General features: G+C 48.4%; 35 protein-coding genes, 2 tRNA genes and 1 rRNA gene (1 of these 38 running past the window's edge). 20 read left to right on the top strand and 18 right to left on the bottom strand.

Annotation, left to right across the window (positions count from 1 at the left end; all coding sequences use genetic code 11):
- From L4D19_RS20535 to L4D19_RS20550, 4 genes are all read right to left on the bottom strand, one after another.
- Positions 1-968 carry the 5' portion of an ornithine carbamoyltransferase gene (locus L4D19_RS20535; protein WP_428454041.1) on the bottom strand. Its footprint begins 43 nt before the window's first position, so 968 of the gene's 1,011 nt are visible here — the first part of the coding sequence; it begins with the start codon at positions 966-968; its stop codon lies off the left edge, out of view.
- A 129-nt stretch (positions 969-1,097) separates the two neighbouring features.
- The gene (gene arcC, locus L4D19_RS20540; protein WP_428454042.1) at positions 1,098-2,009 is read right to left on the bottom strand and encodes a carbamate kinase; all 912 of its coding nucleotides are present in this window, start codon (positions 2,007-2,009) and stop codon (positions 1,098-1,100) included.
- A 121-nt stretch (positions 2,010-2,130) separates the two neighbouring features.
- A complete protein-coding gene (gene arcA / locus L4D19_RS20545; RefSeq protein ID WP_075767061.1) occupies positions 2,131-3,351 on the bottom strand; it encodes an arginine deiminase in 1,221 nt (406 codons plus the stop codon).
- Positions 3,352-4,272: 921 nt separating this feature from the next.
- Positions 4,273-5,718, bottom strand: a complete 1,446-nt coding sequence (locus L4D19_RS20550; RefSeq protein WP_428454043.1) for a YfcC family protein — start codon at positions 5,716-5,718, stop codon at positions 4,273-4,275.
- Between the two features lie 912 nt (positions 5,719-6,630).
- On the opposite strand from L4D19_RS20550, the gene rraB reads away from it, so the two are divergent.
- The 3 genes from rraB (at position 6,631) to L4D19_RS20565 (ending at position 9,509) form a co-directional block, all read left to right on the top strand.
- Positions 6,631-7,029: a ribonuclease E inhibitor RraB gene (gene rraB, locus L4D19_RS20555; RefSeq protein ID WP_075767060.1), complete on the top strand. Its 399-nt coding sequence runs from the start codon at positions 6,631-6,633 to the stop codon at positions 7,027-7,029.
- 336 nt (positions 7,030-7,365) lie between these two features.
- A complete protein-coding gene (locus L4D19_RS20560; RefSeq protein WP_428454044.1) occupies positions 7,366-8,517 on the top strand; it encodes a YjgN family protein in 1,152 nt (383 codons plus the stop codon).
- Complete coding sequence (locus L4D19_RS20565) at positions 8,514-9,509, top strand: M48 family metallopeptidase (protein WP_428454045.1); 996 nt, start codon at positions 8,514-8,516, stop codon at positions 9,507-9,509. Before L4D19_RS20560 ends, L4D19_RS20565 begins: the two co-directional genes overlap by 4 nt.
- Before the next feature lie 71 nt (positions 9,510-9,580).
- On the opposite strand, the gene L4D19_RS20570 is transcribed toward L4D19_RS20565, so the two are convergent.
- From L4D19_RS20570 to pepA, 5 genes are all read right to left on the bottom strand, one after another.
- Positions 9,581-10,486 carry a bifunctional helix-turn-helix transcriptional regulator/GNAT family N-acetyltransferase gene (locus L4D19_RS20570; protein ID WP_428454046.1) on the bottom strand — a complete coding sequence of 302 codons (906 nt, stop codon included), beginning with the start codon at positions 10,484-10,486 and terminating at the stop codon, positions 9,581-9,583.
- 100 nt (positions 10,487-10,586) lie between these two features.
- A complete protein-coding gene (locus L4D19_RS20575) occupies positions 10,587-11,000 on the bottom strand; it encodes a DUF2061 domain-containing protein (protein WP_428454047.1) in 414 nt (137 codons plus the stop codon).
- 275 nt (positions 11,001-11,275) lie between these two features.
- Positions 11,276-14,134 carry a valine--tRNA ligase gene (locus L4D19_RS20580; RefSeq protein ID WP_428454048.1) on the bottom strand — a complete coding sequence of 953 codons (2,859 nt, stop codon included), beginning with the start codon at positions 14,132-14,134 and terminating at the stop codon, positions 11,276-11,278.
- Between the two features lie 28 nt (positions 14,135-14,162).
- Positions 14,163-14,615 (bottom strand): DNA polymerase III subunit chi, encoded by a 453-nt coding sequence (locus L4D19_RS20585; protein WP_160652030.1) that lies wholly within the window; start codon positions 14,613-14,615, stop codon positions 14,163-14,165.
- Between the two features lie 51 nt (positions 14,616-14,666).
- Entirely contained in the window at positions 14,667-16,175 is a 1,509-nt protein-coding gene (gene pepA, locus L4D19_RS20590) for a leucyl aminopeptidase (protein WP_160652032.1), read from the bottom strand.
- Between the two features lie 193 nt (positions 16,176-16,368).
- Here pepA and lptF point away from each other — a divergent pair, with 193 nt between their 5' ends.
- Positions 16,369-17,469: an LPS export ABC transporter permease LptF gene (gene lptF / locus L4D19_RS20595; protein ID WP_428454049.1), complete on the top strand. Its 1,101-nt coding sequence runs from the start codon at positions 16,369-16,371 to the stop codon at positions 17,467-17,469.
- The gene (gene lptG, locus L4D19_RS20600) at positions 17,469-18,539 is read left to right on the top strand and encodes an LPS export ABC transporter permease LptG (RefSeq protein ID WP_428454050.1); all 1,071 of its coding nucleotides are present in this window, start codon (positions 17,469-17,471) and stop codon (positions 18,537-18,539) included. The genes lptF and lptG overlap by 1 nt, the downstream gene beginning before the upstream one ends.
- A 52-nt stretch (positions 18,540-18,591) precedes the next feature.
- Here the strand turns inward: lptG and L4D19_RS20605 are convergent, their stop codons facing one another.
- Positions 18,592-19,086 (bottom strand): RDD family protein, encoded by a 495-nt coding sequence (locus tag L4D19_RS20605; RefSeq protein ID WP_428454051.1) that lies wholly within the window; start codon positions 19,084-19,086, stop codon positions 18,592-18,594.
- Positions 19,087-19,325: 239 nt separating this feature from the next.
- Here L4D19_RS20605 and L4D19_RS20610 point away from each other — a divergent pair, with 239 nt between their 5' ends.
- The 3 genes from L4D19_RS20610 (at position 19,326) to L4D19_RS20620 (ending at position 20,102) form a co-directional block, all read left to right on the top strand.
- Positions 19,326-19,532, top strand: coding sequence for a hypothetical protein (locus L4D19_RS20610; protein ID WP_240152958.1), 207 nt, complete (start codon positions 19,326-19,328; stop codon positions 19,530-19,532).
- Positions 19,495-19,884: a hypothetical protein gene (locus L4D19_RS20615; RefSeq protein WP_428454052.1), complete on the top strand. Its 390-nt coding sequence runs from the start codon at positions 19,495-19,497 to the stop codon at positions 19,882-19,884. The genes L4D19_RS20610 and L4D19_RS20615 overlap by 38 nt, the downstream gene beginning before the upstream one ends.
- A gap of 133 nt (positions 19,885-20,017) precedes the next feature.
- Positions 20,018-20,102: transfer RNA gene (locus L4D19_RS20620), tRNA-Leu, on the top strand.
- A 154-nt stretch (positions 20,103-20,256) separates the two neighbouring features.
- Here the strand turns inward: L4D19_RS20620 and L4D19_RS20625 are convergent.
- A complete protein-coding gene (locus tag L4D19_RS20625; RefSeq protein WP_428454053.1) occupies positions 20,257-21,537 on the bottom strand; it encodes a polysaccharide deacetylase family protein in 1,281 nt (426 codons plus the stop codon).
- A gap of 406 nt (positions 21,538-21,943) precedes the next feature.
- Between L4D19_RS20625 and L4D19_RS20630 the strand changes: the two genes are divergently transcribed.
- From L4D19_RS20630 to L4D19_RS20670, 9 genes are all read left to right on the top strand, one after another.
- On the top strand, positions 21,944-22,252 hold the full coding sequence (locus L4D19_RS20630) for a PTS sugar transporter subunit IIB (RefSeq protein ID WP_075767046.1): 309 nt from the start codon (positions 21,944-21,946) through the stop codon (positions 22,250-22,252).
- Between the two features lie 122 nt (positions 22,253-22,374).
- Positions 22,375-23,706 carry a PTS sugar transporter subunit IIC gene (locus L4D19_RS20635; RefSeq protein ID WP_075767045.1) on the top strand — a complete coding sequence of 444 codons (1,332 nt, stop codon included), beginning with the start codon at positions 22,375-22,377 and terminating at the stop codon, positions 23,704-23,706.
- Positions 23,707-23,767: 61 nt separating this feature from the next.
- On the top strand, positions 23,768-24,076 hold the full coding sequence (locus tag L4D19_RS20640; RefSeq protein ID WP_075767044.1) for a PTS lactose/cellobiose transporter subunit IIA: 309 nt from the start codon (positions 23,768-23,770) through the stop codon (positions 24,074-24,076).
- 13 nt (positions 24,077-24,089) lie between these two features.
- Positions 24,090-25,403: a 6-phospho-beta-glucosidase gene (locus tag L4D19_RS20645; RefSeq protein WP_428454054.1), complete on the top strand. Its 1,314-nt coding sequence runs from the start codon at positions 24,090-24,092 to the stop codon at positions 25,401-25,403.
- A 65-nt stretch (positions 25,404-25,468) separates the two neighbouring features.
- Positions 25,469-26,206: a chitin disaccharide deacetylase gene (gene chbG, locus L4D19_RS20650; protein WP_428454055.1), complete on the top strand. Its 738-nt coding sequence runs from the start codon at positions 25,469-25,471 to the stop codon at positions 26,204-26,206.
- 188 nt (positions 26,207-26,394) lie between these two features.
- Positions 26,395-27,405, top strand: coding sequence for a LacI family DNA-binding transcriptional regulator (locus L4D19_RS20655; RefSeq protein WP_428454056.1), 1,011 nt, complete (start codon positions 26,395-26,397; stop codon positions 27,403-27,405).
- A gap of 99 nt (positions 27,406-27,504) precedes the next feature.
- Positions 27,505-28,638: a Glu/Leu/Phe/Val family dehydrogenase gene (locus tag L4D19_RS20660; protein WP_428454057.1), complete on the top strand. Its 1,134-nt coding sequence runs from the start codon at positions 27,505-27,507 to the stop codon at positions 28,636-28,638.
- A 60-nt stretch (positions 28,639-28,698) separates the two neighbouring features.
- Positions 28,699-28,783, top strand: a tRNA-Leu gene (locus L4D19_RS20665).
- A 237-nt stretch (positions 28,784-29,020) separates the two neighbouring features.
- Positions 29,021-29,821 (top strand): helix-turn-helix domain-containing protein, encoded by an 801-nt coding sequence (locus L4D19_RS20670; protein ID WP_428454058.1) that lies wholly within the window; start codon positions 29,021-29,023, stop codon positions 29,819-29,821.
- Positions 29,822-29,856: 35 nt separating this feature from the next.
- Here the strand turns inward: L4D19_RS20670 and L4D19_RS20675 are convergent, their stop codons facing one another.
- The 7 genes from L4D19_RS20675 to L4D19_RS20705 form a co-directional block, all read right to left on the bottom strand.
- A complete protein-coding gene (locus tag L4D19_RS20675) occupies positions 29,857-30,828 on the bottom strand; it encodes an ABC transporter ATP-binding protein (RefSeq protein ID WP_428454059.1) in 972 nt (323 codons plus the stop codon).
- Positions 30,821-31,819: an ABC transporter ATP-binding protein gene (locus tag L4D19_RS20680; protein ID WP_428454060.1), complete on the bottom strand. Its 999-nt coding sequence runs from the start codon at positions 31,817-31,819 to the stop codon at positions 30,821-30,823. The genes L4D19_RS20675 and L4D19_RS20680 overlap by 8 nt, the downstream gene beginning before the upstream one ends.
- Positions 31,820-31,834: 15 nt before the next feature.
- A complete protein-coding gene (locus L4D19_RS20685) occupies positions 31,835-33,643 on the bottom strand; it encodes an extracellular solute-binding protein (protein WP_428454061.1) in 1,809 nt (602 codons plus the stop codon).
- Between the two features lie 98 nt (positions 33,644-33,741).
- Positions 33,742-34,785 carry an ABC transporter permease gene (locus L4D19_RS20690; RefSeq protein ID WP_428454062.1) on the bottom strand — a complete coding sequence of 348 codons (1,044 nt, stop codon included), beginning with the start codon at positions 34,783-34,785 and terminating at the stop codon, positions 33,742-33,744.
- A 3-nt stretch (positions 34,786-34,788) separates the two neighbouring features.
- Positions 34,789-35,808, bottom strand: a complete 1,020-nt coding sequence (locus tag L4D19_RS20695) for an ABC transporter permease subunit (RefSeq protein ID WP_428454063.1) — start codon at positions 35,806-35,808, stop codon at positions 34,789-34,791.
- Positions 35,809-35,964: 156 nt separating this feature from the next.
- A complete protein-coding gene (locus tag L4D19_RS20700; protein ID WP_428454064.1) occupies positions 35,965-39,828 on the bottom strand; it encodes a zinc-dependent metalloprotease in 3,864 nt (1,287 codons plus the stop codon).
- Between the two features lie 24 nt (positions 39,829-39,852).
- Positions 39,853-40,674: a hypothetical protein gene (locus L4D19_RS20705; protein WP_428454065.1), complete on the bottom strand. Its 822-nt coding sequence runs from the start codon at positions 40,672-40,674 to the stop codon at positions 39,853-39,855.
- A 521-nt stretch (positions 40,675-41,195) separates the two neighbouring features.
- On the opposite strand from L4D19_RS20705, the gene L4D19_RS20710 reads away from it, so the two are divergent.
- From L4D19_RS20710 to L4D19_RS20720, 3 genes are all read left to right on the top strand, one after another.
- Positions 41,196-42,635, top strand: coding sequence for an aminotransferase-like domain-containing protein (locus L4D19_RS20710; protein ID WP_428454066.1), 1,440 nt, complete (start codon positions 41,196-41,198; stop codon positions 42,633-42,635).
- Between the two features lie 100 nt (positions 42,636-42,735).
- The gene (locus L4D19_RS20715) at positions 42,736-42,945 is read left to right on the top strand and encodes a hypothetical protein (RefSeq protein WP_075767031.1); all 210 of its coding nucleotides are present in this window, start codon (positions 42,736-42,738) and stop codon (positions 42,943-42,945) included.
- 447 nt (positions 42,946-43,392) lie between these two features.
- Positions 43,393-43,678, top strand: a 16S ribosomal RNA gene (locus L4D19_RS20720); the annotation flags it as partial.

A 43,678-nucleotide genomic window follows, 5' to 3' on the forward strand; every position in this document is an offset into this window, starting at 1 on the left:
ATGCGGTTTTCAGCTTCGTCGAATACGACAGAGTGCTTAGACTCAATCACTTCATCCGTTACTTCAACGCCCTTAGCCAGTACTGGGTATTCTTTCGCTAGCTCTTTACCAACTGTTGTATCTTCGCCATGGAAAGCTGGTAGGCAGTGCATGAATTTCACATGTGGGTTGCCAGTTGCTTTGAGCATCTCCATGTTTACTTGGTAAGGAAGCATTAGGTTGATACGCTCAGCCCATGCTTCTTTCGCTTCACCCATTGACACCCAAACATCTGTGTATAGGAAATCACAACCTTGAACGCCTTCTTGCACGTCTTCAGTCATGGTGATTTTCGCGCCTGTTTCTTCAGCGATTTCTAGACACTGAGCAACTAGCTCTTCTTCAGGCCAGAATGCTTTTGGTGCAACTAGGCGGATGTCCATGCCCATTTTCGCAGCGCCAACCATTAGAGAGTTACCCATGTTGTTTCGAGCATCACCTAAGTAAGCGAAAGTCATTTCGTGTAGCTGCTTGCCACGGCCATGCTCTTGCATAGTCAGGAAGTCAGCCAGGATTTGAGTTGGGTGGAATTCGTCTGTCAGGCCGTTCCATACAGGAACACCAGCGTGAGCGCCTAGTTCTTCAACGATTTCCTGACCGAAACCACGGTATTCGATGCCGTCATACATGCGACCCAGAACACGCGCAGTATCTTTCATAGATTCTTTGTGGCCAATTTGAGAGCCTGATGGGCCCAAGTAAGTCACTTTAGCACCTTGGTCGAATGCTGCTACTTCGAATGCACAGCGAGTACGAGTTGAACTTTTTTCAAAGATCAGTGCGATATTCTTACCGGTTAGGCGTGGCTGCTCGTAACCGTTGTACTTGGCTTTTTTCAGCTCTGCAGATAGCTCTAGCATGTGCTGAATTTCACGAGGAGTGAAGTCTAGTAGTTTAAGGAAGTTACGGTTGCGAAGATTAAAAGCCATGATGTTTTCCTCTTAAGAATCTGTATCTCTCTGGCCAGCTGACACTGCCTTTGGTTATGTTTGGCAGTGTGCCAGCCTGTATTATGTATTGTTTATCGTATTATGATGCTTTTGTGAATAACTATTCTGTTACTCTGCAACAATATTTGTTCCGGCTTCACCTTTCAGGATGCGTAGACCCGCTTCTAGTGAGCCGATACCAACCAATTTGCCGCCTTTATTGATGAACTCGCAAGAGGCATCAATTTTTGGTCCCATAGAGCCTGCGTCAAAGGCGTATTGTGATAGCTCACGTGGTGTCGTGTTGCGCAGGGCTTTCTGGGTTGGTTTGCCCCAGTCAAGGAACACAGCGTCAGCATCAGTCAGGATTAGCAGTGCGTCGGCATTAAGTTGCTTGGCCAGGAACGCAGCTGACATGTCTTTGTCGATTACCGCTTCGACACCAACCAGCTTGCCGTCTTCTTTCTTCACTGGGATACCGCCGCCGCCAGTACAGATCACCAGGTGTTGCTGCTTGATCAGTGCTGCAATCGCTTCGTCTTCGATAATGCCGGTAGGCTGTGGGCTTGGTACAACACGGCGGAAGTACTGGCCGTCCGGCTTCACTGTCCAGTGGTATTTTTCAGCCAGTTCACGCGCTTCAGCTTCTTGGTAAACAGGACCGATAGGTTTTGTTGGGTCTGCAAATGCTGGATCATTCGGATCCACGCTCATTTGCGTAAGCATGCAGGAAACGTGCTGCTCAGGAAGCAGGTTTTTCAGTTCTTGCATTAGGATGTAGCCGATCATGCCTTGGGTTTCTGAACCCAGTACATCCAGTGGGTATGGATTTACTTTCTTGTATTCCAGACCTTGTAGTGCCAGTAGGCCAACTTGCGGGCCGTTTCCGTGTACCAGCACGACGTTATATTCTTCCGCGATTTCCGCGATGGTTTTTGCTGCCGTAGCAATGTTCTGGCGCTGGATATCTGCTTCTAGTGGCTCGCCGCGACGTAGTAGGGCGTTACCACCAAGTGCAACAACAACAGTTTGCTTGGTCATGGGATCGTCTCTCTTGGTTTTGTGCTTTGTTGGCCGGTATTCATTGGTACCGGCCATATTATTTTTGCTTAGCGTTTTCGCTTAGCCCCCGAGCTATGTTGCTCAGGATTTATCGTTCGGCTTAGATACCGTCACGTTCGATTGGGCAGCTCATGCAGCGTGCGCCACCACGGCCGCGGCCTAGCTCGTCACCTGGGATTGGAAGAACGGTGATACCAGCTTTGTCGTACTTCTCGTTGGTGTAGACGTTACGTTCGTAGCCAATAACCACGCCTGGTTTCACAGTCAGTACGTTGTTCGCATCGTTCCACTGCTCACGTTCAGCTTCGAAGCTGTCGCCACCAGTGGTGATAAGGTTAAGCTGACCCACACCCAGTGCTTTTTCGATAGCAGTTACGAAGTAGCCTTCTTCTTTCACGCTGACTGCGCCAGATTCGTCACCTGTCAGGCTCCAGCACTGTACGTCTTTACGCACAACTTCTGGGTAAACAGAGAAGGTATCTTCACGCATATGCGTCATTACTGTATCCAGGTGCATGCAAGAGCGGTGCTTAGGTAGCTGCATGGCGATAACTTGCTTCGCTTCGCCGTGCTTGAACAGGCTAGAAGCTAGCTGCTCAACACCTTGTGGGGTGGTACGCTCGGACATGCCGATAAGTACTGCGCCTTTACCGATAACCAGTACGTCACCGCCTTCGATAGTCGAGTTGTCGTACATTTTCTCTTCGTCACCGAAGTACTTAATGAAGTCTTGGCCTGCGAAGGTTGGGTGCCAGCGGTAGATTGCACGAACGTGGTTTGTTTCACGTTGGCGAGCAGGTTTAGCCATTGGGTTGATAGACACGCCGCCATATACCCAGCAAGATGTATCGCGAGTAAATAGGTGGTTTGGCAATGGTTCAATGATGAAGTCTGTAGGCTCGTGCATACCTTGCATCATTGAAGATGATTTGATTGGAAGCTCTGAGTAGCTTAGGCCGCCAAGTAGAATAGAAGCTAGTTCTTGGTTAGGAAGGTCAGCCAGGAAGCAGCGAACATCGTTGGCGAAAGCCGGACCGAAACGGTAATCAGAGATTTGAGTACCTAGTAGCCAGTCTTTTGCTTCTGGTACCGCAAGTGTTTCAGCTAGCATGTCACGAAGCAGGAAGACTTCAACACCTTGTTCGCGAAGCGTATTGGCAAATACGTCATGCTCTTCACCGGCACGCTCAACAGCCAGTACATCATCAAACAATAACTCATGGCAGTTTGAAGGCGTTAGGTGAGTTAACGCACGCTCTGGACGATGAAGAAGTACGCGACGTAATTGACCTACTTCAGAACCTACATAGAACTTACTCATGATCGTATCTCTCTATTTTTATGCCAGTGTAATATCACCGACTTATTTGTTTTTTGGCGATGGTAATTAAATTGACTATTTAATCCATCGCGTCGTTTCTGTAATTAATTCTACTCTTTCGTTAATTACAGTCTTAGACCTTTGTCACACTTTAATTATTAATAGGGTAACTTAACTGCCCAGTTTTATTAACATAATTCATGCATTTGTAGCTTCTTTTCAAGGCTGGGTTTTTATGTGTTCTTTGTGGGTTATGCATTGCTTTTGTTTGTGTATGTTGTTGTTTTTAAATGGTTTTTCTTTTTGGTTGGGAAGTTTATGCAGTTTCTTTTCACCGGGGGGATATGTAGAAATACCGATCTTATGCACTTAATATGGTTGTCTATCTAAAATAATCGTATTTGTTACTACTGTGGTAACAAATATTTTTCCTTTTATTTTTTAAAATGTCTTTTTTGTAGTTTTAATACAGGTTGGTATTAATTGCATTTATTAATTTTTAGTGACGATTTAGTGCTTTTTTAGAACGGTGTTCTCCTTGTTTTTTTATGTTTTGTAAAACGATTTTATTTCAATTTTTATTTTGAACTATGATAACCAATTAATTTTCGTTGATAATTTAAATGAATAAATCAAATATACCCAAGCTACCTTAAGATGCAGGATTCAGTGTGAGACCAGCAAGCTCGATTCAAGGAAAATGACGGTAGGAATAGCTATGCCCTTTCAACGCTATGTCCGGTGCTATGAGCCCAATTAGGGCGCTTTTCTGGCCGCCATGCTTTTTGTTTTGGGGGGGGGAGGGGGAAAGGCCTGACAAGCTTACCATGTATGAGAAGGCAACAGGCAGTCGGCAATCGCCAATAAAAAAACCGCCCGAAGGCGGTTTTCGTCGAGATAGTAAGGATGCCGAGAGGCAAATTACATCATTGCACCAACACTGAGCATTGTCATGATAAGGACCGTCAAAATACCTAGCAGTGGCGCCACCCATTTCACCCAGCGTACGTAAGGGACGCGAGCGATAGCCAGACCACCCATAACAACCGCTGATGTTGGTGTCATGAGGTTCACAATACCGGATGCAGACTGGTAAGCGGTTACTACCAAGTCACGGCTTACACCAGCAAAGTCAGCAAGCGGAGCCATGATAGGCATCGTCAGTACAGCTAGGCCTGAAGATGAAGGTACTAGGAAAGACAGTAAGATTTCTAACCAGTACATCACGTTGATGAACACGATAGAAGACAGACCTGTAACCGCATGCTCTGCTGTGTTCAGGATGGTATCGGTGATCATACCGCGGTCCATGATTACCACGATACCACGTGCGATACCGATGATCAGTGCTACACCCAGTAGGTCACGGGCACCGTCGATAAAGCTGGATGTTAGCTCTTCTTCACTCATGCGAGCAATCAGGCCGATGATGATAGTGGATGCCAGGAACATACCTGATATTTCAGCCATCCACCAACCTGCAACCGCAACGCCGTAGATCATGATACCGAAAGATGCGGCGAAGATAGCAAGGATGATTTTACGTGTAGTCGTGAACTCCAACATTTCGCCTGACTGATTGCCAAGGAAGTGTGCTTTGTTTTCTTCGTACTTGTCGTATACAAGAGACTTGCTCTGGTCAGCGCGTACCATTTTTGCGTAACGCATGACGTAGGCAACACAGATTAGCCAACCGACAACTAACATTGCGACACGCAGCATGATGCCGTCAGTGAACGGGATACCGGCTGCGTTTGCTGCGATTACTGTTGCGAATGGGTTAATCGTTGAGCCCAGGGTACCGATACCCGCACCGAGAAGAACGGTTGCTGCTGCGACAACAGGGTCGAAGCGCGCTGCCATCATCACAGGTACCAAGAGGGTGTAGAAAGGCAGTGATTCTTCTGCCATCCCGTAAATCGTACCGCCTGCGGCAAAAAGTGCCATCAGGATCGGTATCATCATTTCTTCACGGCCTTTCAGTCGCGCTGTTACCCGCTCGATACCGGCGTCGATTGCACCGGTTTTGGTAACGAGACCAAGGAAGCCACCAATGACGAGGATGAATAGCGAAACATCAATCGCTGCAGCTTCGTACGAGTTATGGTCGTAGAAACCATCAATAGGTGCCAGTAGGACATCAACAACACCTTGAGGGTTATTCTCAACGGCTTTGTATGTTCCAGTAACAGGTACTTCTTTGCCTAGCTCTTCGTTCATCACGCGGTCATACTGGCCGGCTGGAACGATCCAGGTCATCAGTGCCACAAGGGCGATCAGGCCAAATAGAATGGTATAGGCCGAAGGGAATTTAAAGTTGGCAAAGAAGCCACCTTTTTCTTCTTTGTTTACGGTTTGCGTCGTCATTGTCGTCTCCTTGCCTTTATGGCTGTTGCCAGCACAAAGGGTTATTCTGTGTGCCAAACTTTTGCTTGGCATGACGGTGCTCCCTGAACAAGCTGTTCAGTGAAAAGTGGTATCAGCGGTTTGTGCAGTTAGCTATCGATAACAGTTGCTGACTGCGCTTTGATCATCCGTGCCCTACAGGGTTTGTTGGCAGGACGTCTTCGCTAAAGAGTGGTATGGGTTTGGCATCAGAAAGTCGCTTCCCGTATCTGGCCTGTGGCGGTGATGGGCCGTCAGCATTTCGCTCTGGCTGGTATCACCGTTTGCCAAGGTTTGATAGGTGAGCGCTCCTCTGAGGCGGCGTTGCAAGGTGCGCCGTCGGCGCCCTGGCTCGGAGCCGGGATAGAACTTACTCATGATCGTATCTCTCGTATTTTATTCGCTCTACAGTCTTGTGCTGCGAGTCTGTTTTTTTGTTTTGCGAGATGATTTTATGCTTCCCGGCTGGGTTTAACTTTGGTTTCGTTCACATTTTTCGGGGGTGATTATGCAGCAACAGAATCATTAAATCCGGTAATGAGGGTATTTTTCGCCAATAAATGGGTGAATATGCTTATAGGCATTAAAATCATGGAAGAAGTTTATGCATAAGGCAGCCTGGCTTGACTTAACAAGCCTATAAATAATGGTCTCTAAGCGCGGTTTTAGCCCCTGCCTGTTGTTTTGTTATGCGCTTTTATCTATATAAAGTCGCATTTGTTTCATTCAATGGGGGCGCATAAACGGGAATATTATGCAGTTTCAATCACGGTTACCGAATGAGCAGAATCGACGCTTAGTTTGATAAATATCAATTTTTATTAGCAGCATGGTATTTGTGCGCGATCCATGCGATATTTGCGTGAAATTTTATTCCACAGCTGGAGTTACCCCATGTCTTACGCAGAACTGATTGAAGAGCAGAAAGAAGAAACCCGCGATATTATTGCGGCATTGATGGAAGACGGCAGCGATCCTGATTCTCTGTATTCTATTGAACATCATTTTTCTGCCGATACCTTTGAAGAACTAGAAGGTGCCGCGGTTGAAGCCTTTAAGATGGGTTTTGAAGTACTAGAGGCCGAAGAACTGGAACTGGCTCCGGAAGACGGCGGCGGCAAGGTGGTATGCTTTGATGCGGTTATGGAGTCTGCGCTGAAGGCAGAACTGATTGATGAGCAGGCAGAAAAGCTGATCAAGTTGGCTGAAAAGCACAATATCGATTATGACGGCTGGGGCACATACTTTGAGTCGGGTGAAGACGACGAGGAAGAGATCGAAGGCGAAGAGTAAGCCTTGCCTTGTCCAAGAGAAAGCTGGCAGTGGCCAGCTTTTTTTGTGCCCTTTTCACCGCATTGCCTTGTTTTACATTCCCATCTCTCTGCCCCTGCCCACCTTTTAACCACAGTTTACTGATTGTCTTTATGGTGTGTTTTTGCCGAGAAGAGCTTGCCCGTAATTGAGAAATAAGTCACTGATATGATATGTGTTTATGGTATATCTGTTGCTTATTGTTGTGGTAGTCTTTGTTGCTCTTAGCTTGCCTAAGTGAATGTATTCATTGCTGATACAGCATCTTGTTGGACGGGTTATATCGTCAATAAATTAAAAAAATAATGGAACTAAAGAATGGAAAATCAGGTTAGGTTTTACGGCCGGGGACGTGAGTTCTTCGGCATCTGGATTGTTAACCTTCTGCTCAGTATTGTGACTCTCGGGATTTACTCTGCCTGGGCGAAGGTCAGAACCAAGAAATACTTTTACGGAAATACCGATTTGGCGGGGGACAGGTTTGACTACCATGCCAAGCCGATGCAAATCCTGAAAGGGCGCATTGTCGCCATGTTGTGTGTGATTGCCTGGTTGGTGTCGAATAGTTTCTTTCCGGTGTTTTCACTTGTCTTATTCCTGGCGTTTATGCTGGTCATGCCATGGCTGGTGCGTGGTAATACGCGTTTTGATGCCAGGGTGACAAGCTACCGCAATGTTCATTTTGATTTTGCCGGGACGCTGAAAGGCGCCTATGGTGTTTTCCTCGGCTGGCCTATCCTTTGTTATCTGTTGATTGGTCTGTGTTTCTACTTTACTGGCTCGGTAGGGATAAATTATCCGATAGGTGGTGTGGTGCTGGGACTGTTGACCTTTGTTCTGGGTTTTGTGCTCTATGCATGGCTCGCGGCACAGGTCGCATCCTATTTCATTAATGGCTATCGCTATGGTGACAGGGCGTTTAGCGGGGAGGTGGATCTTAAGGTCTATATCAAAACCTACTTGTTAGGTGGCCTGCTAGGGATAGGGATCAGCGTGATCTGGTTGATCCTGGGGGCCGTCTTCGGAGGTGCTTCTGTACTGGCTGAGTTAGGTGCCGTCGGTCAGATTAGCGATCAGGGCCCATCTATCGGGATGATTATCATTATGATGGCGACGTATGCCGGTATGGTTCTGACGATGCTTGTTGTGATGGGCTTTGTACAAGCTAGATTGCGTAACTATTTGTTTGGACAAATTACATCTGATGGTGAGCCGGAATATGGTTTGGGCTCCCGAATGACAACCTGGGGGTTGGTGTCATTGATGGTGACTAACTTTCTGCTGACTGTTGTGACATTGGGTTTTGCCCGCCCATGGGTGAAAGTCAGAACGGCCCGTTATGTCGCTGATGTGACTGTGGTTAATGGCGACCTGGATAAACTGGTTGTCGAAGGCAATGATGCTGACACGGACTCTGCAGTGGCTGACGAGGTTGCCAATGCCTTTGATCTGAATATAGGTATCGGATGATAGTTAGCGGCATTTGTCATCCCCCGCGAAGCTCGGAAAAGCGTGACGCCAGTGTGCAGTTGTTACCTTCTGGTCAGCTGCAACTGGTGACTGAACTGGGGCAGCAAGAGTGGTCATTGGCTGAACTTGAGATCAGTAAGCCATTGGGAAATTTGCCTATAAAGGTTGTTTTTCCCGATGGCATGCAGTTCATTGCAGACGACTCACGTTCGTTAGAGCGTATGCTGGGGGCGGTTAAGTCATCGAGATTGCACCGGGTTGAACGAAATATCCCTATGATAGTAGCCAGCCTGGCAGCGATGCTGGTGGTGTTTGCATTGATGTTTACCCACGGGATGCCTTGGCTAACCGGCGCCTTGGTTCGGGTGATGCCGGTGCAGGTGCCGCAGCTTGTCGGGGAACATGTACTGGCAACGCTGGATGAACATATGCTGGAACCCAGTACGCTCACGCTGAGTCGGCAAACTGCTATCAGTGAGCGTTTCACCCGGATGAGTGCCAACCTACCGCCGCTACCCGTACAACCCAAGCTGGTTTTTCGCCGTTGGGGAAATGGGCCTAATGCGATGGCACTCAGTGATGGTTCGGTTATCGTCTTTGATTCTTTAGTTGAACTGGCCGAGACTTCAGAGCAACTCGACAGTATTTTATTGCATGAGCTAGGGCATATTCAGCACCAGCATGTGATGAAGTCTCTGGTGCGCTCTACGCTTCTTTCTGCTGCTGTTGCAGTCGTGACCGGGGAAAGTACAGGTCTGATAGACACGTTCAGCGGTATCGGCGTGTTTCTGGTGACTCAGGGCTATTCGCGCACTGCGGAAGAAGAAGCTGATGAATATGCCGCTGAGCAGATGGTGCGCCTATATGGCTCGGTCGTTCCGATGCGGCAGATGTTTGAGCTGCTCAATAAGATAGCGGGCAGTGGCGAGCTGCCGGAGTGGCTCAGTACCCACCCTGAGTTGGAGTCACGGATAGAAGGGTTGTCGCAATAAGGCGCTATCAACGAAGTATCTCTTGAACTCGTTACCTCAAAGCTGGCTTTCGCCAGCTTTTTTTATTGTGCTTAGAACGTCTTCAACATCCGTACCTCACAGGCATCATGGCCGGTGTTGCCCATCGGATGGGGGATTTTGACAAACCCAAGTGACTGGTAGAGCGCGATGGCCTCGGTGAGATTGGCGGTCGTCTCGAGGTAGCAGCCCTGGTAGCCCTGCTCGCGTGCAAACCTGAGGGCTATGACCGCCAGTTTGCGAGCCAGCCCCCGGCCTCTTAGTTCGGGGAGAAAATACATTTTCTGCAGCTCGCAAATATTTTCTTCTCCTGCCAGTGGAGCAACTCCGCCGCCACCTAAAATGCGTTTATTGTGCTCAATCACCCAATATCGGCTGCCGTCATGCTGATACACCTCGCTCATGGTGTCCAGGGTTGGGTCGGCAACACCATAGCCTTTATCTGCTGTCAGTCCGTACTCTGCCGAGACGCGGCGGATCACCGCGGCCACTGCCGCGTTGTCGAGCGGGCTAAGTTGCCGGATCTCATACCCTTCCTGTCGGGAGGCGGCCTGCATGGATTTGGTGTATCGCTTTAGGCTGGCTCCGAGCTGGTCTATCTCATCGGTATCCATCTGATCCAGCCAGTTATCGACCTGTGTGTTGAGTTGCTGGTGGAGGGCGGTGAGTTTATCCCTACCTGTGGTTGTGAGCTCAAAGATCTGGCTGCGTTTATCGAGTGGGTTGGGGACAGATTGCACCAGTCCCTGATTGAGCAAGATTGCCAAGGTGCGGCTGGCATTGGACTTATCGACATTGAGGCGGTGGGCCATTTCATTGACGGTGGCAGCACTGTGCTCAAGTTCGATAAGCGTGTGAGCCTGAACCGGGGTGAGAGCCATGCTGCCACAGTGATTGTCGAGCATGCCGAGTTGGCGGACCAGCTGGCGAGAAAGCTGTCTTAATGTTTTGGCATCCATAAGGTTGAACCTTTATTGTTGCGATATACAACTATATTTAATTGCGATGCGCAACAAAGTCAAGTCCAATATTGGGTCTATCTCCGGTTTAGAGCGAGTATTAGTGATGGCAGACAATCATATCAAGGTGCTTGCTGCGTGCTTGGTTTTGCTCCTGTCCCTGACGTTGCCAAACTCGTTCGTGAAAGTAATACGCGATGGTGTTGATGGCAGGCTCTATCATCGCCATAACGCTACCAATCAGGAGATCACCGGTCAGCAGGTAAGCGACTGAAAAGGCAACGCTAAAGTGGACGATGGCAAAGCTGATGGTCTTGCTTGCCGGTGCGCTGTACTGTGAGCGTTTCAGTGTACTGCTTTGCCAGGCCTTTTCATGAAAGAAGAAGGCCACGGTATTTACCATCGGCTCGATCATCGCGATCAGGCTACCGATCAACAGATCGCCGGTAAGAAGGTATGCGACGCTAAAGGCAACTGTAAAATGGATAACGGCAAAGCTCAGGGTCTTTTTCATGATGGCTTCCTCTCTCTTGATATCGTTATTATTGCGAATAATTATCAATAACAAAAATCAATTGTTGTTATTGAATTGATAGGCGGAAGCTTTTGAAGGAGAGGTGAGTGAGGAGGCCGTAATTACCCCCTCCCAACCTCCCCCTTGAAAAGGGGGAGGAGTTGCTGGTTGTACAGACCGGATACATCATTGGCAAAATATGGTTTACAGGTGCCAGAAAATAAAAAAGCCGACGATTTCTCGTCGGCTTTTGCTTCGAATATTAAGACTGGAGATTACAGCGCAGCGATTGTTGTCTGCTGCTCTTCTAGCTTAATCAGCGTTTCTTTGTAGCTCTCAAGCTTCTCGCGCTCTTTGGCAACAACGGCTTCTGGTGCTTTCGCAACAAATCCTTGGTTACCTAGTTTGCCTTCGATGCGTTTGATTTCACCCAGGGTCTTCTTCACTTCGCCAGCCAGACGAGCAAGCTCGGCATCTTTGTCGATAAGACCAGCCATTGGGATCATCAGTTCAGACTTGCTAACCAGTGCCGTTGCACACGCAGGGGTTTCTTCTCCCTCTGCCAGTACCTTGATACCTTCCAGCTTAGCCAGCGACATCAGTACGGTACGGTTTGCTTCCAGGCGAGCAGCATCATTTTCGTCAGCTGCTTTTAGCATCACATCAAGCGGCTTGCTCGGGGCGATATCGTACTCGGCACGCAGGTTACGGATACTGGTGATGAAGGCTTTCACCCACTCGATGTCAGCGATAGCCGCTTCGTTGAAGTTAGCCTCGTTAAACTGAGGCAGTGCCTGAGTCATGATGGTTTCACCCTCAACACCGTCTACCAGCGGCTTCACGCTCTGCCAGATAGATTCAGTGATGTAAGGTAGCACTGGGTGAGCAAGACGCAGTGTCTTCTCAAGCACGGTGATTAGCGTATGACGAGTTGCACGCTGTTGTGCTTCGGTACCTTTCCACAGTACAGGCTTGGTCAGCTCCAGGTACCAGTCACAGAACTGGTTCCAGATGAACTCATAAATCGTACCTGCCGCCATATCCAGACGGTAGTTTTCAACATGAGTGTTGAAATCTTTCGCTGCCAGCTCGAACTGAGATTCGATCCACTTGTCAGCTAATGAGAACTCCATCTCACCGCCCTTCATGCCGCAATCTTGGTCTTCTGTATTCATCAGCACGTAACGACTTGCGTTCCATAGCTTGTTACAGAAGTTACGGTAACCTTCCAGGCGCTTCATGTCCCAGTTGATGTCACGGCCGGTCGATGCCATTGCCGCCAGGGTAAAGCGTAGGGCATCGGTACCGTAGGCTTCGATGCCGTTCTCGAAGGTCTTGCGGGTGTTCTTCTCAATTTTTGCTGCTAGTTGAGGCTGCATCATGTTGCCACAACGCTTCTCAACCAGTTCTTCAAGGCCGATACCGTCGATCATGTCGATTGGATCGATAACGTTACCCTTGGATTTCGACATCTTGTCGCCGTTCTCGTCACGGATAAGGCCGGTCATGTAAACCGTCTTGAACGGTACCTGAGGCTTGCCGTTTTCATCTTTTATGAAGTGCAGCGTCATCATGATCATGCGCGCTACCCAGAAGAAGATGATGTCAAAACCTGATACCAGTACATCCGACGGGTGGAATGTTTTCAGATCGTTAGTCTGCTCAGGCCAGCCTTGTGTGCCGAATGTCCATAGTGCTGAAGAGAACCAGGTATCCAGTACGTCGTCGTCTTGACGCAGTACGACAACAGAAGCCAGGTTGTTGTTTGCACGAACTTCTTCTTCGGTACGGCCAACGTAGACGTTACCGTCGTTGTCATACCAGGCCGGGATTCGGTGGCCCCACCATAGCTGGCGAGAAATACACCAGTCTTGCACATCACGCATCCAGGCGAAGTACATGTTCTCGTATTGCTTCGGTACGAACTGGATGTCGCCGTTCTCAACCGCTTCAACCGCTGGTTTAGCCAGTGGTGCTGTGCGCACATACCACTGGTCAGTCAGCAATGGTTCGATAACCACGCCACCACGGTCACCGTAAGGTACTGTCAGGTCGTGATCTTTGATTTCTTCAAGCAGGCCCAGCTCATCGAACTCAGCGACGATTGCCTTACGTGCAGCGAAACGCTCCATACCGTGGTATTTAGCTGGAAGTTCGGTGCTGTAGACATCGCTTGGCTCACCGTTGGTGGTGAAGACTTCGGCGCTGTCACGAATGTCAGCATTGATAGTCAGGATGTTGATCATTGGCAGGCTGTGGCGCTTACCGACTTCGTAGTCATTAAAGTCGTGTGCTGGGGTGATTTTCACACAACCCGTGCCTTTTTCCATATCGGCGTGCTCATCGCCCACGATAGGGATGCGACGATCTACGACAGGGAGAATGATTTCTTTGCCGATCAGATCTTTATAGCGAGGATCTTCAGGGTTTACTGCAACACCGGTATCACCCAGCATGGTTTCCGGACGCGTGGTCGCGACAACGATGTAATCTTTGCCTTCGGCTGTTTTTACGCCATCCGCAAGCGGGTAGCGGAAGTGCCACATGTGGCCTTTCTTGTCTTTGTTCTCAACTTCCAGGTCCGAGATCGCGGTGTGTAGTTTCGGATCCCAGTTGACCAGACGCTTACCGCGATAGATCAGATCTTCTTCATATAGGCGGACGAACACTTCTTTAACAGCATTGGACAGGCCGTCGTCCATGGTAAAGCGTTCGCGATCCCAGTCGACTGATGCACCTAGGCGACGAAGCTGTTTGGTGATTGTGCCACCCGATTCGCCTTTCCACTCCCAGATCTTGTCGATGAACGCATCACGACCATAATCGTGCTTGGTCTTGCCTTCTTCGGCTGCGATTTTACGCTCCACAACCATTTGGGTTGCGATACCTGCGTGGTCAGTACCGACTTGCCAAAGGGTGTTTTTGCCTTTCATACGCTCACAGCGGATCAGGGTATCCATGATGGTATCCTGGAACGCGTGGCCCATGTGCAGGCTGCCAGTGACGTTTGGTGGCGGGATCATGATGCTGTAGGCATCTTTAGATGTGTCACCATGAGGCTTGAAGTAACCAGCCTCTTCCCAGCGCTGGTACAGCGCCTGTTCGATTGATTGTGGGTTGTATGTCTTTTCCATAGCGCTCTTAGAAGGATCTATATGGGAATTAGGGCGTCTCAGGGGCAGCTGCGGTCTGTAACTGAATGCCGGCAAGGCGATATGCCTTGTAGCGTTCTCGGGCCAACTGCTTGAGTTTTTCATCGCAAGGAACGAAGTCTACCACTTGTGAGAAGGTAACAGCAAAATTTGGTGCTTCCTGACTCAAATTAATCAGAATACCCCGGCGTCCGCTGTGGCGTAACCCCGGCCAGCCGATCTCGACCGGTGAACCACCGCGGGGGCCTTCACCAATGAGATTGTGCGGAACGAAGTTGTCCGGCTCTTGCTGCCACAGGTATTCATCTATCTGTTCAGCTTGCTCTTTGCTACCAGCTAACAGGTAGACCTTTTGCCCCTGCTTATAACTCAATGCTGCCTGATGGCAGGCAAAGTGAAGCTGATAGTCGCTATCGGCTTCAACCTGCTTGTCATCGATAATATAAAAAGTAGCATGAGTCATGGTGGTTGTTCTCAAAAAGAAAGGGGCCTTGCGGCCCCTTTGTTGTCTGATTTATTCGACGTTTTCCTGGCCGGCACGGTTGAGTAGGAACTGGACCAGCAATGGGACAGGTCGTCCTGTCGAGCCTTTGTTCTTGCCGCCGACCCAGGCCGTTCCTGCGATATCCAGGTGCGCCCAGTTGTACTTTTTGGTGAAGCGAGACAGGAAACAGCCTGCCGTGATGGTACCGGCGCCCGGTGATCCCAGGTTGGCCATGTCGGCAAACGGACTGGTAAGCTGCTCTTGGTACTCATCTGACATCGGCAGACGCCAAGCTCGGTCACCTGCCTGCTCGGAAGCATTGATCAGCTCGTGAGCAAGTGGGTTGTGGTTGGCAATCAAACCGCTGATGTGGTTACCGAGGGCGACAACACAGGCACCGGTTAGAGTGGCTACATCGACAACACACTCCGGCTCGAAGCGCTCGACATAGGTCAGTGCATCGCACAGTACCAGTCGGCCTTCGGCATCGGTATTTAATACTTCAACAGTCTGGCCTGACATGGTTGTCAGAATGTCGCCCGGACGGTAGGCACTGCCTCCCGGCATGTTTTCACAGCCAGCCAGGATACCGACGACGTTAATAGGCAAGTTCAGTTTGGCCAGTGACTTCATGGCACCGAAGACAGTAGCAGCACCGCACATGTCGTACTTCATCTCGTCCATCTGGGCTGATGGCTTGATAGAAATACCGCCGGAGTCAAAAGTCAGGCCTTTACCGACCAAAACAATAGGCTTGGCATCAGGATCCGGGCTGCCCTTGTATTCGATCACTGACATCATGGCTTCGTTTTTAGAGCCTTGGCCAACCGCCAGGTAAGATGTCATACCCAGCTCTTTCATTTCTTGTTCACCGATGATCTTGGTGCTGACTGTTTCAAAGTCATCCGCCAGGCGGCGTGCCTGGGAAGCCAGATACGCAGGGTTTGCCACATTTGGTGGCATATTGCCAAGATCTTTACCGGCTTTCACACCCGAGGCAACGGCCAGGCCATGGGCAATAGCACGTTCGCCCAGCGATAGTTCGCGACGAGTCGGGACATTGAAGACCAGTTTGCGCAGCGGGCGGCGGGTTTCTGGCTTGTTGCTCTTGAACTGGTTAAAGGTATAGAGGCTGTCTTTGGTCGTTTCGACAGCCTGACGTACCTTCCAGTAGGTATCGCGGCCTTTGACGTGTAATTCTGTCAGGAAGCAAACAGCTTCCATCGAACCGGTTTCGTTTAGGGTGCTGATAGTTTTCTTGATGATTTGCTTGTACTGACGCTCATCAAGCTCACGCTCTTTACCACAACCAACCAGTAATACACGCTCTGATAATACATTTGGTACATGGTGAAGCAGCAGCATCTGACCCGGCTTACCCTCTAAATCACCACGACGCAGCAGGGAGCTGATATAGCCGTCGCTGATTTTATCGAGTTGCTCGGCAATTGGAGAGAGGCGACGTGGTTCGAAGACGCCGACGACAATACAGGCACTTCGCTGTTTCTCGGGGCTACCACTTTTTACACTGAACTCCATGCGTACTCCTACATCCTATAAAGACAATTAGAGCCAAATGTTAGATAATACCGCACTTACTTGCTGGACCGCCGTTTCGGTATAGGATTAAAGTGCAGGTTAACATTTAGCCGAAAGATTAAAAAATAACTACTTAACCGAAAAACTATAGTGATTCCAGCAAAAAAACAAGTTTTCTATGGGTATATAAAGCGTGATTATTGTTCGGTATTTGACACGTGAGACATTAAAGAGTCAATTTGCGGTTCTTTTTGTTCTTTTTCTTGTCTTTATCAGCCAAAAATTTATTCGAGTTTTGGCTTCAGCCACAGAGGGATCAATTCCCAGTGATTTGATCTTGACCTTGATGGGGCTGTATATGCCGTCAATGGCATTGTTGATGTTACCACTCAGTCTCTATATCGGGATTTTGCTGACTTTTGGCCGTTTGTATGCCGAGAGTGAAATTACCGTGATGAATGCGACGGGTATTGGCAACAAATTTCTGATCCAGGCCGCGTTATGGCTGGCGGTGATCACCGGATCGTTTGCAGCCTTTAACTCGCTGTGGCTGGCGCCGTGGTCTGTCGAGCAGGAAACCAAGGTGATGGAACAGGTCGAAGCTGATTCTGGTCTCGAGCTGCTGGTTAAAGGGCAGTTTCAGGCTGCGCCTGACGGTAAAGGCGTGGTGTTTGTCGATGATATCACCGAGAGTGGTACCCGTCTGCATAACGTTTTTGTGGCCCAGATTACTGCGCGGGATACCATGCGGCCGAGTGTCATGGTGGCAGATCGGGGTTATGTCAGTGAACTGGAAGATGGCCGTCAGGTCTTGGATCTTCAGGAAGGCACACGCTATGAGGGTATTCCTACCCGATTGGACTATTCGGTAACGGAGTTTGATGGCTATCAGGCACTGATTGGCCAGCGTGCGGTACGTGAAAAACATCGTGACTGGGATGCGTTGCCGACGCTGGAACTGATGCAGCGCCCGGAGCTGGCGGCACAGGCCGAGTTCCAGTGGCGGGTATCGTTGTTCCTGTGTATTCCTCTGCTGACTATGGTGGTGGTCCCGCTTTCTGCGGTGAACCCGCGCCAGGGACGTTTCGCCAAATTGTTCCCGGCGGTGTTGATTTACCTGACTTACTTTTTGTCAATCAGTGCCGGTAAGTCTTCGCTTGAAGATGGGGCGCTGCCGCCGGCTATTGGTCTGTGGAGTATTAATTTAGTCATATTCCTCATTGCTGTGGGGTTAAATGTCTGGGATACCTTGCCGGTTAGACAGTTGAGAGAGAAATTAAGGAGACGCGGCTAATGTTTAAGATTCTGGACTTGTACATTGGCCGAACGATCATCGCGACCACGACGCTGACGCTGTCAACTTTGGTGGGGCTGTCGGCGATCATTAAATATGTCGAGCAGCTGCGCAAAGTGGGTGAGGGCACCTATGATCTTTGGAAAGCACTGGCTTTCGTCTTGCTCAGTGCTCCGCGTGATATCGAGATGTTTTTCCCGATGGCTGTATTGCTTGGCGCGTTGATTGGCCTGGGGACATTGGCATCCAGCTCCGAGCTGGTTGTGATGCAGGCGGCTGGTTATTCCAAGCTGGATATCGGGCTGTCGGTGCTAAAAACGGCGGTCCCGCTGATGCTGATCGTTACGTTACTGGGTCAGTGGGGCGCGCCCGAAGCGCAGAAGGCGGCTCGTGAACTGCGTGCTTTGTGGACATCGGGCGGAAGTATGCTGTCTGTTCAGCGGGGCGTATGGGCCAAAGATGCTAATGACTATATCTATATCGGCCAGGTTCATGAGAAGAGCAACTTGAATGCGGTAAATGTCTGGCAGTTTGATGACAACAATGAGCTGGCCCAAACGTGGTTTGCCAAGAGTGCTTCCTACCATGAGCAGGAAGGATGGCTGCTGGAAGACGTAACCATTACCGATATTACTGATGTTCAGCAGTCGAACACGAAATATGCCACGCTGCCCTGGAAGACGACACTGACGCCAGACAAACTGGCAGTGGTTACTGTAAAGCCGGAGGAGCTGGCCTTGTCCGGGGTATATGAATATGTTTCATACCTGAAAGAGTCAAAACAGGATGCCGCGCGCTATGAGCTGGCCTTCTGGCGTAAGGCTCTGCAACCTGTATCCATTGCCGTTATGATGCTGCTGGCGCTGTCTTTTGTTTTCGGGCCGTTGCGTTCGGTAACGATGGGGGCCAGGGTACTATCCGGGGTGATATTTGGTTTTGCCTTCTATATATCCAATGAAGTGTTCGGTCCGATGAGTATCGTTTACCGGCTTCATCCAATGATCGGGGCGCTTGGCCCGAGTCTGGTATTCCTGTTTATTACCATCTACCTGCTAAGGCGAAAGCTGTAACAGACAAAAAGGAGCCAATCGGCTCCTTTTTTGATGCTGTAGATGCGGTCTGTTAGTTTGGCTTGGGCAGGACGATCATTTCGCATTCAGCCATCATATCCTGAAAGGACTGCTTTTCTTTGTTAAAAGGAGCCAGTAGGTTGCCTAGGCCAAAAGCCGAGGTGCCCATTCTGATCAGCGCTTGAGTCAGGCGAATGTTGGTTCCGTTTTTGTTTTGTAGCCTTAACTTCCAGGCCCGCATGCCGATTGTCTGCCCGCCGCGACACCAGAAGAAGGCAAAGAATCCGATAATAACAAGAGCCAGGTACGCCGTGTACAGCATGCTAACAACAGGGTGTTCCGTGAGATAGGCACTTGCGTCCTGATAGTCGCCGAGGTTGAGTATGCCGAGGTTGAGCAAGATAGCGACACATGCCATCGCTGTGCCGCCAGCGAGCATCAGTACGGCAGCCACGACCAGTGAGTCATAAAGCCATGCCCCCAAGCGACGAAAAAGCCTCGGATATTGCTTGGTCAGTTTAACGTCCTGTTGTTTCTTCTGTTTCATCAATTCACCACGTCTCAATGGGTTGTCAGCGCTGTTGTATCGTTACTTAGGAAGCTGTTACTAGTTGGCGAGTACCTCGCAAGGTGATTTCGGCAGAGCAGTTTCCTGAACGGAGTGTAACAACTAACGCTGATAACGGGAATCTCCGCACTGTCGGAAATGAGAGGGGAAAAGCCGCTGGATTGATGTTTTGCAGCTATCCTTAATTTTCAGGCCCCTGTGAGTTAATAAGGAGAAACATGATGGCAGAAGAAGTGAAGAATACGACCAACTGGCCGGATTTGGCCGGAGCGCTTTATGACAAGTTGACTGAGCGCCATGCGGAGTTGACGTATGATTTTCATAATGTCGAGGTCAGTGTTCCCAGCGGAGCGGGCGACAAACCAGATCACTCGGTATGGAAGTTCAATGGCAGCATCAGCATCCGGGGACGAAATCTGGATTAGCCCTATGCAATTGTATATTCAGGGCGAGATGGATATCGAGGTGGATGGTGAGCCTGTCCACCTCGAAGCCCGGGCTGATGGTCTTCTATTGACTTTGAGACGGCTCACAACATTGGCAGCCGTTGCCCGTGTACTGTCGCAGCTGCCACGGACTATTCATACCAAGGTTTCTTTGTCCCACTTAACCGTGATCTGTCCGTCTATTGTGATTAAGATTGGTGAGGATACAGTCTTGCAAGTCAGCCGACGTGATGGTTTCCTGTCATCAGTATGGCCGCACCAATTTACCTTGAGCAATAAAAAGATCTGGTTGCGCAACAGTGTTGGTTTACTGCGTTGCTATTTCAGGTAAGTACCATGTTGTATAAGGTTTAGCCTTGCTAAGTGGTTGTTGGTTAAATATAAAGCAGGCAGACATCAATACACTGTCCGTATTGAATAAATACTTGCGCCCTAAGGTTCGATACGTATAATGAGCTGCATCTGCCCGAGTGGTGAAATTGGTATACACGACGGATTCAAAATCCGTTTCCTTCGGGAGTGACGGTTCAAGTCCGTCCTCGGGCACCAAGATTTAACAAAAAAGCCTCAGCTAACGCTGGGGCTTTTTTGTTTCTGCTGTTTGTCATTTCAAGATAAAGTAAAAATATAACCAAGCAGAAACAGCGCGTATGCCATAGGCATACACGCTGCGGATTGATGTTGTTCTGTCAGTTAGGTGCGATTATAGCTTAACGAACAGTGTTGGCTCTGCTACTGGTGTCCAGTCTGCCTGTGATACGTGTGCAGTCAGTACCTGATAGCGTGCACCCATATAGTCAACAACATCACCCTCAACGTAGCTTACGTTAGCAGCCCAGATAGTTGATGGTTCTGCGTTAGTCCATAGTGTTGAAGTTACAGACGGTGCCCAGTCATCCTGTGCAACGTGAGCTGCCACTGATTTGTAAACCATGCCATTGTGCTCAACATAGTCACCTTCGGCATAAGATGTGCCAACAGCCCATAGCGGTGTGTAGTTATCCATGGTGTCAAACACATAGCCCGCTTCTTGTGCAATGCGTAGGAACTTCTCTAGCTTAGGCAGGTTCTTGGTTGCGCCCATACCACGCTTGCCATCTTCGAACAGGAAGTCATGGGTAAGTACGATAACTTTGTCTGCATGAAGCGGCGTGCCACATGGGAACTCCTGAGCTTTTGAGTTAATAGGCTCAATCGTTGTTGGCGCACAGGCATTAAGTGCTGCATCAACATAGCCCAAGAATGCATCGGCTTCTGTCAGGCTGTTGGCTGGCATAGGAATACCCCAGTTTTCAGGTGCCCAGTCCAGATCCCAACCATGAGTCTGATACCCTTTATTGGTTAGAATATCTTGAACCTGAATGCTGGCTTTGACGCTGTTTGATGGGTTTGTAGTATCACATACGTATCCAGGTTCCCAAGGTTTCAGGTCGTCAGAGGTTGCACATAAGCCGTCAGCTTTAAAGTCTTTCGCGACACGCCAGCCGTTGGTGTACGGTAGTCGAGCCAGGCTTGTACCCTTGTAATTTGGATAGCTGTTAACAGTTGGAAGATGCTTTTCGATAACAGTCAGGTTGTCATCAAACATTGATGCATCGAAAACAGGATCCTGATAGGAGTTGATCTGGTGATCACCTGTCGCGTTACATTCAGCGGCACTGTTTGGACCAAACTCTTCGACACAGTTATGTACCATGTGGTTATAACTGTGGTTAGCGATAACATGGCCAGTATCAAGCATGTACTTCAGAGCTTCGACGGCTTTGTCTTCGTTTTCGTCACCGATGCCGTCTAGGTGCCAGGAGTTTACATAGAAGGTTGCTTTGATGCCGGCTTTGTTTAGTACATCAACAACTGGAATTGAAGCGTTGACCGGGCCATCATCGAAGGTTAGATAAATAGTGCCTTTAGGCGCAGCCTGTGCTGCCGCAGATGTAGCAAGGATTGCACCGGTACATAGTACGGACAAAAGTGTCTTTTTCATTTCGATATTCCATATTGGTTGGTTGGTAAATAAGATTATTCTCTGGCTCGATACTATTAGTTAGCCCTGTATTGCCTAGCATTATTACCACTGATTTTTATTGATATAATCCATAGTGTTATTCTCTATCTGCGCGTCACTATGCATTGAATTACTCTGAACATACTTTTATCGCATTAATATTTCGAGTCACATCCCACTTTCGGGACATTTTCAATTAAAGTGGTTGGAATGGTTTCTTGAAAATATATTTCCTTTCATTCTTTTGAAATTTTGCATTGATTAATTACTTTATAAAATGAGAAGCTCTTCACGTTAATGCAACCGGTTGCGCTTTTACTTTTTTTTTATTTGGTTACAATTTTCATATCGCTTAAACAGCGTAAAAATAAAACTGGAGAGTGGGATGAAAAAGATTTTGTTATGTTGCAGTGCTGGCATGTCAACCAGCATGCTGGTTCAGAAAATGGTTCAGTCAGCCAAAACCCGTGGTATTGATTGTCAGATTGAAGCGCAGTCTGTGAGTTCATTTGACAAGGCTATTCAAGAGTTTGATGTCTGTTTGCTTGGGCCTCAGGTGCGTTTCCAGCTTGAAGACCTGAGAAAGATTGCGAGTCAGTACGGAAAGAAAATTGATGCTATCTCTCCTATGGCTTATGGAATGATGAAAGGAGATGAAGTACTGGATCAGGCTCTTTCATTAATGGCCAAATAAATTGATTTGAATCAACCATCGTTTGATGGTTGATTCTTTTTATATTCAATAAGGAAAGTTTTATTCCTCTGCATTATTAGTATGGGGTGGAATTCTTTATCTTTTAAAAAAGGATTGTTCATATGAAGCTTTACGATAAGTTAATGAATGTCGTAGAAAATACAATCGCCCCATTGGCGGCGAAAGTCGGCTCGCAAATACATGTGCGGGCAATGCGTGATGGTTTTATTACCGCAATGCCATTTATTATTGTGGGTAGTTTTATTCTTATATTTGCTTTTCCCCCGTTTGCTGAAGATACAACGAATGGATTCGGTCGAGCTTGGCTAGATTTTGCGACTAATAATTTTGACGCAATCATGATGCCTTACAATATGTCGATGGGCATTATGACGATATTCGTCTCTTTGGGTGTTGCCTATAGTTTGGCGCGCGCCTATATGATGGACGGTATTACCTGTGCATGTTTGTCGCTAATGAGCTTCTTGCTGATTTGTGCACCTGTTACCGATGGTGCCCTACCTGCAAACCACATGGGCGGAACGGGTATCTTTACTGCAGTATTGACAGCTTTCTTTGCTGTCGAACTAGTTCGCTTCCTGCAGAAACACAACATCACGATCAAAATGCCAGAACAGGTTCCACCGGCAATTGCCCGTTGTTTTGAGATGCTTATCCCTGTCTTGATTGTGTTCATGACGCTGTACCCGTTAAGCCTATTTGTTCAGGCTCAGTCAGGTATGCTGATTCCTGATGTGGTGATGGATCTGTTCAGACCGCTAGTTAGTGCATCAAATACTTTGCCTGCCATTATCGGTGCGCTTCTACTGTCACAGTTACTATGGTTTGCTGGTATTCATGGTGCTGCAATCGTTGTTGGTCTGCTGTCACCAATCTTCCTGACCAACATTGGCGCTAACACTGCAGCGTTTGTTGCAGGCGAGCCTATTCCAAACCTACTGACTCAGCCGTTCTGGGACTTCTATATCTTCATTGGTGGTTCGGGTGCAACCTTGGCCTTGGCTATTTTGATGGTATTTAGCCGCTCAGTTCACCTGCGCAGCTTGGGACGCATGAGTGCGGTTCCTGGATTCTTCCAGATTAACGAACCAATCATTTTCGGTGCGCCAATTGTAATGAACCCAATGCTATTTGTTCCTTTCCTACTTGCTCCAATTGTGAATGCAATCATTGCCTTCACAGCTGTCAAGATGGGGCTTGTTGGTATGGGTGTAGCAACAACACCATGGACAACGCCAGCAATTATCGGTGCATCTTGGGGTACGGGCTGGACACTGGCACCTGTGTTCCTGGTTGTGGCTCTTCTGGTTATTGACCTGCTTATTTACCTACCATTCTTCAAGATGTTCGAGAAGCAGTTGCTTGAAGATGAGAAGAAAGTTGCTGATAGCTCTAAAGAGGAGGCCGCTGAAGGCACTCCAGCGACAGCATAATTTCGTACTTGGGCTACGGGTTTATCCGTAGCCCCTTTATTACCTACACGAGGAGAGAAAAATGGACCAGGAAGCAGTTGTTATGGAAATCATTGTCAATGCAGGTGAAGCACGAAGCTTGTGTTTTGAGGCATTGGCCAAGGCGAAGAAGCAGGAACTGGAACAGGCCAGAGAGCTGCTACAGCAAGCCAAAGATTGTCTGAACCGTGCCCACCTAACCCAGACTCAGTTGATTGAAGCCGATCAGGGAGAAGGTAAGGTGAAGATGACATTAGTGATGGTACATGCCCAGGATCACTTGATGACGACTATCTTGGCGCATGAGCTAACCAATGAAATGGTATCTATGTACGAAAACATGTCTAAATAAATAGGGATGGATTATGACTAAATCACCTCTAAAACTGGCCATCATCGGCGGTGGCAGCAGCTATACGCCGGAGTTGGTTGAGGGTGTTTTGAAAAGGCTTGACCGTGTGCCAGTCAAAGAAATGCATTTTGTCGATGTCGAGGCTGGACAGGATAAGCTCGAGATTATTGAGGCACTGACCCGGAGGATGGTTGAAAAGGCGGGAGCTGATATCACGATTAAAGCCTCGCTGGATCGTCGGGCAGCAATAGAAAATGCTGATTTTGTCATGACTCAGTTTCGTGTCGGTGGTCTACAGGCTCGCGCGAATGATGAGCGTATCCCATTAAAATATGACGTGATTGGCCAGGAAACGACGGGACCAGGTGGATTTGCCAAAGCACTTCGGACTATTCCTGTTATCTTGGATATCTGTAAGGATATCGAGGAACTTGCCCCGAATGCCTGGATGCTTAACTTCACCAACCCGGCAGGGCTGGTGACTGAAGCGGTTCAGAAATACAGCAAAGTAAAAACTATCGGATTGTGTAATGTCCCCGTCTCGATGAAGATGATGATTGCCGAGATGATGGATTGCTTGCCGGAAGAGCTGTCGCTTGAGTGTGCAGGGTTAAACCATTTGGTATGGGCCCACCGCGCATGGCTTGATGGTAAGGATATTACTGCAGAAGTGCTGAAAAAAGTCGGTGATGGTGCCAACTTCAGCATGAAGAATATTTTTGAAGAGCCTTGGGATCCGGCATTTCTTAAAGCTCTAGGGGCGATCCCATGCCCTTACCACCGTTATTTCTATCAGACTGATGCGATGTTGGCGGAAGAAAAGGAATCTTCCCAAAACGAGGGAACTCGTGCAGAGCAGGTGATGAAAACGGAACAAGAACTGTTTGAGCTGTATCAAAATGAAAGTCTTGCAGAAAAACCAGAGCAATTGGAAAAGCGAGGCGGTGCTTATTACTCTGATGCATCGCTGAATCTGGTTGATGCGATCTATAACGATCTCAAGACGATCCATGTAGTAAACGTACGCAATAACGGAACCATTGCGACGTTGCCTGATGATGCCGTGATTGAGTGCAGCTCTGTGGTTGGAAGCTGGGGTGCCAGACCATTGATGATTGGAGAGCTGAGCCCGTCTGTGATTGGTTTGATTGGTCAGGTGAAAGCCTATGAGCAACTTACCGTTGAGGCTGCCGTTTTGGGTGATTATGACAAGGGGCTTATGGCGTTGGCGAATAATCCTTTGGTTCCTGATATCAGCAAAGCGAAAGCAATTTTTGACGATATTTTGAACACGAATCACGATTATCTGCCGCAATTTAATCAGTAGTATAAAACTAAAGAGCAGTGTGCCAGGTGAAAACAGGCGGCTGCTCTTCTTTTTAGGTGGTTGTTATGCATGTTATTTTTAATGCCGATGATTTTGGTTTGACACCTGGGGTCAACCTGGGAATTGTTGATGCGTGCCAGTCTGGTGTTGTACGTTCAACAACGCTAATGGTAGGTATGGAGGCAGAGAAGCATGCAGTTGATTTGGTCCCCTCAGCGCCAGCGCTGAAGGTTGGGCTTCATTTACGCTTTACCGCCGGAGCGCCGCTAACCGATATTCCTTTTTTGGTCGGCGATGATGGATTGTTTGAGGTGAAGGAAGGGTTTTGGCGAAAACGTAATTTTTCGCAGCAGCTGATTGCCGATGAGGTCATTGCACAAATTTCCCGCTTTAATGAGACCGGGCTTAGCCTTAGTCATATCGACAGTCATCACCATGCGCATATGCATCCGCAAATCCTGCCCATTGTGCAAGAAATCGCGCGTGACTACCAGGTTCCACTGAGGGCGACGGGTTTTTATGGCAAGGCGCGGAGTGACTGCCGCTATGCCTTTGATGACAGCTTCTATGGCGAGAATATATCGCAGGATAAGGTGCTACAGATAATAAACAGGCATCGTGGCAACTGTGATGTTTTGGAAATCATGGTCCATCCGGCGTATGTTGATCAAGCTCTCATTGATGTTAGCTCTTACAATACCTATCGGGCCAAAGAGCTTGATATCCTGACCGATAGCAAATTGTCTGAAGCATTAGATGAACTTGGCGTTACAGTGAGTGATTATTCCATTTTGTCTTCGTAAGTTAAGATTATTGTATTCGTATTTATGGTAGGTAATTTACGTTTTTATCGGGCTCTTGTGATCGAACCTATTGTCAGCATCTTTATGTGAATTAGGCTTGGTACTATAGTCGTGGGGTATGGTGGTGAAAGTGAAGTTGGTTCTCGGGCATCATATTACTCAACAGGTTTAGAGGTAGTACAGTAACCATGGCAAGTATTAAAGATGTGGCGTCCCTGGCGGGTGTTCACCGTTCAACGGTTTCGAGGATCATTAACGGCGAGGGGAAATTCCGCTCGGATACCAGGCGGAAAGTAGAACGCGCAATGGCCGAGCTAAATTACCGTCCGAGTGCGATTGCCCGTTCACTGGCCACAGCTTCATCAAATATGACTGGCTTGCTGGTAACCTATTATACCGGTGGTTTTTTTGGCGAAATGATGGAGCAGGTCCAGGCAGAGCTGGATCAACATGATAAATTTCTGATCACCGCCCAGGGACATCGCCGTGCAGATGGCGAACGTGAAGCGATACGCCGTTTTCATGATCTCCGTTGCGAAGGCTATATCCTGAATAGTCGCTACTTAAGTGATGATGAACTTCGGGAACTGGCGCAAGAGCCTACCCCGTTTGTCCTGCTCGATCGTGTCGTCGAAGGTTTGGAATCGCGGTGTATCACCTTTGATCATAGCCTAGCTGCAAAGATGGCCGTTGATTACCTGGTTGAACAAGGGCACAGCGACATTGCCTGTATTTCAGGTCCGCGCAATCGCGCCAGTTGTAATCAACGATATCAAGGCTATGTACAGGCGCTTAAAAATGCAGGAATAGCACTTGATCCTCGGCTAACGGTTGAGGGTAACTATGGCCGTGAAAGTGGTTATCTTGCCGCACAAAAGCTATATCATACGGCGCCGGAGATGACTGCGCTGTTTTCTTGCAGTGAAGAAATGATGCAAGGGGCACTGCAGTTTTTCCATGAGCACCATGTCGAGATCCCGCGCCAGCTTTCACTGATCAGTTTCGATAGTATCGATTTATGTGCGACTATGTACCCTTTCGTTTCGTCCGTCCACTTTCCTATTAGTGACATGGCGCAGGTTGCGGTTGGGTTGCTAATGAGTCAAATCAATCAACAGGATGCCTGTATACAGCGTCATTTCGAGCCGGAATTACGCATTCGTAACAGTGTTAAAAAACGCGAGCTGGTAAGCGGTTAACCTGGTTTCGTAGATACTTCTTTCTGACTTTACGCCACCGAATGGCGCCAATTATAGCTATGTTTTATACATGGCTAATCATCATTGGCGGGTACTGACGTGGATGCTAATTTTCAATATTCCGACCAATTCGGACCATTTAAAACCATTCACCTTTACGAACCTTCAGTGGATCTAAAGGCCGTATTGGTTATCGATAATATTGCCTTGGGACCATCGATCGGTGGTATTCGTATGGCTCCTGATGTTACGACTGAAGAGTGCCTCCGCCTCGCCCGTGCCATGACGTTTAAAAATGCTGCTGCAGGTCTGCCGCACGGAGGAGGCAAAGCGGTTATTTGCGCCGATCCCAAAATGAACCGGCAGGATAAAGAGATATTGGTACGGGCTTTTGCCCAAGGGTTGCGCAATGAAGAGGGTTATATTTTTGCTCCGGACATGGGAATGGATGAAGAGTGTATGGCCTGGATACGCGATGAGGTTGGCCGGGCGGTTGGGCTCCCCAAAGAGCTAGGCGGCATTCCTTTGGATGAATTGGGAGCCACAGGGTGGGGACTGGCTCAGGCTGTCGAAATCGTGTCGCAGGAATGTGGCTTCAAAGTCCGTGGTTCTCGCTTTGTCGTGCAGGGGTTTGGTGCCGTAGGTCAGCACGTGAGCCGTTTTTTAGTCGAGCAGGGAGCGTTGCTGGTAGGTGTGTCTGATTCCAGAGGAGCCATTGTCAATGAAGGCGGTGTGGATGTAGCAAAGCTCATGGCCTGTAAAGCGGAAGGTAAACCTGTTACTGAGTATCGCGATGCCGTTCAGATCCCGAGTGATGATCTTGTCGAGGTTGACTGTGACATTTGGATCCCTGCGGCAAGGCCCGATGTGATCCATAAAGACAATGTTCACCGGATGAATACCAAAATTGTTGTTCAGGGGGCGAATATTCCTTGTACTCAGGCGGCAGAAATGTATTTGCATCAGCATGGGGTGCTCTGTATCCCGGATTTTATCGCCAATGCTGGTGGGGTAATTTGTGCTGCCATGGAATACCACGGTTCGACACAAGCAGCTGCTTTTGAAGCGATAGAGCATAAAGTGAGAGACAACACACTTTTGGTGTTAAAGCGCATGTCAGAGCAGGCGATGCTACCTCGTGAAGCGGCAGTGGATTTGGCAAAAGAGCGGTTAACGAAAACCATGGCTTCACGGCGTTACTCGCTTTTCTCGACCGCTCCCCATTTTCTTTGAGCAAAGATTAAAGAAAAGTAATTGTGTATCAATTGTGTATACGTATAATAGACGGCACCTGCCCGAGTGGTGAAATTGGTATACACGACGGATTCAAAATCCGTTTCCTTCGGGAGTGACGGTTCAAGTCCGTCCTCGGGCACCATATCCCATATGACAAAGCCTCAGCGAAAGCTGGGGCTTTGTTGTTTTTGACTCTTTATTTTCCTCTCACTCTTGCCAGAACGTTGTTCGTTTTTTTGATTTTTGTGGCATTGAACACGCTTTTGAGGGTGAAAAATCGTGCCCGGAAGAGAAAAATTCACAGAATCCGCTTGCCAAACCTGAAACATCCTTTACTAATAACAGGATATGCAAAATAACAATACAGGAGAGTAGTAGTATGCGAGCAGCAAATCCTGAGTATTTACTGGCGGCATTGCGGGGTGTCATTAAAGCCAAGGGGTTAACTTATAAGGAGTTGGCCGATCGGCTTGGTGTCCCCCTGTCCACGTTCAAGCGCCACTTATACAGCCCGAGTATTACTCTTGAGAAGCTGCTTGATTATTGCATGGAGGCGGATACTACCCTGGAAGAGCTGCAGAAACTGGCTATTAAGCTGCAGCATGACAACGACAACTTCTTTAGCCATACCCAGGATGAGGTTTTTTACCAGTTCCCTCAACTGTATGACTTCTACCGCGAGCTTCGCCACCTGCGCCATCATGACAGTTACGATCATATGCAGAAAAAGTATGGCCTGGACAATACGTCGACGTACGCCTATCTGCGGGCCTTGGAGATGTTAGGGCTGGTTAAGCTTGCAGATGACAACAAGATTCAGCTTATCGGCCCCTATTATTACCGTTTTTCCGATGACTCCAAGCTGAGCCAGAAATACAAGGAAATCCTTAAAGAGCAGGCGCTGGATAACCCGAACTGCGTCAGGGTTGGTTTTTCTCGCATGTATCTAAAGGAGGAACAGCTGGAAGCTTTGAACAAACTCTTGGCAAAAGAAGTCCTCAAGTATCACAGCGAGAATATGCAAAATAATGCGACTAGTCAGGATTTGCTCCGTAATGTGTTGTTGTTCGTCACCCAGCATCAGCCGCTTGCTTTTTCTGATGGGATAGTGTCACTGCCAAACTCTTTCCTCCAGGATGTCAAAAACGCTATTGCTGACTTTGAAGAACAGGGGGCGTAGGTCTCCCCCTGTTTAGTGAGTACCGCCAAGCCACTTCAGGTTGATGAGGCCTGATGACAGGCGACGAGCTGTTGCTCGCTGCTTTGAGTCAATACAGGGTAAGCGTTTAGGCACATACTTTCAGCTTGCGGGCATCGTGATGCGAAGTGACACCCTGGCGGAGGAGCCATCGGTGATGGTACATCGCCTTCCAGCATGACTCTTTTGCCGCGCTGACGCGGGTCCGGGATGGGGATCGCTGAGATCAGCGCCTTGGTGTAAGGGTGTTGCGGATTGCTAAACAGTGTTTCTGTATCGCTGAGTTCGACAATTCGCCCCAGGTACATCACGGCGATTTTGTCTGAGATGTGGCGGACGACCGATAGGTCGTGGGCGATGAAGACCAAAGCCAGATTCATCTGTTTTTGCAGATCAAGCAGCAGGTTGATGATCTGCGATTGTACCGAAACATCCAGTGCGGATACCGCTTCGTCGCAGACAATCAGTTTCGGGTTGAGTGCGATTGCCCGTGCGATGCCGATCCGCTGGCGTTGCCCGCCGGAAAATTCGTGCGGATATCGGTTGGCCGCAGATACCGGCAGCCCGACTTTCTGCAACAGCTCTTTGACCCAGGCTTCTCGTTCTTCCGGCAGGCCGATGTTGTGGATTTCAAACGGCTCAGCGATGATGGTGCCTATGGTATGACGGCTGTTAAGACTCTCCATTGGATCCTGAAAAATAATCTGCATCTCTTTGCGCAGGGATACCATTTCTGACGGGCTCAGGTGAGTGATGTCTTGTCCGTTGTAGATGATCTGCCCGGCTGTTGGCTCATGAAGTTTTAGCAGGGTTCGCCCGACAGAGCTTTTTCCGCAGCCTGATTCACCTACCAGACCAAGGGTTTCGCCTGCCTTGACGTCGAATGACACACCGTCGACAGCATAAACGTATTTGGGCTTGCGAAACAGCGAGCCTCGCAGTGCGTAGTGCTGTTTCAAATCGATGAGTTTAAGAATCGTTTCAGGCATGGTTGACCTCGTTTATTTTCAGGCAACTGACGAAGTGCTTTTGTGACACCGTTTGTGGCTGCGGTACGGCTTCGCCACAGTCATCGGTCTGGTAGTGACAACGGTTACGGAACCGGCAGCCAGACGGCATCTCTTTTAGGTGGGGGACAGAGCCCGGGATGGTATTCAGTTTGGTTTTCGGTTTATCCTCGATACGCGGAATCGAACGCAGTAGCCCCTGGGTATAAGGGTGCTTGGGAGATTCGAACAGGGTGAATACATCCGCCTGTTCCACAACCCGACCGGCATACATCACTACCACCTCATCACACATTTCGGCAACAACGCCCAAATCGTGGGTAATGAAGATAATGGCCATGTTGTTTTCTTCCTGGATGGAGCGCATCAGCTCCAGGATCTGGGCCTGAACGGTGACATCCAGAGCCGTGGTCGGTTCATCTGCTATCAGGATGTCCGGCTTGCAGGCCAGAGCCATGGCAATCATCACCCGTTGCCGCATTCCGCCGGAAAGTTCATGAGGGTAGACATGGAAGCGTTGCTCGGCTGCTGGAATACCGACCCGTTGCAGCATATCAATCGCAGTCTGCTTGCGCTCGGTTTTGGAATATTCTGGTCGATGTAGCTCATAGACTTCACATAGTTGGCGGCCGATTGAATGCACAGGGTTCAGGGCGGTCATTGGATCCTGGAAAATCATTGAGATTCGTGCTCCGCGAGTGCGGTAAAGATCTTCCGGGGCCATGCTGACCAGATCGGTGCCATCATAGGTAATGGAGCCCGAGGTCACTTTGCCGTAAGGTCGGGGCAGCAGGCCCATAATGGAAGCTGCGGTGACACTTTTGCCACAGCCTGACTCTCCGACGATCCCGATGGTTTTGCCTTTGGCGACACTGAATGAGACGCCGTCCAGTACTTTAATATCCCCTTCATCGGTTGAGAAGGTCGTTTCCAGATCCCTGATGGTCAGGATGTCGTTATTGTTATAACTCATAGTTCGGTACCTTCCTTACCCCTGAATAAAACGTTTGTCGATGAGAGTGACAGGTTCAAAGGACTTATCGTCATCCAGTGCTTCCTTGGTTGCTCTTTTCTCGTCGAGGTCAATCCAGAACAGGCCGAATTCCATTTTGCTGGCATCGAGAATATCGCGGGACAATGCAGTGCCCAGGCCTTGCGGCAGCTTGACATAACGCCAGTGTGAGCCGCGGGAGAACGGCACCGAATAGGTTGGTATCACGCAGTTGCAGTCAGCGATTTTCTGCTGGATTTGCCGTGATATCTCCGCCTTTTTGCTGACATCAAATTCGGTGTCAAACGCCTCAATTAACTTGTCCATCTCAGAGTTGGCATAGTTGGTGAAGTTATTGGTTTGTGGATGTGCATTTGATGAGTGGAAGTACTGCCAGTAAACAGGCAGTGCGCTCGTGCCCATACCCAGGAAGGCTGCCTGATGTTTTTTCTCAAGTAGTGACTTGAAGCCGGTAGCACCGTCAACCAGTTTGAGCTCAAGATCCAGGCCGGCTTTTTTGGCTTCTTCCTTCAGCACCACTACACGGGCTGTGTGCATCTTGCTCAGATAGGTCAGAGTGATGGCAAGGCGTTCACCTTTATCATTGATGCGGGTGCCGTCGCTGTCCAGGTGGTCGAACCCGGCCTTCTTGAAATATTCGGCGGCCAGTGCCGGGTCAAACTTCTTGGCTTTGATGTCCGGGTTATCGTAGTCGCCGTAACCAGAACCGAAGCTTTGCTGGTGGGCATAGTCTCCGCGCAGGGCGACATCAATCATTTTTTCGACATTTAGAGAATGGGCAATACCCTGACGGATATCGGCATTATCCATCAATGGCGCCTGAAGGTTCAGCCATACCCCGGCCGCACCTTGAGGGTACTGGTTGTAAAACCATGACTTCTGAATGTAGCCCTTATCATAGAGCGGCCCCTTGGCTTTGTTGTGCCACAGGGACGGAAAGACCATGTAATAGGCATCTAGCATACCACGCTCAAAATACTTAAGGGCAATATCAGTATCACGGATCACCTTGATGATGATCTTGTCGACGTTGTAGCGGTGCTGGTAGTAGCGGTTGGTGTACCCCCACCAGTTATCAACCTTCACCAAGTGAACAGCTCGGCCTTTGCGAATTTTGCCTACTTTGTACGGTCCGGTAGTCGGCTCGGCTTTCCAGTTATAGCGACGGATGAAATCGTTCGGAAGCTGACCGCCCGGATAGAAGTGCGCCGGTTTAGGCATGATGTTTAGCCGCATGATCAGCTCATCGTCAGCCAGTTGATCGGCGGAGTGGAGGGCAAAGGTATAGTTGTCATAGACAGTGATCCCCGCCACCTTGTTGGTGAAGTAATCTTTGTACCATGGCGCCTTGGCATTCTCGCTTCTCATGTAGTCGAATACAAAGGCGAAATCCCGGCTGGTGATTGGCTCGCCGTCGGTCCAGCGCGCATTTTCATCGATCCGAAAGTAGAGGGTTTTGTGGTCGTCACCAAAGGCCCACTCCTTTGCAATAGCCGGCAAAAACTGTCGGGTGTTCGGCTGCTGCTGGAGTAGAGCCGGGTTGCCATCGAGCAAAAAGGCCCGAAAGCTACCGTTGGAGTCGGGGCCGATAGTGCGCAACGTCAGCGGAAAGCTTGAAATATGTAACCGGTAAGTGCCGCCTGCTTTGGCCCGGCTGTCGGCAAACAGTGGCTGTTCCGGATTGGAAATCCAATTCAGGCCCGACGGGAGCTCTGCTGTCAGCCCCTTGCCCTGGCACAGTACCGTAATGACTGCGAGCAGAGAGGCCATCCAAAATTGTCTCATTGTTTCTCCATACATTTATGATCTCGGTAGCTGCCTTGCTACCGTTTAATGTTGTTTGTATGAGCCGTTATCTGTCACGAGCATTGTGTGCTCAGAGCTCAGATGTAGCGGGTGTATTTTTTCGGGTCAAAGGCTTCTCTGACACCTTCGCCAATGAAGGTCACCATGGTCAGAACCGACACAATAGCCATCACAACCGAGCCAATGATCCAGTAGGCATCCAGGTTTGATTTACCTTGTTGCAGCAAGTCACCCCAGCTCGGGGTTGGCGGCATTAGTCCTAGCCCGAGGTAGTCCAGTGCAGTCAGTGTGGTGATATTGGCAACAATGCCGAACGGTGCCAGGGTGATCACCATGACCATGGTATTAGGCAGGATGTGTTTGACGATCACCCGCCACAGGCCCGCTCCCTGAGCCCGGGCAGCCATAACGTATTCCCGGGCTTTTTCTTTATAGGTCATGGTTCTCATGTACCAGGTAATGCTGATCCAGCCGAACATAACGTTAATCAGAACGAACAGGAAAAAGCTTGGCTGGATAATCGAGACCATGATCATGATGACGTAGAGGAAGGGCACCATCGACCACACCTCAATGACCCGTTGCATCACCAGGTCGAATTTGCCGCCGAGGTAGCCCATCAATGAGCCAATCAGCACGCCAATGGTGTAGCAGAGTGTCAGGGTCAGCATGGCAAACCAGATAGCGATCCGGAAACCGTAAATCAGGCGGGCAAGCACATCACGCCCTGACTCATCGGTGCCCAGGTAATGCTGGCTCTCCAGCGAAGGTGGATTGGGCGGGTAGTGCATGCCGTCGAAGTCCTGCTCGTACGGGTTCCAAGGGATAACAGGCATTAGTACCCAGTTCCCTTTCCCTTCTTCGGCAAAGGATTTTTTCAGCTGGCGGTAATTCACTTCGTAGCCGTAATCAAGGCCGAACATCTCACCAGTTTTTACCTCAGAGTAGGTCGGAAAGTGCAGCTCGCCTTGGTAGGAGACAACCAGAGCCCGGCTGTTAACCAGAAGCTCGGCAACACAGGAGAGCAGCACCAGGGTCGTCAGGAGCACGAAGGAATAGTAGCTTCGCCTGATGGAGCGGAAGCGGTTAAGTTTCTTTTTGGTCAGTGGATTTAACGGCATGGTTTAGCTCCCGAATTTAACCCGAGGGTCGACAATGGCAACGCACATATCCGAGAGGATGTTACCGAACATCAACAGCAGGGAAGACATCGCCAGGATCCCCATAACAACCGGGTAATCGCGCTCGATGATCGATTCGTATCCCAGCAGGCCGATACCGTCGATATTAAAGACCACCTCGATAAGGAATGAACCGGCAACAAATACCGAGACAACATTCCCCAGATGGCTGGCTATCGGGATCAGGCTGTTTCGCAGGGCGTGTTTACGTACGGCTTGTTGGAATGGTAGCCCTTTGGCAATGGCCGTTTTGACGTAATCTGCTGCCAGGTTTTCCAACAGGTTGTTTTTCATCGTCATGGTGAGGATGGCAAAGTCTCCGATGATGTAGCAAAACAGGGGAAGGACGGCATGAGAGAACAGATCGGCAATTTTGTCCGGCCACAGTAAATCGTCGAAATCATCACTAACGAAGTCGCCCATTGGGAACCAGTCTAGATGGAATGCAAAGAATGAAATTAGAAATACCCCGACGACGTAGTTTGGTAGGGCATAACCGATAAACACCATCACCGAGCTGACATTATCGAACCGGGATCCGTGTTTCATCGCCTTGAGGATCCCGAGCGGAATTGATATCAGGTAGCTGATCAGAAAGGTCATTAAACCGTAGAATAATGATACGGGGAGCCGTTCTTTTATCATGCCCCATACCGGTTCGTAATAGCGGGTGGATTCGCCTAAATCAAGTTGCACCAGTTTACCCAGCCACTCGGTATAGGCCTCGAATATCGGCTTGTCCAAACCGTAGAAGGCATTAAGTTCGGCAATTTGTTCATCTGACAGGGTTTGTGAACCTTGTTGGTTTCCGCCCCCGCTTTCCATTGACTGGGATTGCATCTGAGCAATCATCCGCTCAACCGGGCCGCCGGGAACAAAGCGGGTCAGGGCAAAAACAAGCAGGGTGACGCCAATAAAGGTAGGTATTATCAGTAGCAGTCGTCGGCTAAAGTAGGCTAGCAAGGGAAGCTCCTTTGCATCTTTAACGTAAGTTGTTTGGAGTTATTCATGGTCGGTCATGCATCCGTGATATGGCCTGTATTTGTTCAGTCGCGGTGAGTCGAAATCCCCGGGTATCACTGATACCCGGGGAGTGTCGAGGATTGCTTAGTAGTTAAGTTACAGTACAGGAAGCTGCTCTAATGCATAGCGGTACTGGATGTACTCTCTGGTTGTCCAGAGCCAGATCGTTTCAGGATCGATATCGTAAACCTCTGCATCTTGTGGCTGCTGAGTGATAGCTTCTGCAATATTGGTTGCGTAGATATCGGCACTGCTTAATAAGGCCTCCAGATACTCAGGGTCTTCATCTTTATAGCTACGGATAGCATTCCAGGCTGCATGCAGATCATCTTTGCTATGGCATCTGCTACTGCCAGTTGCTAGTGAGTAACAGTTTTTTGCCTCATCAAGCGTAAACTTGGCCGGAGAGAAGATTGTCCCACGGAATAAAGAGTCGAAATACGGCGTCTTTTTCAGTAGTGCCACAGCTTCAGTATCACGCAGCATAAACAGGGTGAAGTCGTTCAGGCTTCTTATGCCGTATGCTTTCAGGTTTTGCTTGGTAGTTGAATGAGCATTTTCCAGTTTGGTAAGTTCATCCTGTTTGCCGTTAATCAACAACGCTTTTTCAGCCATATGCAATCCAATGCGATTACGGCGTGTTACAGCATATTTTTTGGCTTTTAGGCTAAATTCGAAGCCATTTTCCATATCGAGATCCGAACCAGGTCGATTCAGAGAAATGGCATCGATTAAGTACTGTGAACTGTCGGACAGGCCATATTCTTGAACTGTACCAAAAGCAACCAAGTTGTGAAGTAGTGCTGAGTACGTCGGGGTTACTGTCGTCCGAGATAATTGGAAGTAACGCTTTAGCCCTGATAAGTAGGGGGGAACATCAATCGCACGTTTGATATCTGGTCGGTATGGCTTAACGGTCGCTTTGCGGTTGCCATCTTTGTCTACGAAGATTGGTGCTGGGTATTTATCGTAATCAAAGCCAAGGTGACCGAGGTAAGCCTGTACTTTTATTGGTGTTCCCTGGGTACCGCTGCGAGGGTCAGACACATCAAGCAGAGCCATATTGGACTTATCCCTGTTGACAGTATTATCGCCTCGCTTGACCAACATCTGTGCTGCCAGCAACTTGTCCGGCCAAATACCTAACAGGTCAACGGCACTGGCTGAACTCTGATAAGGGTTATTAGCTCGCATATTGGCATGTGAGCGACCGTCCCGAGTTTCGGAAAGGACTTTGATGTTATCGTATCCGCCAGCCATTTCGGCGACTAAGTCTGGGTCAAAGCATGATCTAGGTAGCGTCGTTTTATGCTGGATCCTAGGGCCATAGCTACTCCAAAGATCAGACAGGGCAACAAATCTATTGATAGGTTGTTGTCCTGATGGTGTCACTTCAAGCTCACACACTTGGTCCGGGGTACTCATGACCTTGACGAAGAAGTTTGCCGCTTCCATTGCAGCGTCAAAGGTATCACAGACCTGCTGGGCGCCTTTAGGTAAGTTCTTGCGGGTGTAGGCGCGAGTACAGTTGTCGGTATAGTAATTGGCAACATTTTGACCGTAGCTGTCTTCTGCTCCTCTTAACTGTCCAAGCTGATAGTCCATTTCTCCAAGGTCTTCAACAACTTCTCGAATCTCATTGAACTGATTCAAGCGATTGACCGTGTAGTAGAACAGATTAAAATCGTAAAACTGATCTCGTCCGTCTCGGCGGTTAACCAAATCGTAGTTATCCCAATATTTCTGGATCCGGAACCGGGTTAGCTCCAGTATATTGGTTCCTTCGTCAAAGCGGTTACAGGTGGTTGTACTGCTTACGTTCTCGTCGGTGCAATATGTATAGTGTTTAACTTGAGCATCTGGAGAGACTGCCGTCAGGTTCTTTTGCAACTGATCGAGAACGCCTAATGGGTAGGCCTGATGGTTGTTTCGCAGGTTATCATCAATGTTTTTAAGACTGACGAGTTTAGTGGTTGTCGTCCCTTCGTCTGTACCTGGCTGGTTGACTTCTACTTGGCGGCTATAACCGTACCTTAATGCTGCGATGTCATACTTACCGTAGATTGGCAGTTCATCAAAGATGGAGGCTCCATAGTCCATTACGGAGCTGTAGGCTGGTACCTTGTCATAGCCAAACTTGGCAACTTCATCCTGATGGTAGAAGTTATCTTTATCGACAGAGCCCATAAAGTTATGGCGAAGGCCAAGGTTGTGTCCGAATTCGTGAACCAGCGTTGACTTAAACATGTGTGCACTAATGGCATCACTGGCTTTTTGCTGTTGATCCTGTGACAACTGGTTCCATTTTTTCAGCTTTTTATTGGCTTTGTTTGCGTAGTCCGGTGCATTTTGATCTAGGTCGCTGTTATCAAAGTATCCGCCTGCAAGATAATCGATGCCCTTGATTAATCCTTTTGATTTAGTGCTGACCCACATAAATTCGGCTGCATACATATTTTGCTCAGCCATCTTATTGAGTTGTTTTTGATAATTAGCCACTCCTTTGCTGAAGCTATTTGCGTCTTGCTCATCAGGTGAAAGCCAACGTGGGGCATCATTTATAAACTGAGGCTCATACTGAACGGGAACCTGTTGACTGGTGGCTGCTGGCAAGTTCAGGCGGTTGTTGACGAAGCTATTTTCCAGGCCGCCAAATCCAGTTGAAGTGGAACCGCTATCAGCATCTGAGGATGAATCACTATCTGAACTACTCTCAGGAATAAATGAATCTGGGCGCTCGATTTCCCCGCGATTATAATATTTAGCAAGTTCATTCCACATTCTGCGTGAGGTTGAGCGAATCACTCCAGCATATTGATTAACATGAGCATGAACTATTTCGCCTGTGAGTGGGTTGGTAGCTGACGGACCATAACCCAACAGGCCGTTGTCTACCGGTTCTGTGATCAGGTTGAGTACGTTGTAGCGTAAATCGCCGGTATGAACGCCCGCTTTTTGTGTTGGGTTAACGATTTTGATCGGTGGAACGCCGGTACCGGCCAACGTTTTGTTCATTTGATCAATCGTTTCGAGCGTAATGTCGAGGTAGAACTTGCCTGCTTTATCGAAATAGCTATCACTTAAATAGTAATCAATCGATTTCTTATTTGGGTTAAATCGGTGGAGTAGATTAAATTTTTGCCCTTGTAACCCAATTTCTCCTGTCAGTGAACGCTGTTTCTTTTCGTCTTTGAAGAAGCCAAATCTTGAAACATCACGGCCCGGATAGAAAACTGTTTGGTAATCATCGCTCGCTAATTTGTCGAGTTGTACCATGGAGTAGAAAAAACGAGTTTTAAATGATAGGTCTTCTAAGTTTCCACCAAAATCGTAGGCATCATCCGGGCTTGCAGTAAAGGTTCGTTCTACCTCGACGTTTAATACACCTGTTTTAGCATCGTATGTCGAACTGATTACGCGAGGCTCTGCTGTTTCCTCAACATTATCGGCAGTCCACCAAGCATCAACTGTATCAACAGCTAAAGACTCGACGCCAGCATAATCAGGAGTAAAGTGGGTAGTCTCTTCCCAGTTTAGGTCGGCATCCTCATTGAGTTCTTCTTTGTTGGTGCATTCGTCATAGTCATCTTCAGCACACCGGTATTGTTGGAATGTCCCTGGAATTTTTAATACTGGTGCCTGGTTAATGACGCTCGCATATTGACTTTCTTTACCTGGTTCGATGGTATCGCGATCGACTTCCTCTGCTACAATACCATTGGTCTTATCAAAGCGAAGTTTGACTAGTTTTGGTGTGCCCTGGAAAAAGCCACGCTGGGTGACTGCATAACGAGGGGCTGCGCCCGTAGAGGGCATATATAGCCAGAGAGATTCGGTATCTAAGGTGTTTTTGGCTATTTGTTCTTGTGCGCGAGGAAGAGTGTCATAGCTCCTTTCCTCAGCTCCGCAGCCGTAGAGCGCAATGCTCACCATAGCTGCAATGGCTAATTTCTTATACATGTTGTGCTCACCAAATTATTATGATTAAAGGTCGTAATTTAATGTGATGTAGTAGGTGGGTTTTTCGAGATCGAATAGGTTTTCGATTGGATTCGGACCCCTGTCTGGGTCGTAATATGACGCACTATTCGTCATGCCTGTTGCCAGGCTAAATTCATCGTTAAACTGATACCCCAGTTCGGCTGAGTAAGTCAGTTCTGGCGAGTAACTTTTTCCACGATAGCTCCACGATTTGGAGCTCACAAAGTTAGTGCTGAAAAACCACTTGTTCGGTGTGTATTCGACAGACAATAAATTACTGATTCGATACTCTTCGAGTGGATGGCCGCCGGCAGTTGTGTATTGGTGGAAGTTTTTACGTAAACGAATTGAGTCGCTAACCAGAAGCCCTTCGATAATATGGTCTAGTGAATAAGAGATTTTAACATTGCCGCGTATTGCAGTATTAAGGTCGTTTTTTATTGACTCATCTGATACTGGAATAAGAATGCGTGAACCTGCTGACATCGCAAGATGGTCAGTCGGGTTCCAAATATTATATCTTGTCGCTGTTAACCAAATATCGCTCCAAAATTCTCCCCTTTCACCGTCGTAGCTGTGTCGACCAGAGGCAATGGCTGTGAATTTTGTATTGGCATTTAGGTAGTACTTAATCGTAGCGGTAAGTGCCAGATTACGGTCGGCTAAATAGTGGTCGTCATCGTAACCATTTCTGCTGTAATCAATACCAATAGACGCTCCCCATTTTTTTTGTTGTGCGGGAACATCCTGAACCTGTTCTTCAGCATGTATGCCATTGGATATCAATACAGATACCATACTAAATAGCATCAAGTTAAACTTCATGACTTGCCCCATTCCCTGTGCGAATTTCGATATGGCGATCCGAGTTGCCACATGAAATATACGTAGTCTTCTTATGATTAGAGGGAATCAATACTAATTCACACGCTGGTAGCAATAAAACGCTATTGCAAAAGTATCATGTAATTATTCGTCCGGTATTAAATGGTGAAACCGGCATGGGTTTTGTGTAAAGCTATGAATTTCGTGAAATTAATGTTTGTCGATATCTATATCTGTAGAGCTGGGTCTGGGTGGGTGCAATAGCTGTTGAGTAGTTCAATTATAGCATTATATATCACTGGTCGGAGGTGGTTGATAATCTTTGCTCTGAATTGGAATATATACGTATTTTAAGGGTGTTAATATTTATGTTAAGAGTGTCCTCTATAAGAAATAACAGGTGATTTTCATCGTTCATCACAGTTAATAGATAAATTATCCGTAAGGCTCTGACAGCCGCACGGTAAGTCGCTAGTATTTGCGTTGCAGCACTCAACGAAATTAAAGAGAGAATAGGGATTTTGTCATCGCGATCAGCCAATAGCCGATATGGCGTCATAATTGAAAATGTCAAAGAGCAGATCCGGCAAAAGATTTGGTTGCCCGGTGAGCGTATACCGTCTGTCCGAGTGATGAGCAAGGCCCAGTCTGTCAGTGTGATGACCGTACTGAAAGCGTATGAGCATTTGGAGGCCGAAGGCTGGATATACGCTAAGGCAAAAGCGGGTTATTACGTTGCAGCCCACTTTAATCGATTGTCTGAGCCAGAACAGGCGACACCGCAGGTCGTGAATCGGTCTATACACATCAATCGGCATGTTTTTGAAGTGCTTCGGGCCTGTAAGCGGCCTGATGTGATCCCTTTCGGATCGGCTTTTCCTGATCCTGAATTGTTTCCGCTCCAGCAATTGGGGCGAACGTTGGCTCAGGCAATTAAAACCATGCCGACTAATAGTGGCATCATAGATTTACCTCCGGGAAGCCTGGAGCTAAGACGTGTTATCGCTCAGCGCTATTTGAGAGATGGGATACAGGTGTCCCTCGATGATATCGTCATTACATCAGGCGCGATGGAGTCTTTGGGGTTGAGCTTGGCTGCCGTGACTCAACCGGGAGATACGGTAGCGGTTGAATCTCCTGCTTTCTATGGCGCCCTTCAGGCAATTGAAAGGTTAAGGCTGAAAGCCGTTGAAATCCCTACCCATCCCCGGAAAGGTATGTCGGTTGAAGCCTTGGAGGCTGCTATCGAAACCAATGATGTTAAAGCGTGCTGGCTGATGAGTAAGTTTCAAAACCCCCTTGGGGCGACTATGGCTGCTGAGCAGAAACAAGCGATTTACGACTTGCTGGCTAAAAATGATATCCCCCTTATCGAAGATGATGTCTATGCCGAGCTGTATTTCGGCAAAACGAAGCCTTTGCCAATTAAGGCTCTGGATGAAAAGGGGGTGGTATTGCACAGCTCCTCTTTCTCTAAATGCCTAGCTCCCGGATTTCGAGTCGGTTGGGTTGCCGCCGGACGGTATGCCAGACAGGTTGAAGAGCTCCAGTTTATGTCGACTCTGTCTGTGGGGGCTCCCAACCAGTTTGCATTGACTCAGTACATTCAACATGGGGGGTACGATAATCATCTCCGTCGGCTTCGGCGTACTCTTGAGCAACGGCAGCAACAAATGCTGGGGGCTATCGAACAGTTTTTTCCTGCTGGGACAAAAGTGACAAGGCCTGAAGGTGGATATTTTTTATGGGTGGAGCTGCCGGAGAACATTGATACCTCCGCGATATTAACTGAATTACTGGATAACTATCGAATCAGTATTGCACCGGGAACATTATTTTCTGGGGATCAGCGATATAAGCACTGCATGAGAATTAATTGTGCCTACCCGTGGAATGAACAAAATAGAGCCGCTTTGTGTCAATTGGCGCAGTACTTAACTGAGCTGTGTGATCAAAACTAAAAAAGTCACTGTTCTAACTGTTTATAGCCTTAACTGTTCTACGTCACCTAATTGTCACTGTGTTCCTATTACGGCTCTACCGAACAAGGAGCTGGGGATCATGCTAAACCGAATTGTTAACCCTGAAATCAAATTGCTTGCCGTATCTGTTGTATGCGCTGCGTTGTTAGTGCTTGGGCACTTATTACTGGCTAAAAGTTTGGCAGAGCAGGTTTGGGTGGAATATACCGCAGCAGCGATTCCTTTTGTGCTGTTTGGAATTGGTGCGTTGGCCATTCGCTTTGCGATTGCTAAAGAAAATCAAGACTAGGCGTTACGAGGAAAAGCATTGCAAAGAGAAACAAAGCTGTTTCCTGAGTCAAAATTGCGCAGATTACGGCTTGTTGTTTGTTTGTTGTTCGCTTGAGCTGCTTTTAGTGATTTATTTCAAAAATAGCCTTGCCAACGGAATCGAAGTCTCTATAATGCCGCCTCACCGACACGGAGCACGGCGACTTAAGCCAGCAACGTATCGGATTTGTTCTTTAACAATTTGACCATGCAATCTGTGTGGGCACTCGTGAAATGAATAGTCAAAAAAGATTATATCAATGAACTGAGTGACCAATTCAAGTTGGTACAGCCTTGAGCTGTTTTGTTTTACTTTTTCAAAAGTGAAAGCCAATAAGAGCACAGTCAATTCATTCATTACTTCGGTAATGAATTAACAGTATTCATTGAGCCGGTCGCCTTTTTACAAGAGCGGCCAACAAAACTTTAATTGAAGAGTTTGATCATGGCTCAGATTGAACGCTGGCGGCAGGCCTAACACATGCAAGTCGAGCGGCAGCGACATAAACAATCCTTCGGGTGCGTTTATGGGCGGCGAGCGGCGGACGGGTGAGTAATGCCTGGGAATATGCCCTGATGTGGGGGATAACCATTGGAAACGATGGCTAATACCGCATAATCTCTTCGGAGCAAAGAGGGGGACCTTCGGGCCTCTCGCGTCAGGATTAGCCCAGGTGGGATTAGCTAGTTGGTGGGGTAACGGCTCACCAAGG

This window comes from Photobacterium kasasachensis, from assembly GCF_050336885.1.
Taxonomy (GTDB): domain Bacteria; phylum Pseudomonadota; class Gammaproteobacteria; order Enterobacterales; family Vibrionaceae; genus Photobacterium; species Photobacterium kasasachensis.

What these genes read in the sequence shown, in the direction of transcription:
- L4D19_RS20705 (WP_428454065.1), bottom strand. Translation starts at nt 40,674, where the DNA reads ATGAAGTTTAACTTGATGCTATTTAGTATGGTATCTGTATTGATATCC.
- L4D19_RS20560 (WP_428454044.1), top strand. Translation starts at nt 7,366, where the DNA reads ATGGAAAATCAGGTTAGGTTTTACGGCCGGGGACGTGAGTTCTTCGGC.
- L4D19_RS20625 (WP_428454053.1), bottom strand. Translation starts at nt 21,537, where the DNA reads ATGAAAAAGACACTTTTGTCCGTACTATGTACCGGTGCAATCCTTGCT.
- rraB (WP_075767060.1), top strand. Translation starts at nt 6,631, where the DNA reads ATGTCTTACGCAGAACTGATTGAAGAGCAGAAAGAAGAAACCCGCGAT.
- L4D19_RS20615 (WP_428454052.1), top strand. Translation starts at nt 19,495, where the DNA reads ATGGCAGCATCAGCATCCGGGGACGAAATCTGGATTAGCCCTATGCAA.
- L4D19_RS20550 (WP_428454043.1), bottom strand. Translation starts at nt 5,718, where the DNA reads ATGACGACGCAAACCGTAAACAAAGAAGAAAAAGGTGGCTTCTTTGCC.
- L4D19_RS20575 (WP_428454047.1), bottom strand. Translation starts at nt 11,000, where the DNA reads ATGAAAAAGACCCTGAGCTTTGCCGTTATCCATTTTACAGTTGCCTTT.
- L4D19_RS20605 (WP_428454051.1), bottom strand. Translation starts at nt 19,086, where the DNA reads ATGAAACAGAAGAAACAACAGGACGTTAAACTGACCAAGCAATATCCG.
- L4D19_RS20645 (WP_428454054.1), top strand. Translation starts at nt 24,090, where the DNA reads ATGACTAAATCACCTCTAAAACTGGCCATCATCGGCGGTGGCAGCAGC.
- lptG (WP_428454050.1), top strand. Translation starts at nt 17,469, where the DNA reads ATGTTTAAGATTCTGGACTTGTACATTGGCCGAACGATCATCGCGACC.
- L4D19_RS20675 (WP_428454059.1), bottom strand. Translation starts at nt 30,828, where the DNA reads ATGCCTGAAACGATTCTTAAACTCATCGATTTGAAACAGCACTACGCA.
- arcA (WP_075767061.1), bottom strand. Translation starts at nt 3,351, where the DNA reads ATGAGTAAGTTCTATGTAGGTTCTGAAGTAGGTCAATTACGTCGCGTA.
- L4D19_RS20680 (WP_428454060.1), bottom strand. Translation starts at nt 31,819, where the DNA reads ATGAGTTATAACAATAACGACATCCTGACCATCAGGGATCTGGAAACG.
- L4D19_RS20690 (WP_428454062.1), bottom strand. Translation starts at nt 34,785, where the DNA reads ATGCCGTTAAATCCACTGACCAAAAAGAAACTTAACCGCTTCCGCTCC.
- L4D19_RS20580 (WP_428454048.1), bottom strand. Translation starts at nt 14,134, where the DNA reads ATGGAAAAGACATACAACCCACAATCAATCGAACAGGCGCTGTACCAG.
- arcC (WP_428454042.1), bottom strand. Translation starts at nt 2,009, where the DNA reads ATGACCAAGCAAACTGTTGTTGTTGCACTTGGTGGTAACGCCCTACTA.
- L4D19_RS20630 (WP_075767046.1), top strand. Translation starts at nt 21,944, where the DNA reads ATGAAAAAGATTTTGTTATGTTGCAGTGCTGGCATGTCAACCAGCATG.
- L4D19_RS20640 (WP_075767044.1), top strand. Translation starts at nt 23,768, where the DNA reads ATGGACCAGGAAGCAGTTGTTATGGAAATCATTGTCAATGCAGGTGAA.
- chbG (WP_428454055.1), top strand. Translation starts at nt 25,469, where the DNA reads ATGCATGTTATTTTTAATGCCGATGATTTTGGTTTGACACCTGGGGTC.
- L4D19_RS20570 (WP_428454046.1), bottom strand. Translation starts at nt 10,486, where the DNA reads ATGGATGCCAAAACATTAAGACAGCTTTCTCGCCAGCTGGTCCGCCAA.
- L4D19_RS20655 (WP_428454056.1), top strand. Translation starts at nt 26,395, where the DNA reads ATGGCAAGTATTAAAGATGTGGCGTCCCTGGCGGGTGTTCACCGTTCA.
- L4D19_RS20635 (WP_075767045.1), top strand. Translation starts at nt 22,375, where the DNA reads ATGAAGCTTTACGATAAGTTAATGAATGTCGTAGAAAATACAATCGCC.
- L4D19_RS20610 (WP_240152958.1), top strand. Translation starts at nt 19,326, where the DNA reads ATGATGGCAGAAGAAGTGAAGAATACGACCAACTGGCCGGATTTGGCC.
- L4D19_RS20715 (WP_075767031.1), top strand. Translation starts at nt 42,736, where the DNA reads ATGCTAAACCGAATTGTTAACCCTGAAATCAAATTGCTTGCCGTATCT.
- L4D19_RS20670 (WP_428454058.1), top strand. Translation starts at nt 29,021, where the DNA reads ATGCGAGCAGCAAATCCTGAGTATTTACTGGCGGCATTGCGGGGTGTC.
- pepA (WP_160652032.1), bottom strand. Translation starts at nt 16,175, where the DNA reads ATGGAGTTCAGTGTAAAAAGTGGTAGCCCCGAGAAACAGCGAAGTGCC.
- L4D19_RS20585 (WP_160652030.1), bottom strand. Translation starts at nt 14,615, where the DNA reads ATGACTCATGCTACTTTTTATATTATCGATGACAAGCAGGTTGAAGCC.
- L4D19_RS20700 (WP_428454064.1), bottom strand. Translation starts at nt 39,828, where the DNA reads ATGTATAAGAAATTAGCCATTGCAGCTATGGTGAGCATTGCGCTCTAC.
- L4D19_RS20685 (WP_428454061.1), bottom strand. Translation starts at nt 33,643, where the DNA reads ATGAGACAATTTTGGATGGCCTCTCTGCTCGCAGTCATTACGGTACTG.
- L4D19_RS20565 (WP_428454045.1), top strand. Translation starts at nt 8,514, where the DNA reads ATGATAGTTAGCGGCATTTGTCATCCCCCGCGAAGCTCGGAAAAGCGT.